This is a genomic window from Butyricicoccus faecihominis (assembly GCF_024462775.1).
Taxonomy (GTDB): domain Bacteria; phylum Bacillota; class Clostridia; order Oscillospirales; family Butyricicoccaceae; genus Agathobaculum; species Agathobaculum faecihominis_A.
This window is the reverse complement of the sequence record NZ_JANGCE010000021.1, coordinates 1-54656: the sequence shown is the minus strand read 5'-3', so window position 1 is coordinate 54656 and position 54656 is coordinate 1. Positions and strand designations below refer to the sequence as shown.

The window sequence follows — 54656 nt, the reverse complement described above, 5'->3', positions numbered from 1 at the left end:
GAAGATCTGATCAATTACGCCACACTCGATGAAAATATTGAAATTTATTCTCACGGCTTCACCCTCGGCGCCCTGCTGATGCTTGAGACAATGGAAAAGAAAGAGCAGATCATCAATCGGTAACGCGGCGGGGTGAGTCACCCCGCCCTACAGCCCAATGGGTCACATCGCTTGAAAAAGGTCATAACACACCGGAAATGTAGGGCCGAGTGACCCCACTCGGCCGCACGCGGCTACCGCCGCGCATATCATTGTGAGCGTCAGCGAACCTCCAAGTAAAGCGAAGCGCCGGGACAAGTGGGCGCGCCAACACGCCGGTCCGGCGGAGCGAAGGCACCCATCCACTGAATCCCCCGGCACCCGATACCGCGCCATCCAAATATTGTTTATCATGCAAAAGGTCGGCATGCTCCGCCCCAGACAGTCACAAGGGAAATGAGAGGAGGTCAAGGGGGAGAGAAAAACCGCAAAGGTTGTTCTCTCCCCTTTGCCCCCGCGGCGGGCGCCGCATCGTCCCCCCGCGGCTACCGCCGCGCATTCAATCGCGAGCAACGCGAGCCACCCGCAAAAGAAAAAGGTTATCCAGTAAGCACGCTACTGGATAACCTTTTTAAAAGCTCTTACTTGACCAGCTCGATGATCGCCATCTCGGCAGCATCGCCGCGGCGGGGGCCGGTCTTGATGACACGGGTGTAGCCGCCGTTGCGGGAAGCGTACTCGGGAGCGATCTCCGAGAACAGCTTAGCGACGACCGCTTCCTTGGTGATGAACGCCATCGCCTGACGGCGGGTAGCCAGCGTGTTCTTCTTACCAAGGGTGATCATCTTCTCAGTCAGCGGGCCGACTTCCTTCGCGCGGGCAACGGTGGTCTCTACCCGGCCGTTCTCCAGCAGATAGGTTACCATCGCGCGCAGCATGGCCATACGGTGGTCGGTAGGACGACCGAGCTTGCGGTTGTTAGCCATTCGTTGTTACCTCCATAAAAAGTAATGCGGCGGCGCGGCAAAAGCGTTGCCGCCGCAGATCAGTTCATTATTCGTCGGTCTTGGCGAGCGACAGGCCCATGGCCTCCAGCTTGCCGATGACCTCCTCGAGCGACTTGCGGCCGAGGTTGCGCACCTTCATCATGTCCTCTTCCGAGGTATTGATCAGATCCTCCACCGTGTTGATGCCGGCGCGCTTGAGGCAGTTGAACGAACGCACGGAGAAGTCAAGCTCCTCAATGGTCATTTCAAGCACCTTATCGTGCTGCGCTTCAGCCTTTTCTACAACAGTGGACTTGGAACCGATCTCCTCAGAGAGATCGACGAACAGGTCGAGGTGGTCGCGCAGGACCTTTGCGCCGAGCGAGACAGCGTCCCGCGCGGAGATGGTCGAGTCGGTCCAAACCTCGAGCGTGAGCTTATCGTAGTCGGTCAGGTCGCGCACACGGGTGTTCTCCACCGTGTAATTGACCTTATAGACCGGCGTATAGATCGAATCCACCGGAATGACGCCGATGGAGGTCTGGTGCTGCTTGTTCTTCTCAGCCGGAACATAGCCGCGGCCGGAAGTCAGCGTGATCTCCATGGACAGGCGCGCGTCGCTCATGAGCGTGGCGATGTGCAGATCGGGATTGAGAATCTCGACCTCGCCGTCGGCATGGATGTCGCCAGCCTTGACTTCGCCCTCGCCGGCGGCCTCGATATAGACCGTCTTGGGCCCGTCACAGTGCAGCTTAGCGATAATGCCCTTAATATTCAGCACGATCTCCGTAACGTCTTCCTTCACGCCCGGAATCGTGGAAAACTCATGCTGTACGCCTGCGATCTTGATGCTCGACGCTGCCGTGCCCGGCAGGGAGGAAAGCAGGATGCGGCGCAGGGAATTGCCCAGCGTGGTGCCGTATCCGCGTTCGAGAGGCTCAACAACGAATTTACCGTAGGAGCCGTCCTCGGCGAGCTGTTCACAGTCAATGCGCGGCTTTTCGATTTCGATCATAGGGTACCCTCCTTCACGTTGGTTAAAAACTCTAGGCGGGCCGTGCCGCGGCGAAGCCGCCGCAGCAAAGCCCAAAACGAGGGTTTATTATTTCGAGTACAACTCGACGATGAGGTGCTCGGCAACATCATAATCGATATCGTCGCGCGCGGGCATCGCAATGACCTTGCCCTCGAAAGAGTCCTTAGCCTTGTCGATCCACTTGGGGGCAGCCTTCTTGCCGTTTTCCTCGAGCAGAGACTTGAACTTGGTGGTAGAGCGGCTCTTCTCGCTGACCGCGATCACGTCGCCCGGCTTTACCTGATAGGACGGAATGTTAACGCGCTTGCCGTTTACGGTGAAGTGCGCATGGTTGACGAGCTGACGGGCTTCGCGGCGGGTGTTGCCAAAGCCCATGCGGAACACGACGTTATCCAGACGGCGCTCCAGCTCCTGCAGCAGGATTTCGCCGGTGATGCCCTGCTTGCGCTCGGCCTTTTCATAGTAGCCGCGGAACTGCTTTTCGAGCACGCCGTAGATGAACTTTACCTTCTGCTTTTCAGCCAGCTGCATGCCGTATTCGGACTGCTTGCGGCGGGACTGCTTGGGCTGGCGCTTGGTGGACTTGGAGTAACCAAGTACCGCGGGGGAAAGACCCAGCGTTTTGCAGCGCTTGAGAACGGGCTGTGTATTCTTAGCCATTTATTTGGTTTCCTCCTCTATTAGACTCTTCTTCTCTTGGGCGGGCGGCAGCCGTTATGCGGGATCGGCGTGACATCCTTGATCATGGTCACTTCGAGGCCGGCGGCTTGCAGCGCGCGGATAGCGGCCTCACGGCCGGAACCCGGGCCCTTGACATAAACTTCGACAGTCTTGAGGCCGTGCTCCATCGCAGCGGCGGCAGCGGTCTCGGCCGCGGTCTGTGCGGCGAACGGAGTGGACTTACGCGAGCCGCGGAAGCCCATTTCACCGGCGGAAGCCCAAGAAATGGCGTTGCCGTTCGTGTCGGTGATGGTGACGATGGTGTTGTTGAAAGAGGAACGGATGTGAGCCGCGCCCTTCTCAATGTTCTTGCGCTCGCGACGGCGCGTACGGGTCGCGCCCTTCTTCTGCTGTACCTTAGCCATTTATACGTTCCCCTCCTTACTTCTTCTTGTTCGCAATGGTCTTCTTGGGGCCCTTGCGGGTACGGGCGTTGGTCTTGGTGCGCTGACCGCGAACCGGCAGGCCGCGGCGGTGGCGCAGGCCGCGGTAGCAGCCAATTTCAACCAAACGCTTGATATTCAGGCCGATCTCGCGGCGCAGGTCACCCTCGACGTTGTAGTCGCGCTCGATGACTTCACGCAGCTTAGCGGCTTCTTCTTCGGTCAGATCCTTAACGCGGGTATCAGGGTTGATACCGGTCTTACCAAGGATTTCATTCGACGTCTTGCGGCCAATACCGAAGACGTAGGTCAGGCCGATCTCCACGCGCTTTTCGCGGGGAAGGTCAACACCGGCAATACGTGCCATACTTTTTATAACCTCCGATTAATACACTGAGGCGTGTTGGCAAACACAGTATAGGGACCGCCTCCGCCCCTGCAGCGCTGCATTTCCATGCATGCTTGTCGTGTTCACTAAACGATAATCCGCGCCAAAGGCGCGCATTCAATAGAAAATTGCAGCAAAGCGCAATTTTCATAAAAAGTCGCGACATGCGCGTGACTTTTTATACAAACCGGCGGCAAGTGCGGCCCAGACCGGCTTCTCTTGTCCCGAAGGGACAATTCACCTTCTGCCCGTAGGTCGCGCGCAGCCGGCGGCAGACTCGATCGCAAACGTGGTTGCGATCGAAATCACCCTTGCTTCTGCTTGTGCTTCGGGTTCTGGCAGATAACCATAACCTTGCCCTTGCGGCGAATGATCTTGCACTTTTCGCAGATCGGCTTAACAGACGGTCTTACCTTCATGACATTTTACCTCCATCATTTGATATGGTGGGATGGGACACGGTTTCTCCCGTGACCACTGGCGCCCAAAGTCACCTAGGCGCCTCCGCCCGCTTTCATTACTTGGAGCGCCAAGTAATACGACCGCGGGTCAGGTCGTAGGGCGACATCTGAACAGTGACCTTGTCGCCGGGAAGAATGCGGATGAAATTCATACGGAGTTTGCCCGAAATATGAGCCAAGATCTTATGCCCATTGGGCAGCTCCACTTGGAACATGGCGTTGGGCAGCGCCTCTATGACGGTACCTTCCAGCTCGATTACGTCATCTTTTGACATGTTTACCCTCCTCGGTCAATTTGAGTCTTGTTCCCCCGTCCATAGGGCGAGGGCTTTGCGTATTTCGCTGTTGGTCAGCCTGCCGGCGTCCGCCAGCTTCTGGCGGGTGCGTTCGTCGCATGTGCCCTGACGGCAGACGTGCCGCCGCCGCTTGCGCTTCGGATTTTCCGCGCGGCGTCCACGGCCGTTGGCAAGACGGAGGAAATCCCCCTCCTCCGCAACGACGAGAAAAAGCAGGCCTTTGTCCCTACCGGACAGCGATAACACAATATCGGCTACATGGGAATCCATCACAGTACCTCGCCGTCGATATTCGTCAGAATCTCGGGGTCGCCGTCTGTGATGGCGATGGTGTTTTCATAATGTGCGGACAGTTTTCCGTCCTTCGTTTTGACAGTCCAGCCATCCGGCAGGACTTTGACATCATACACACCCACGTTGACCATGGGCTCAATTGCAAGGGTCATACCGCGCTGGAGGCGGATACCGTGGCCGGGACGGCCAAAGTTCGGTACCTCCGGCGACTCGTGCAGAGCGGAGCCCACGCCGTGACCGACGTATGCGCGCACTACCGAGAAACCGTTTTCCTCGACATAGGCCTGTATGGCCGCCGAGATATCGGATAAGCGGTTGCCCTCCCGGGCAAATTTGATACCCTCATAGAAGCTCTGCCGAGTTACCTCGATCAGGCGTCTGGCCTCCTCGGATACCTCGCCGCACGCGACGGTGCAGGCGCAGTCGCCGTGAAAGCCGCCGATATAGGCGCCCACGTCGACCTTGACGATATCCCCTTCTTTTACGACGCGCGTATTGGAAGGGATGCCGTGGATGACCTCGTCGCCCACCGATACACAGGCGCTCCCCGGGAAGCCGCCGTAACCGAGGAAGGAAGGCTTTGCGCCGTTCTCCTCGATCGTCTTGCGGACGACCCGATCGATCTCGCCCGTAGTAACTCCGGGACGGACTGCGTCCGCCGCCGCCTTCCGCGCCATGGCGGTCAGGCGGCAGGCGACACGCATCCGCTCGAGCTCTTGTTCGGATTTAATATGGATCATTCTCTTACAGCCCCAATGCTTCGACGGCGAGACGCTCGGTCTCATGGATGCCCTGCGTTCCGTCGATGCTCTTCAGCTTGCCCTGTTTGCCGTAGTAGTCCTTGAGCGGCTCGGTCTGCTTGTGGAACGTCGCAAGCCGGTCACGGACGACTTCGATCGCGTCGTCCTTACGCACGACGAGCTTATCGCCGCACTTATCGCAAACATCCTCCGTCTTGGGGGGCATGTTCTTGATGTGGTAGGTCGCGCCGCAGGTCAGGCAAACGCGGCGGCCGGTCATACGGCCTTCGATCACGCCGTCCGGCACTTCGAGGGAAAGCGCGAGATCGATCGATGCGATCGTATCGAGCGCTTCCGCCTGCGGAATGGTGCGGGGAAAGCCATCCAGAATAAAGCCCTTTGCGCAGTCCGCCTGCGCAACGCGGTCCTTCAGCATGCCGATAACGACTTCGTCCGGAACCAGCTGGCCTTTATCCATGAACTGCTTGGCCTCACGGCCGAGAGGCGTATCATTTTTGATCGCCTCGCGCAGGATGTTGCCGGTGGATACCGACGGCACCCCCATCTTTTCGATGAGGTATGCCGCCAGCGTTCCCTTGCCGGCCCCCGGCGCACCGAGTAAAATCAGATTCACAGCTCTACGCCTCCCGTATTACTCTAAGAAGCCCTTGTGGTGACGCATCATCATCTGCGCCTCCATCTGCTTCACCGTATCGAGTGCAACGCCGACCACGATGATGACCGATGTGCCGCCAAGCGCCACATTGGACAGGTTGGACGAAATCGCACCGACGATCAGCGGCAGGATCGCCACGACGCCGAGGAAGATCGCGCCTACAAACGTGACCTTGCCGAGCGCCTTCATGATAAAGTCGCTCGTCGGCTTGCCGGGACGGAAGCCGGGAATGAAACCGCCGTTTTTCTTGAGGTTGTTGGCAATCTCAATGGGGTTAAACTGAATGGACGCGTAAAAATACGCGAACGCGATAATCAGCAGAGCGTACAGCACGATATAGAACGGGCTGCTCTGGCTGAACAGGTTCATGATGTGCCAGCCCACCGTGCCCGTTGCCGGCTTCCAGAACATACCGATGGTCTGGGGCAGGGACAGGATGGAGGAGGCAAAGATGATCGGCATAACGCCGGAAGCATTTACCTTGATCGGCAGGTGGGTCGACTGACCGCCGTACATCTTGCGGCCCACGACGCGCTTGGCGTACTGAACCGGGATGCGGCGCTCCGCGTTCGACATGAACACGATGAACACCACGAGCGCAAGGCCGATCACGACCATCAGAAGCGCTACCGCGATGTTGGAGCCGCCCTGCTTCATCAGGTTCCACAGCGTGCGCACGAGCTGCGGGCCGCGGGAGATGATGCCTGCGAACAGGATGATCGAGATACCGTTGCCGATACCGTTCTGGGTGATATGCTCGCCCAGCCACATGATCAGCGCGGTGCCCGCGGTGAACGTCAGCACGATGGCCGCGCCCGCCAGCGCGCTGTTGCTGGCCAAAAAGCCCTGATTACGCAGCAGCGCGTAGTAAGAGAAGCCCTGCAAAAGACCGAGCAGAACGCCGACATAGCGGGTCCAGGAAGCGATCTTCTTGCGGCCTTCCTCGCCGCCGTCCTTGACCATGCGCTCGAGAGCGGGAATGGCCACGGTCAGCAGCTGCAGAATGATCGATGCGTTGATATACGGCGTGATGGACATTGCAAAGATCGTCGCGCGCGACAGACCGCCGCCCGTGAACATATCAATGAAGCCCAGCGCCGAGCCGGATACCGCCGCTTGGTTGAAATACTCGGCCAGCATCGCCGTGTTGATGAACGGCACGGGGATGTTGGAACCGAAGCGGAAGATCAGCAGGATAAACAGGGTGTACAGGATCTTTTTGCGCAGATCGGGCATGTGCCAGGCGTTTTTAAGGGTTTGAAACACCTTAAACCACCTCGGTCTTTCCGCCTGCGGCTTCGATCTTCTCCTTTGCGGCAGCCGAGAAAGCCGCGGCCTTGACCGTCAGCTTTTTGCTCAGGGTACCGGTGCCGAGGATCTTGACCCCATCGAGCGTGTTCTTGACGATGCCGGCTTCGCGCAGGGTCTCTGCGGTAACCTCGGTGCCATCCTCAAAACGCTCCAGAGCGGAAACATTGACCGGGGCAAACGTGGTGCCAAAAATGTTGTGGAAGCCGCGCTTCGGCAGACGGCGAGCCAAAGGCATCTGGCCGCCTTCAAAGCCGCGGCGTACGCCGCCGCCCGAACGGGCCCACTGGCCCTTGTGGCCGCGGCCAGCAGTCTTGCCGTTGCCGGAGCCAGCGCCGCGGCCCTTACGGTAAGCGGGTTTGGCCGAACCGGCGGCCGGCGATAATTCGTGAAGCTTCATCGGTTACGCCTCCTCTACTACTTCGAGCAGGTAACCGATCTGATGGATCTTGCCGCGCGTCTGCGCGTTATCCGGCTGAACGGTTACATCGTTGATTTTCTTAAGCCCCAAAGAATGAGCGGTCGCGATATGCTTATCCAAGCGGCCGACCAAGCTCTTTTTCAGGGTAATTTTCATGTTAGCCATTTCTGATTACCCCTTTCTTAAAGTTCTTCTACGGCTTTGCCGCGAACAGCAGCTACCTGAGCCGCGTCGCGCAGGCTCTTCAGGCCTTCCATGGTGGCAGTCACCACGTTCTGCGGGTTGTTCGAGCGCAGGCACTTGGTACGGATGTCCTTGATGCCGGCAGCTTCCACCACCGCACGCACAGCGCCGCCGGCGATAACGCCGGTACCGGGGGCGGCGGGCTTGAGCAGCACGCGGCCCGCGCCGAACGCACCGATCACCTCGTGGGGGATCGTGGTGCCCTTGAGCGAGATCTTCGTCATGTTCTTCTTGGCGTCTTCAATGCCCTTGCGGATGGCGTCCGGTACTTCGGAAGCCTTGCCAAGGCCGAAACCGACCGTACCCTTACCGTCGCCGACAACGATCAGCGCGGAAAATTTCATGACGCGGCCGCCCTTGACCGTCTTTGCTACACGGTTCAGGGCAACGACGGTCTCTTTCAGATCGTCGTCACGGTCACGTCTGTCGTTTCTATCAAACTTAGCCATGTTTTACCTCCTCCCGACTTAAAACTGCAGGCCGCCCTCGCGGGCGCCTTCAGCGAGTTCCTTGACTCGTCCGTGGTACAGATAGCCGCCGCGATCAAAGACAACGTTTTCGATGCCCTTGGCCTTGCAGCGCTCAGCAACAAGCTGGCCGACCTTCTTGGCCGCGTCCTTGTTGCCGCCGTATACGGAAAAGTCCTTCTCGGTAGTCGAGGCGGAGACTAAGGTCACGCCGCTGACATCGTCGATGACCTGTGCGTAGATGTTCTTGGCGGAACGGAACACGTCGAGGCGCGGACGCTCGGCGGTACCGGAGATCTTCGCGCGAACGCGCTTATGGCGCTGCAGACGCGCCTTGTTGGAATCTTTCTTAGAAATCATTTAGCACACTCTCCTTCCCTTACTTCTTCTTAGCGCCGGTCTTGCCTTCCTTGCGGCGGACATACTCATCCGTGTAGCGGATACCCTTGCCCTTGTACGGCTCGGGCGGACGCTTCTCGCGGACTTCCGCTGCAAATTGGCCAACCTTCTGCTTGTCGGGACCGGAGATGATGATTTTATTCGGGTTCGGCACTTCGATGGAGATGCCGTCGATCTCGCTCATGGTTACCTGATGCGAGTACCCGAGGTTCATAACCAGATCCTTGCCCTGCTTGGCTACACGGTAGCCTACACCCTGTACGTCGAGCTCCTTCTTGTAGCCCTCGGTAACGCCTACCACCATGTTGTTCAGCAGGCTGCGGGTCAGGCCGTGCAGCGCACGGTTCTGCTTTTCATCGTTCGGACGGGTGACGATGATCTCACCGTTTTCCACCTTAACGATCATGTTGGGGTGGATATCACGGGTAAGGGTTGCCTTTGCGCCCGTAACGGTTACCGTGGTGCCGTCAAGCTTGACGTCCACGCCGGCCGGGATGGCAATCGGCATTCTACCAATTCTAGACATATTTTATACCTCCCCTTACCAGACAAATGCGAGGACTTCGCCGCCGACATTCAGCTCGCGGGCCTTTTTGTCGGTCATGACGCCTCTGGAAGTGGAAACGATGGCAACGCCGAGGCCACGGAGGACACGGGGCAGCTCCATTGCGCCGGCATACACACGCAGGCCGGGCTTGGACACACGCTTGAGGCCGGTGATCGCCTTCTGGCGGCCGTCGACATACTTGAGCGTGATGCGGATGATGCCCTGAACGCCGCCTTCGACGACCTCGAAGGACTTGATATAGCCTTCGTCGAGCAGGATCTGAGCGATTGCCTTCTTCATTTTGGATGCCGGTACGTCAACGCTCGCATGGCGGGCGGTTCCGGCGTTGCGGATGCGCGTGAGCATATCCGCGATGGGATCTGTGATCTGCATACTTAATGCTCTCCTTTTAAGAAGTTTGGGGGTAGTGCAGCAATCCGGGCGGGTTAGTCCCTTGATTGACCTGTTTGCCTCCCACTTTTCTCTACACTGCTCCGTGGCCTTTCCACAGGCAGCGGCTGGGGAAAAACTGCTACTTTATAACAGCCGTTTAGCCCGCACTATGGCGGGCAACGACTAATTATATCATGCTTTTCGCGCTGCTGACAAGCTGCAAAGTGCATATTTTTTGGTAAATAACCGCACTCTATCCCGTCAAAACGCTTCAAAGGGCGTTTTCCCACGCGCCGAAGCGCGTATTCAAACAGAAAATTTCGTCGAATCGAAATTTTATAAAATCCGGGGACCTGCGCCTCGGATTTTATACGGGCCGGATTGAAGCCGGCCAAGGCCGCGCTTCAAAACCGGGATACTCGATCGGGACCTTGGTCCCGATCGAATCTTTTTTTACCAGGACGCCTTGCGCACGCCCGGGATCTGACCCTTATAGGCCAGCTCGCGGAAGCAGATACGGCACACGCCATAGTTGCGCAGATACGCATGCGGGCGGCCGCAGATCTTGCAGCGGTTGTACGCACGGGTGGAGAACTTCGCCGTCTTCTGCTGCTTGAGTACCATAGACTTCTTAGCCATTGAATCTTCTCCTCCCTTACTTCGCGAACGGAGCGCCCATCAGCGTGAGCAGCTCTTTCGCTTCTTCATCGGTGTTCGCGCTGGTGCAGATAACCACATCCATGCCGCGAACCTTATCGATCTGATCATACGCGATCTCGGGGAAGATCAGCTGCTCCTTCAGGCCCAGCGCGTAGTTGCCGCGGCCGTCGAACGCATCGCCGTTGATGCCGCGAAAGTCGCGGACACGGGGCAGCGCCACGTTGAAGAGACGGTCAAGGAACTGCCACATACGGTCGGCGCGCAGGGTGACCTTAACGCCTACCGGCATGCCTTCACGAAGCTTGAAGTTTGCAACGGATTTCTTGGCGAGGGTAACGACCGGCTTCTGGCCGGTGATCGCGGTGATGTCACGCACGACCGATTCGATCACCTTCGCGTTGCCGTTTGCTTCCTTGCCGCAGCCGACGTTGACAACGATCTTTTCGATGGTCGGAATCTGCATCGTGCTCTTATACTGGAACTTCTTCATCAGAGCAGGCGCAACTTCCGCGGTGTACTTGGCTTTCAAATTCGGAACCATTGATTGCTTGCCTCCTCTTCTTACAGTGTTTCGCCGCAGTGCTTGCACACTGTCAGCTTTACGCCGTCTTCTGTGATCTTGTGCGCCGGACGGGTCGGCTTATCGCACTTGGGGCACACGCGCATCACCTTGCAGGCGCGCAGAGCGGCCTCGCGGGTGATGATGCCGCCGGTTTCACCCTGACGGCGGGGCTTGGTATGGCACTTGACCATGTTGACGCCCTCGATGACGACCATGCCCTTCTTGGGGCTGACGGACAGTACCTTGCCGCGCTTGCCCTTTTCCTTACCGGAAAGAACGACGGCCTGGTCGCCCGTTTTAACATGCAAATTATTCATTATACGGCGACCTCCTTAAAGTACTTCCGGAGCGAGCGACAGGATCTTCATGTAATCCTTGTCGCGCAGCTCGCGCGCCACGGGCCCGAAGATACGGGTGCCCTTGGGGTTTTTATCTTCCTTGATGATTACTGCTGCGTTCTCGTCGAAGCGGATGTAGCTGCCATCCGCGCGGCGCAGGCCCTTCACGGTACGAACGATGACCGCCTTGACCACGTCGCCCTTCTTAACGCCGCCGCCCGGGGTGCACTTACGCACCGAGCAGACGATGACGTCGCCGATGTTACCGTACTTGCGCGCGGAGCCGCCGAGAACACGAATACATTTCAGTTCTTTCGCGCCGCTGTTATCAGCCGCACGCAGAAAGCTTTCCTGCTGAACCATGTGCTCTCCTCCTTACTTAGCCTTCTCGATCACTTCGACCAAACGCCAGCGCTTATCCTTGGAAAGCGGGCGGGTCTCCATGACCTTAACCTTGTCACCGATCTTGCACTCGTTGTTCTCATCGTGCGCCTTCAGCTTAAAGGTATGCGGAATAACCTTCTTATAAAGAGGATGCTGCACGCGATCCTCTACCGCGACAACGATGGTCTTGTCCATCTTGTCGGATACGACCTTGCCCACACGGGTCTTGCGTAATGCTCTTTCGCTCAACTTCGTTACCCTCCTTACGCCTTATCCGCGAGTTGCTTCTCGCGGAGAACGGTACCCACACGCGCGATGTCGTGCTTGACCTCAGTGATCTTATTGGTGTTGTCAAGCTGATTGGTCGCGTGCTGGAGACGAAGGTTGAAAAGGTCCTTCTTCAGGTCGGCGAGCTTACCGTTCAGCTCCTCCGCCGTCAGCTCTCTGATCTCGCTAGCCTTCATCATTCTTCACCGCCATTCTTGGTCTCACGCTTTACGAACTTGGTCTTGCAGGGCAGCTTGTGGCTGGCCAGACGCAAAGCCTCGCGAGCGGTCTCCTCGGAAACGCCGTTGATCTCAAAGAGAACACGGCCGGGCTTTACGACGGCTACCCAGTACTCGGGCGAGCCCTTACCGGAACCCATGCGGGTCTCGGCAGGCTTCTCAGTAACAGGCTTGTCGGGGAAAATCTTGATCCATACCTGACCGCCACGCTTGGTGTAGCGGGTCATGGCGATACGGGCGGCCTCGATCTGGTTCGAGGTGATCCAGCTCGGCTCGGTGGCCTGCAGGCCGAAATCGCCGTAGGTTACGGTGTTGCCGCGCAGGGCCTTGCCCTTGAGGCGGCCACGATGCACGCGACGATACTTTACTCTCTTAGGGAGCAGCATTAGCGGTTGCCTCCTTCCTGTCTAGCCGGACGGCCATTACCGCCGTTCGGACGGCCCTGACCGTTACGGTTGAAGCCGCCGCGGCGATCATCACGGCGACCTCCACGGTCGCGGCGGTCACGGCGCTCAAACGCGGGCTTCGGCACTTCGATCGAACGGCCGAGTCTCGGACCGCCGTGCAGCACTTCGCCCTTGTAGATCCATACCTTAACGCCGATTTTACCATAGGTGGTATTGGCTTCGGCAAAGCCATAATCGATATCCGCGCGCAGGGTCTGCAGCGGGATCGTGCCCTCGTGGTAGTGCTCTACGCGGGCGATTTCCGCGCCGCCCAGACGGCCGGAGCAGCAGGTCTTGATGCCCTTGGCGCCCATGCGCATCGCACGGCCCATGGCCTGCTTCATCGCGCGGCGGAAGCCGATGCGCTTCTCAAGCTGCGCGGCGATGTTCTCGGCTACGAGCGTGGCGTTCGTGTCCTGATTCTTGATCTCGATGATCGAGCACTTGACCTTCTTGCCGTACTTCTTAGACAGCTCTTCCTCAAGCGCCTTGATCTTGTCGCCGTTCTGGCCGACAACGAAGCCGGGCTTGGCGCACTGGATAAAGATCTTGATCTCGTCGTTCTTGCGCTCGATCTCGATCGCCGGAACGCCTGCGTCAAACAGACGCTTTTTCAGGTCCTTACGGATCTGGTAGTCTTCCACGAGAAGGTCGCCGAAGGCGTTATCCTTGGCAAACCAACGGGAATCCCAATTCTTGATAACACCGACACGGAGACCGTTCGGATTTACTTTCTGGCCCATTGATTACCCTCCCTTATTCTTTCTCGCCGAGAACCAGCGTGATGTGCGAGGTTCTCTTGAGGATTCTGAACGCACGGCCCTGTGCGCGCGGCATAACGCGCTTCATGACGGGGCCGGGACCGACGTGCACCATCTTGACGTACAGCTTGTCGGTATCCATGCCGTGGTTGTTCTCGGCATTGGCCACCGCGCTCTTTAAAAGCTTCGCCATGGGCTCGCAGGCCGCCTTGGGGGTATTCATGATGATAGCCATCGCTTCGCCCGCATCCTTGCCGCGGATCAGATCGCAGATCAGCTTGATCTTACGCGGGGTCATGCGTACGTTGCGTACGATTGCTCTTGCTTCCATGTTACTTTAACTCCTCCCTTACTTGCCGTTATTGGAGGTTCTGCTGCCCGCGTGACCACGATAGGTACGGGTGGGAGCAAACTCGCCCAGCTTGTGACCAACCATGTCCTCGGTCACATAGACCGGCACATGCTTGCGGCCGTCGTGCACCGCGAAGGTGTGACCGACGAAATCCGGGAAGATCGTAGAGGCGCGGGACCAGGTCTTGAGAACCTTCTTCTCGCCCTTCTCGTTCATCTCAACGACTCTTTTGATAAGCTCAGGAGCCACAAAAGGGCCCTTCTTAACACTTCTGCCCATATTACGTTAACTCCTTTCTCACTTACCGTTACGGCGCCGCACGATCTGCTTATCGGTGCGGTGGTTCTTCTTACGGGTCTTGTAACCCATCGCCGGCTTGCCCCACGGGGTAACAGGCGAGGGACGGCCGATCGGCGATTTGCCTTCGCCGCCGCCGTGCGGGTGATCGCACGGGTTCATGACGCTGCCGCGAACGGTCGGGCGGATGCCCATATGACGGGTACGGCCGGCCTTGCCCAGCTGCACGTTCGAGTGGTCGGAATTGCCGACGATACCGATCGTGGCCTTGCACTCCAGACGGATGAAGCGAACTTCACCGGAGGGCAGACGAACCTGCGCCATGCCGTTCTCCTTCGCCATCAGCTGAGCGCCGACGCCTGCGGAGCGGACCAGCTGCGCGCCCTTGCCGGGGTACAGCTCGATGTTGTGGATCATGGTACCGACCGGGATGTGCTCGACCGGCAGGCAGTTGCCGGGCTTGATGTCGGCTTCGACAGAGGAGATGACCTTGTCGCCGATGTTCAGGCCTTCGGGAGCGAGGATATAAGCCTTAACGCCGTCCTCGTACTGAACGAGAGCGATGTTGGCCGAACGGTTCGGGTCATACTCGAGAGTCATGACGGTCGCCGGCATATCCAGCTTCTGGCGCTTGAAATCGATGATACGGTACTTCTGCTTGTTGCCGCCGCCGTGATGGCGAACGGTGATGCGGCCGTAGCTGTTGCGGCCGGCGGTCTTCTTGACCTTTTCGAGAAGGCTCTTCTCGGGCTTCACCTTGGACAGGCCCTTGTAGGAAAGCACAGTCATATTTCTGCGCGAGGGCGTCGTCGGGTTGAAAGTCTTAATAGCCATGTTGGATTTTCAACTCCTTAGTTACGTTATTATCGGGGTGTCTCCCCATACAAGCACAGACAGCGAAGCGCTTCTGTGCATTTGGTCGCCCCGCAGGGGCGTTCATCAAAGTCGGGCTCCGCCTGACTTTGATACCGCTGCCCGCGCCGGAGCGGCGCGGCCGCGTTTGCCGTGCAAACGCGAGGGGGGTATCGAATTCGGTTTCTCCGGAACCGAATTCGTATCTAAGGGGGACTGGTCCCCCTTAGAAGGTCTTAGACCATATTCTCGAAGATCTCGATCTTCTTGCTGTCCGGAGTCAGCGTGACGACCGCCTTCTTGATGTCGGGGCGCTTGCCGACGTGGACGCCCATGCGCTTCCACTTGCCCGGCAGCTTGATGGTGTTGACCTTCAGCACCTTAACGCCGAAGATTTCTTCCACAGCCTTCTTGATCTCGATCTTGCCGGCGCCCGGCGCTACTTCAAACGTGTACTTGTTATCCTGAATACCCGCCATCGAACGCTCGGTGATGATCGGTCGGCGGATCACGTCGTAAGAAAACTTCATTATGCGTACACCTCCTGGAGCTTTTCGACCGCGGCCTTGTCGATAATGAACTTATCGGCGTTGAGAATGTCATAAACATTCAGCGTGGACGCGATGGTCGTGCGCACACCGGGGATGTTGGCGGCGCTCTTCACGACATTGACACGCACCTCGGGCGTAACGACCAAGCTCTTGCCGGTCGCCTCGACGCTGCCGAGGAACGAAACGAATTTCTTGGTCTTGATCTCGCTCATATCGAGACCGTCGATGACGATGATCTCGCCGGCCGCTGCCTTGGCGCTCAGTACGGAGAGCAGAGCCAGACGGCGGGTCTTGCGGTTGAGCGTGTAGTTATAGGAACGGGGCTTCGGGCCAAACGCGATACCGCCGTGGGTCCACTGCGGCGCGCGGATGGAGCCCTGACGGGCACGGCCGGTGCCCTTCTGGCGCCACGGCTTGATGCCGCCGCCGCGTACCTCGGCACGGGTAAGCGTGGACTGCGTGCCGTGACGGCGATTGGCCAGATGATTCTTGACGGCCGCGTGTACCACGGTCATATTGGGCTCGATACCGAATACGGCATCGGAAAGCTCCATCTCGCCGGTTTTCTTACCGGTCATATCAAAAACTGCTACTGTAGGCATTCGTTATTCCTCCCTTCCTTACTTTCTCGCGGAAGCCTTCTGCGGGTTCTTGCTGACGCCAGCCTCACCCTTGACAAGCTTGTTGTTCTTTACGGTGTTCTTCAGGAACACGATGCCGCCCTTGGGGCCCGGAACCGCGCCGCAAACGGCGATCAGGTTGAGCTCGGGGTCGACCTTGACAACGTCCAGATTCTGAACGGTGACCTGCTCGGCGCCCATGTGGCCCGGCATCATTTTGCCCTTCATGATCTTGGAAGGATCGGAGCACGCGCCCATGGAACCCTGATGACGGTGCATCGGGCCAGCGCCGTGGCTCATCGGGGAGCGGCCGGCGTTGAAGCGCTTGATAACGCCCGCGTAGCCCTTACCCTTGGAAATACCGGTCACGTCAACGAAGTCGCCTTCCTTGAACATGTCGGCCTTGACAACGTCGCCCAGCTGGAAGGTGGCGCAATCCTCAAAGCGGAACTCCTTGAGATACTTCTTGAGGCTGTCGCCGGACTTCTTCAGGTGGCCCTTCTGGGGCTTGTTGAGCTTGCGCTCCTGAACGTCCTCGAAACCGAACTGTACGGCGTTGTAACCGTCCTTCTCCTCGGTCTTGAGCTGCGTAACGACGCAGGGGCCCGCCTCGATGACGGTGCAGGGGATGACCTTGCCGTCGGCGTTGAAGATCTGGGTCATGCCGACCTTCTTGCCGATGATCGCTTTGTTCATCATAGTGTTTTTTCCTCCTTGAAAGGTTATTGGTTGACGGCGTTTGGCCGCCAACATGACCTCGCCGCACGAAAACGCGGCTAAGGCTTCAAACCGGCGGTGGGTTAGTCCGACGGATTGTAAACAATGTGGTTTTTAATTAGTAATTGATAATTAGTAGTTAGTAATTGCGGTCGCGCTACGCGCCATTTCAAAATTACTAATTACTCATTTCTAATTCCTAATTATTTAGAGCTTGACTTCAAATTCAACGCCGGCCGGCAGATCGAGCGTGGTGAGCGCTTCGATGGTAGCCTGATTGGGGTTGACGATGTCGATCAGACGCTTGTGGGTACGGCGCTCGAACTGCTCGCGCGCATCCTTATACTTGTGTACCGCGCGAAGGATGGTGATGATCTCCTTCTCGGTCGGCAGCGGGATGGGGCCCGAAACCTTAGCGCCGTTGCGCTTAGCGGTCTCGATGATCTTCTCGGCCGACTGGTCGATCAGCTCGTGGTCGTACGCCTTCAGGCGGATTCTAATTTTCTGTGCGTTTGCCATTGTGGTTTTCCTCCTCGTATGTGTGCCATACATTAAATAATGTTGTGACTCGCTACGGAGAGAAACTGCAACCCCGCCGTGTGTATCACGTTCGGGCATGAAAATAACCGGGCACACCTCTGGTGTAATGATCCGGTCAACAAAGAAACGTAAGTGGTTCGTGCCATCGGCTTTGCAGCAAAAATGCTGCGAGTCCCGAATTTACGCAGGAACATTGCGTTTGCGCCGCCGGGCGCACGCGCCCATTGGACAGATAGCAGTTATCTCAACCGCCCGATTGTCGGACCTACTCCGCCGAAGTTACCTGCTTAAAGCAGCAATCTCCGGCATCATCGCGTTTTTTCTCCCGCTTTCGCAGGTGCCTTTATAGGTTACTACGTTTTCCCTGCAAAGTCAAGGTCTTTTTCTCAAAACTTTCATAAAAGTTTTAGAAAAAGCAGGAGTTAGGAAGTAGGCGTTTGCGGTATCGTGCAAAGCGCGATGATTTGATCCATCGGCCAGCGGCCGATACCGCAATTCCTAACTCCTAACTCCTAACTCCTAACTTAAAAAAAGCTTCTAGCTTTTTTTAACGATCAGCAGCCAGCTTTCGGCCTTGCTATCGGTGACGAGACCTACATTTTCGTGGGCGGAAACCGTATAACCGGCTTTTTCAACGCTGTCCAGCGTTTTTTCCAGCACGGTCATATTGTTCGAGAGGGAAAAATATGAATAGTCGCCCTCGTTCAAAAGCAACGCGCCGTCCAGCTCGGGCAGCTCGCCCGCGCCGACCGCCAGATAGCTGTACGCCACCGCCGTTCCCCGAATGCTTTCCGGCAGCGCGGCGGTCTCCTCCGTTTCAGCTTCCGCATCCTGCACCGGCAGATCCCCGCTATAGTAAGCCACGCGCGGCGCGACCGCGCCCGGTTCCTGCGCCGTATCGTTTTCCGCAGCTGACTTTTGCTCCGCCTCTGCGGGCATTTCGCCGCCCGCCGCCGCTTCTCCCGCGCCAGCGTTTGCTTCCGGCTGTGTGCCGTCAGCCGCTTCCGCCGGGGCCTGCGGCGCGCTCTTCGTCCGCGGCGCATCCGGCTCGGGCTGCGGCTTCGCGTCCTCGGGCGCAGCTTCGGCCGCGCGCGGCGCAGCGTCGATCCGGCTATCGTCCACCGGACGCGCGCCGCCATCCGCCGCCGTGACGGTATCGGCGTTTCCAGCACCGTTGCTCTTGGTGCCGAACAGCTGGCCCACGCCGCCGCCCAGCACTACCATCACCACGACGGCGGCAGCCGCCACCATGGTGAATACCGGCATGCGGCGCGCCGGCTTTTCCGGCTGCACTAAAGTCAGCCGCGCCTCGCCCGACAGTCGCTCCATAATATCATGGTGCAGCGAATCCGGGATTTCGGGTTCCGCCCGCAGCATCGCCCGCATTTGTTCCAGATCATTCAGCAGCGCAGCACACGAGGGACAGCCCTTCACGTGCTCGCTCAGTTCCTGCCGCTCCTGTTCGGTCAGCGTACCGTCGACGCTGTTGGAACAGAGCTGCTCAAAATACTCACAATCTCTCATGCCTGCCCGCCTCCTTTCGGTTGTTTAGACGGAGCGGGCGGCAGAATGTTCCCCCGGCGCAGCAGCGTATCGCGCAGGGCAAGCCGTGCCCGCGACAGACGAGATTTCACCGTGCCCTCCGAAATTTCCAGCGTTTCGGCGATCTCGGTATAGCTCAGGCCGGAAACATCGCGCAGCAAAACGATCTGCCGGTGTTCCTCGGACACTTCGTTCAGGGCCTCGGAAAGCTCCCGCCCCAGCTCGCTGTTGTCCAGCCTTTGCTCGGGCGTGGGCGCGGGGTCGGGAATAGGCCGCTCCATATCGTCCTCCCCAACAAGGGGTTGGGTCAGCGGCGCCGCGTTTTTGCGGCGCGCGTGGTCGACGCACAAATTCATCGCAATGCGGAACAGCCAAGTAGAAAAGCCGCTGTCCCCCCGGAAGGAATCCATCCCGCGCCAAGCGCGCAGGAAAGTTTCCTGCGTGATATCGGCCGCGTCCTCGGGCGAGCCAGAGGAACGCAGCGCAACCGCGAACACCCTTTTTTCATAGAGCGTTACCAGCTCTTCAAACGCGGGCAGCTCGCCGCGCCGCGCGCGGGCTAGGATGTTTTTATCCTCGCTCATGGGCGCCTCCTTTCCTTATATACAGGGCGGCCCGTCTTCTACCGCATGTTTCAGCGCTTCGGCCAACGGATAAAGTTCCTCCATCCGCTCGAGCGCGCACACGCGCTGCTTGAAGGCCTTGACGCCCCGTTCCCTTTTCAAATACCAGTTCACATGCTTTCGCGCCTCCAGCAGGGCCACGCGCTCGCCCTTCTGCGCGGCGGCCAGCTCAATCTGGCGCACCGCGGTGTCGATCCGCTCCGCAAACGGCGGCAGCGGCGGGCACACGCCGGTCTCAAGCAGCGCGTTCGCGCGCGAAAAGATCCAAGGATCGCCCAGACTGCCCCGGCCGATCATCACCATATCCGCCCCCGTATGGGCCAGTATGCGCGGCACATCCTCCGGTTCAAACACATCGCCGTTGGCGATCACCGGAATATGCACGGCGGCCTTGACCGCGCGGATCGCGTCCCAATCCGCTTGGCCGCTGTACTGCTGCGCCCGTGTGCGGCCATGCACCGTGATCGCGTCCGCCCCGGCGCGCTCGGCCATGCGGGCGAACGCAACGCAGCAAACGCTTTTATCGTCCCACCCTTTGCGAAACTTGACCGTGACCGGCACGTCCACCGCGTTTTTCACCGCTTCGATAATCCGTGCGGCAAGGGCGGGGTCGCGCATCAGCGCGGAACCGTCGCCGTTGTTCACGATCTTGGGCGCGGGACAGCCCATATTGATATCGATAATGGCGCAGCCCGAAAGCGCGCACGCGATTTTGGCCCCCTCGGCCATGCTCGCGGGGTCGTGCCCGAAGATCTGCGCGGCGGCGGGCCGCTCGTTTTCCGCGAGGCTGAGCAAGCGCGGCGTCTTTTTATCGCCATAGGCGAGCGCGCGGGTCGATACCATTTCGGTATAGGTGAGCGCGGCGCCGTGTTCCCGGCATATCTGGCGAAACGCCCGGTCGGTGACCCCGGCCATCGGGGCGAGCGCCACACGTCCGCCGAGTAAAACAGAGCCGATTTGCATATCTCTCCCCCACAGCGATAGAATAACAGGATAGATTATAGCATAAATCCCCACTTAATGCAAACCCACAGCCAGCAACAATTTAACCCGCATATTATAAGGCAAAAGGCTGGAAAAAACATTGATAACCGTATATAATGATTTTGTGTAAAAATTCGTACCGCCTACGGGGAGGTGGATGCCGCTTGTACCACAGATTGCTTCGCTTGACCGACCGGATGGAGCGCAGCCGCGTTTTTTCATCCGTGCGCAAGGGCCTGCTGATGCTTGTGCCCATACTGGTCACCGGTTCGGTCGCGTTGATGTTGCGCAGCCTGCCCGTCCCCGCTTTGCAGGAGGCGCTGCAACAGGCCGCGGGCGGTTTCTTTCTGCGCCTGCTCGATCTGATCTACGACGCCACCCTCGGGCTGATCTCGATCTATCTGCTCTGCGGCGTCAGCTATGCCTATGCTTCCGCGCTGGACCAGACCCGCGACGATTCCTTCCGCCTGCTGGCGGTCATCGCCTCGCTCGGCTGCTTTATCGCGTTTTTTGGCGCGCCCGCGGGCGAATTCCCCTTTTCCGCGTGCAGCGCGACCAGCCTGTTCAGCGCCATGCTGTGCGCGATCTTGGGCGTGCGGCTGTTCCATGCGTTTACCGCCTACCTGCCGCACCGTTTCCGCTCCTACGCCCCGGGGGCCGATCTGCATTTCCGCATCTCGGTATCGATGATCGTTCCGCTGGCGCTGTGCATCACGGTATTCGCGCTGGCGGCGCTCGTGCTGCAGCTTGTGACCGGCCAGCCCGATCTCAACACCCTGCTGGCCACCGCGATGGCGCGGGTCTTTGAATACCTGCCGGGCGAATTGGGCAGCGGCGTGCTATTTGTCACGCTGCTCGATCTGCTGTGGTTCTGCGGCATGCACGGCGGCAACGTGATGGAGCAGGTGGCGCAGGTCTACTTTATCCCCGCCGATTCCGCGCCGGACCTGATCGTCGGCAAGGCGTTTCTCGATAATTTCGCGCTCATGGGCGGCTGCGGCGCGACATTGTGCCTGCTGTTGGCGCTTTTACTGTTTTCCCGCGACAAGGACGACCGGCGGCTTGCCTGGTCCGCCGTTCCCTTTGCCATCTTTAATATGAACGAGCTGCTCGTGTTCGGCTTGCCGGTTATTTTGAATCCAGTCCTGCTGCTCCCCTTTCTGGCCGTGCCCATCCTATCCCTTGTGATCGCCTATGGGGCAACGGCGCTGGGCTTTCTGCCCATTGTGATGCACTCGGTCACTTGGACCACGCCCGCGCTGTTCAGCGGCTATATTGCCACGGGTTCCTTCCGGGGCGTTATCGTTCAACTGGTGATCCTGATCGCCGGGGTATTGCTCTACGCGCCTTTTATCCGTCTGTCCGAGCACATGCGCAAGGCGCGCGAGAATTCCTTGCTTGACGATTTTATCCACACCTTCTGGGACGAGCGGGATACGCCCGCCGCGGGCGGTTATCTGGGCCGGAACGACCGCACGGGCGTGATGGCCAACCAGCTTGTCAGCCAGCTCCGGCAGGATGTGGAACGCGGCGAAATCCCGGTTTACTATCAGCCGCAGGTAGACGAGCACGGCCGCATCGTCGGCGCGGAGGCGCTGCTGCGCTGGCAATACCACGGCCACGCCGTGGCCCCGCCGATCGCCGTCGCCCTCGCGCAGGAGGACGGGCTTTTCGACGGACTGACGCACCGCATTTTGGAAAGCGCGGCAAAAGCCGCCGCGCGTCTCCGTTTACGGCTGGGCAGTACGTTTCAGCTCTCCGTCAATGTCACGGCCGGGCAGATCGACGACCCCGCTTTTATCGCAGCCGTCATTAAACTGATTCAGCAATCGGGTCTGGGCCACTGCATCTGTTTGGAGATCACAGAGGAAGACGCGGTGGAACGGTACGACCGCATCGCCGCCCACCTTGACCGGCTGCGCGAAAGCGGCGTTGCGGCCGCGATCGATGATTTCAGTATGGGCCACACCTCGCTCAAATATCTGCAAAACAACGCGTTTCGCTTCGTCAAGCTGGATGGCTCACTCGTCCGCAGCCTGCCGGACAGCCCCCGCTCACAGGAGATCGTACGCTCGCTGATCGATCTGGGCCGGGATCTCGGCTTTGAGGTCGTTGCGGAATACGTGGAAAACGAGACGCTTCACACCCTGCTGCTGAGTCTTGGCTGTCGGCGCTTTCAAGGCTACCTTTTCAGCCCCGCGATCCCGGCGGACGATCTGATGCGATTATAAAAAAACAAAAAAAAGCGGTGCAGACTTTCGTCTCTGCCTGACAAGGATGTTTTCCAATTTTAAGATTTGCCACAGGATATTTCGGTATCCTGTGGCTTTTCTGTTTTAGACCTGCCCTACAAAATTGAAGTACACGTCAATCTGCTGGGTGTAATTCTTCTTTTTCCACGGCTCGCTTCGTTCATGCACCACGATTTTCTCAATGAACTCCCGCACGATTTCCGGCGTCAGTTCTTGAATCTCCGTGTACCGCTGTACCACCTTGAGAAAGCGGTCTGCATTCAGCATTCGCTCTTTCTCCGTGTTGATTTCCTGTTCCAGCATTTCACTGCGGATTGTCAGCTCCTGTTTTTCTTCCTCGTAACCGCCCGTCAGCGCCTTAAACTGAGTTTCCGAAAGGTTCGCCAACGCAAGCTGTTCAAAGGCGGCGCGGAACAGCTTTTCTAAATCCGCAAGCCGTTTCTGCGTCCTGTCCAATTCTTTGACTTTGGCAGACAATTCCTTTTTGAGCTGGCTGCTGTGCTTGTCCATCGCCCGCCGGAGGAATTCCTCGGTGTGCTCCCGCGCTTCCTGCGTAACCCGCTGAATCTCCGCCAGCACGATTTCGTGCAGTGCCATGACCTTGACGGTGTGCGGGGTACAGTCCTCTTTATGTCCGTGGTAAGTGCCGCAGGTATATGTATACTGGCTTTCGTTCCAGCTTCCGCACCGGCAGAAGTACTGCCGTTTTCCGCAGTCCGCACAGTAGACCATACCGGACAGCAGATCCATCTCGCCCATTTTATTGGGACGGCGTTTACCCGCCCGTACCTTCTGCACAATCTCCCATGTTTCCATGTCGATCAGCGGCTCGTGGGTATGCTCAAAGCGGAGCTGCTTTTCCGGGGGATTCCGCTTGCTTTTCTTGCTCTTGAAGGATGGACTGTAACTGCGACAGTTGATGGTGTTGCCGATGTACTCCTCCCGTTCCAAAATGTCCGCCACGGTAGAGCCGCACCAATTATAAGGCTTATTCTCATTCAGATTGGTATGGCGGACGCCGTTAGTGCGAAACTCATAAACAGTGGGCGTCAGGATTTGGTCAGCCCTCAATATCCGTGCAATTTTGTCAGGGCCAAGTCCGCTGGCGCACAGGGCAAAAATTCGCCGCACCACAGGCGCGGTGTCCTCATTGGGAATAATCTGCTTACGGCTTTCCGGTTTTTTTCGATAGCCGTAAGGCGCCTTTGTGCCGATGCGTTCCCCACGCCGCGCCGCCGCCATGATGACCGCCTTGACTTTCTTGCTGGTGTCTCTGGCATGCCACTCGTTAAAAAGATCGCGGACGGCCACACTGTCATCCACGCCGTTCAGCGTGTCCACGTTGTCGTTAATGGCAATGTAACGGACATTGTAGCTTGCAAAGGTTTCTTCCAACAGGATACCCACCACAAGGCGGTTTCTGCCCAGCCGGGAATGGTCTTTCACAAGGATGGTAGAGACATTCCCCGCTTCCACCTGTTCCATCATAGCTTTGTAGCCGGGGCGGTCGAACGTGACTCCGGAATAGCCGTCGTCCACAAAAAACTGTGGGTTGGGAAAGCCGTTGGCATTGGCATATTCCATTAAAATTTGCTTTTGGTGCTGGATGCTGCCGGACTCTCCGGCATATTCGTCCTCTTGACTTAAACGGCAGTAGAGAGCCGTGATATTGCCGCCGTCGGTTCGCCGGTCGTTTTGCTGTACCATTCTAAAACTCCTTTCCTCTGTACAGCCAAAACGATTCGGGTAAATTGTATGTCCTTATTTTACCCGGAATCGCTTTGCGCGTCCAGACATTTTTCACTCTCTACGCCGTCTCTGTGTCTCTATCTATTAAACGGGCGACCTTATCTGTGGCGGTCATACCGCCTTGCTCCTTATAATGAGCAGTTACCAAATATGTCGCCCCGCCGATTTCAAATTTACGCTTCTTTTCGTTTCCTTCGGCAATCTTCTTTTGTAACACCCTTTCAGATTGGCCGAATTTGTCCATGCAATTCCTCCTCTCTGTTTTAGTTGTCCGCTTGCAGATGCGCCAGACGGCAGACGGTTTCGCCGTCCGTGAGGAATTCGTTCAGCGTGCTGTTGCTCTGTTTCATGTATTCGGTTCCCAGTGTTCCCGCTTGCTCCGCCATGCGGACAAAATCCGCAAGGCTGTCGAGGCCGCCCATTTCCATCAGCACCTTGATCAGCAGGAAGTATCCGGCTGCGGACACCTTTCCACTTTTTAACAAATTTCTATTGATTTTCGGCATATGCTCCTCGAATGTCTGATTGACCGCCGCGCGAATGTCCTCAATGTGGTAGACAGACGTAAACTCCTGCCGGACGATACCGGCGATAAAGTCGATGTTTTGCTCATAGCTATGGATTTTCAGCCCTTCTTCAATAAAGTGGCGCAGCAGCTCCGCCACGGTCTGATGCCGGGAGATGGCCAGCCTTTTAATCTCATCGGCGGTCTGTTCCGGCACTTTAACATTTAATTGGATCGTCTGAAATGGTTTCATTTTCCACCTCTTTCCGGGTTATTCAAAAGGGTTCTCAAAAGGTTCCGTGAAACTGCTCTGATTTCCGTTGCAGGCTTTGCCTGCATGCCGTTTTGGTGGGGAATGACATTCCCCTATTCCTGCCTTAACTTCAAACCTTGCGGTTTGGCGTTCAGTCTCCTGCCGCAAGCGGCAGAACGGTCGCTTCGCTCCTGTCATAAAGCATCCCGTTTATTCCTCCTATCCCGGCAAATATAAAAAGCCTGACAGACCAGACGCTTAATGCGCCGGGTGTGTCAGGCTTTGCTTCTATTCGTTTCACTTCTTGTGGTGGGGCCTTTTCTGCCGTGGTTTCAGAATAACAGGTACGCGCGCTTTTGTCAAGCTGTGACAGCGAATGTCAGGGGACGTAATTTGTGAATGTTTTTTACCCCTTGAACGACTCAATCTAACGGTTTAGAAAAGTGTAAAAGTAAGTATACTTTATTAAAAATATATATTGTGCTTTCTAAATACCCCAATCTCTACTTATCATTTGCAATTGTACCATATGGGGATAAATCTTACCTGTGTTCATCAGCTCCTCCGGCGTTCCCTGTTCGACAACGGAACCGTCTGAAAGTACAACTACTTTATCCGCGCCGCTTACGGTACGCATACGGTGTGCGATAACAAGTACAGTCTTATCCTTTATCAACCTTGACAAAGCAGCCTGTATCAATGTTTCGTTTTCCACATCAAGGCTTGCCGTTGCTTCATCAAGTAAGATGATGGGGGAATTTTTGAGAAAAGCGCGGGCGATTGAAATACGCTGCCGTTCACCGCCAGACAGCTCGCAGCCGTTTTCACCAATCATACTGTTGTAACCGTCCGGGAGCTTTACCGCAAATTCATCACAATTTGCCAGTTTCGCCGCCGCAATCACTTCTTCGTCGGTCGCGTCCTTTCTGCCTATTCTGATATTCTCCATGATTGTGTTGTTAAACAGCGTCACGTCTTGAAATACGATAGAATACAGCGACAATAATGTTTCCGGTTCTATTTTCGATATATCCATACCGCCGACCGTAATTTTGCCTTTATTTATATCCCAAAACCGCGCAGCAAGGCGTGACACCGTAGTTTTACCGCCGCCGGACGGCCCGACTAAGGCGGTAACTTCTCCCTGTTTTGCCGTAAAGGACACGTCTTTCAATACGGTTTCCCCGGTATTATAAGCAAATCCTACATGGTCGAACACAATATCATAGCCTTTATTTGTTACCTCGTTGCTGCCTGTCTGGATAGGCTGGTCAAGGATTTCGTTCATGCGGTTTATGTTCGTTTTGGTGGAAATTACCGCGGCAAGATTTTGCAATGCACCCTCAAGCGGGGCATACAGCCTTGAAGCCACAAGCAAAAACATAAAGAACAGCGGAATAGTAATCTCCCCGCGAATGAGCAGCGCGGAACCCACAAGGGCAACCGTGGCAATTCCAAACTTTAATACCAACGTCGAGGAAACAACAAAGAGGGCAGTCCCAAACTCCGAAATGATGTGCCGTTTTTCCACAGCATCAATTTTTTTGCCAAGCCCTTTGAGATAATTTTCTTCCGCGTTATTCGCCTTTAAGTCTTGTAAACTTTCGATGCACTCCTGCACACCGCTTTCCAACGCAACATTTGCCGCTACGGATTTTCGGGTGAAATATTCTTGTATGCGGGCCGAGAAAAACGTGATCGCAAATGCAATGGGCAACACCCAAACAGCCGCAAGAGCCATACGCCAATCGTAAGCAAACAAGCAAATCGCAATCAGCGTTGTTGAAATAAGAGAACCTGCCAAACCGGGTACATAATGAGAGAATGCCGTTTCAAGAGTGGCGCAGTCACCCATTATGGAATTTGTCAAATCGGCAAGGTCTTTTTTCCCAAAGAAAGACAAGGGAATTTTGCGGAGCTGCTCCGCTAACGAAATGCGTCTTACCCCGCTTTCCACATAAGTCGCTAAATAGGTGGCGTTATACTGAAACCAAGTTACAACAAAGATAAGGGCAAGGCAGACCAAAGCGCCAACCCCATAGAAAGCAATGCGGCTTCCATTTACGCTCCCCTTCATGGTATCAATGACAAAGTAATAGAGCAGCCCAACAGGAAGCATAAAGGATATATCCTGTGCAACACAAGCAATACAGCCTTTTATCAAATCGACAGCCCCCTGTCTTGATAACGCAAAGCGTCTTTGCAATGTCTTAATCATGCGTTTACCCCCTTTGCAATTTTCCATTCTGCCGCTTCGGAATAATTCCTCCACATTTTTGTAAATATTCCGTTTTTCTCTATCAACTTGCCATGTGTGCCGCTTTCGACAATCTTACCGTCTTGCAGTACATAAATGCAATCCGCGTCTATGATTGACGACAGCCTGTGTGCAATCATAATAACCGTTTTTCCCTTTGAGAGAGCGGATAAAGCCTGTTGTATGCGTACCTCATTGTCGGGGTCGGCAAACGCTGTCGCTTCATCAAGAATTAAGATAGGCGCATTTTTCAAAATCGCGCGGGCAATCGCTATTCTTTGCTGTTCGCCGCCGGACAGGTACACGCCGCTTGTGCCGACAACCGTATCCATGCCATTCGGTAATTTTTCAATAATATCCAAGCATTGTGCAGCTTCCAGAGCATGGGCGATTTCTTCGCGTGTGGCATTCGGTTTTGCCATACGCACGTTTTCCAAAATAGATGCTTTGATAAGGCGGCTATTTTGAAATACAAAAGATACCTTATTCATCAATGTTTCTTTCGGAATGTCGCGTAAGTCGATGTTGCCGATCAGTATGCGTCCTTTTTGCGGATCAAAAAATCTTGTCACAATATTCGCAAGGGTTGTTTTGCCGCCGCCGGACGCGCCTACCAGCGCTATCACCTGCCCCGGTTCGATCCGTAATGACACATCATTTAATGCGTTTTTCTTATCGTCATAACTGTAACTGATGTGTTCCAAGGTGATCCCATTGTCATTCGGCACATTGTTCACTTGACTTTCAGATAACGGTTTTTCATTCAGCACCTCATCGATCCTGTTCAATGCGTCATCTACAATCATTGCATCCTCAGTCATAAACATAATTTTTGTGAGTGTCGTACCAATGACAGGAGTAATCACAATGTAGAAGATAAGGTTCAGCAGCAATTCATTCGTTACGCCGCTCCTTGTAAAAAGAATCCCCCCGGCAATCAAAAACGCGAACACACCATTGATTGCAGTCGTATAAAACATCATGGGCAGACGCAGTCCCTTTGTGTATGTAATCACCCATTTTTCGTAATTGTCGATTGCGTCTTTGAAGCGTTTGAAAGAAAAGATTGTCTGCCCGAAAGTCTTTACTACGGGTACACCCCTTACATACTCAACAGCTTCATTTGACATATCAGAAAGTGAGTTTTGGTACTGTTCCATTCTCTGCGCCATGTCTTTTCCGGTCATTTTCATCATAATGAGAAAACCTAGCACAACGGGAACAAGGCTCAAAAGCCCTAACCGCCAATCAAACGCAAGCAGTAAAACGAGCAGTCCAATGGGCGTTGCAATCGCCCCCGCTTTGTCGGGCAGTCTGTGTGCAAGATACGTTTCCGTAGCAGCGCTGGAACTGTTGACGATGCGCCGCAGCTTCCCGCTTCCATACTTTTCTGTCACTCCAAGAGGCAGGGCTGTAATATGACGCATAAGCGTTTTTCGGATATTGGCGGCAACTCGAAACGCGCTTATGTGGGAACACATCAGACCTGCGATATAGATGACAATAGAGAGTACCGCAAACAATACGGCAGACCAGCCGTATCCTGTGACATTCTCCGCCTGTGAGAAGTCCGGGGACACTTCCAGTATGTCGTGAACGATACGCCATATATACCAAAATGGCACAAGAGCCAACAGCGCACTCATGACTGACAGTATCCATGAAAGATAGGTCAATATCTTATGCCCTCCGGCATAACCCATTAACCGTGATAAGTTAGACTGTTTTTTCATTGAAAAAAAACCTCCTTAATTTTTTGTGTATGATAAACCGCAAATATCCAATTTGATAGTTAGCATTAACTAACTCATGTGTAAAAATTATAGGGCTTATTGCCCCATAATTTTCATCCATCCGGCGGTGTAAAAAGTTCTCATTTCTTTTAGATAATGCTTTGCTTCTTCAATCGGCATTTCATGTATAATCAATTCAAAAAAAGTGTTGAACATTCCTGTAATCAAGATATGCTCTAACCGTTTATCAATCGAGGGAACCGGTCTACCTAATCTTTCAAGCACCTTGAAATAGTCGTGTGTTGCATTTGTTTCTATTTCAACCATTTCGTCAATCAACTTTGAAAAGCGCGTTCCCTCGGAACAGCAAAGAATGAGCTTAAATTCATCCAAATGATCATAGGCGTACAAGAGCATTTCATACATACACTCGCCGGAAGTAGTGGTAAGATTGTCTGGCTGTTCCTCTGGTGGAATTTCTGCAAATTCTCTTTGCGCCTTGCAAAAGCAATCCAACAAAAAGCTGTAATGTTCACCTGCCAGTGCTTCAAATAAATCTTCCTTGCTGTCATAGTAGCCATAGAACGCGCCCGTTGTCACACCCGCCGTTTTAACAATATTCCGCAAGGACGCAGATTTGAAACCTTTTTCAAGAAATTCCTGCATGGCGGCTGAAAGAATTAGATGTAGAGTTGTCTGGTCCGCTTCGCTCATTATATCATCTCCTTTCATATAACGCCGTTATATATCACCGTTATATGATACGGCAAGTCAAGAAGTTTGTCAATATCCCTATCAAAAATTTTATGAATCTCGTAAATTCCTGCAATCTCAGTTCTGTGTTCCAGGCGCTCCTTGACGGCGGCGTGAAAATATTGTCTGCGACATCGAAATTAAAAGGTAAATATACTTTTTGTTAAAAATGTCCTTTGCAAATTTGTATGAAATCCAGTATAATAAATCCATAACGAGTGGCACACGTGCGTAAATCCAGTTGCGTGTGTCACTCGTTTTATATTTTTTAGGAATGGAGGGACAGTGGTATGAAACGGGTAAAAGCCGCCTGCATTTGTCAGACACTTCATTTTATGCTGAAGGAAGATGTTGGTCATGACTATGCTATGCAACAAGTAAAAGAAGAAGTTGCTCAGTATCAGAAATCCTTGGAGCACAAGCATACCCAGTATAAAATCGTTGAGCAGACAGAACAGTCGGATGGTTCTATCATAGTTAAAGTAATCAAGCAATACAATTCCAGCCCGGTCGGTGATTATTTGGGGTAAAAAATTAAATATAAGACAAGCGTGTAGCCCTGCGGCGTAAATCCAGCCAACACAGGTTTACACGCTATTTTTTTGTAAAAGGAGGATGATTCCAATGGATAAAGAATCAAATCAGCTCTTAGGGTGCGAACCCATAGGCAAGCTAATGCAAAAATATGCGGTTCCCTGCATTATCTCCCTGCTTGTGGGTGCGCTTTATAACATCGTTGACCAGATATTCATTGCAAACGCAGCTTATTTAGGTTCCTACGGCAATGCGGCAAATACCGTAGTATTTCCGCTGACGGTTGTCGCTTTGGCTCTCGCTGTAATGATTGGCGATGGCTGCTGTGCGTTTGTCAGTATTCAGCTAGGCAAGAACGAAACTGCAAATGCGAAGAAAAGCGTGGGCAACGCAGTTGTTATGGTTGTTGCAATCAGCCTGATTCTGACCGCCCTATATCTCGTTTTTGCCGACGGCATTATTGCCATGTTCGGTGGCACAGTGAATGCCGACACCTTTCATCATTCACAGGTATACTTCTTTTATATCACCATCGGAATTCCTTTTTATATGTTTGGCCAAGCCATGAATCCCATCATTCGTGCGGATGGGAACCCTAAATTCGCCATGATTTCTACGCTGGCTGGGGCGGTCTTAAACATCATTCTTGACCCCATTTTTATTTTTACATTCCGCTGGGGCATGATGGGCGCAGCGATTGCCACCGTATTAGGGCAAGCCGTTACTGCTATTCTTGCTGTGTGGTATCTGCTTAATATGAAAATTATCAGGCCGCAAAAAAAGGATTACAGGCTGTGCGGCAGCATTTGCGGCAGGACGCTGGTGCTTGGCATTACCAGCTTTCTATCCCAGATCAGCCTTGTAGCGGCTATGGCGGCTATCAATAATATGATTCGCAAATACAGCGTATTGGATATTGTATTTGGGCAAGAGCAATACGCACAGATCCCAATGGCGGTAGTGGGCATCGTCATGAAATTTTTTCAGATTGTCATTTCTATCGTGGTAGGTATGGCGGCAGGCTGCATTCCCATCGTGGGATTTAACATGGGCGCCGGACACAAGCTGCGTGTGAAAGAATTGTTCACCAAACTTTTGACGGCGGAGGCATTGGTGGGCGCTATTGCGCTGGCTATGGTGGAATTTTTCCCCCACCAGTTAATTGCTATTTTCGGCGCTGCAAATGAAAGTATATATTACACAGATTTTGCCGTCAGAGCCTTTCGTATTTATCTCTGCATGATGATTTTTGCTTGTATCAACAAAGCGTGCTTTATCTATTTGCAGGCAATGGGCAAGGCGCTGGAATCCACATTGCTCTCTATGGTGCGCGAGGTAGTGTTTGGCGTAGGCTTCGCACTCCTGCTCCCACTTTTCTTTGGATTGGATGGTGTATTGTATTCCATGCCGTTGTCGGATTTACTCACATTTGTTGTGGCTGCAATTTTGATTCGCAGCATCTATAAAGAACTGAATGGAGGAAAAATAATATGAAAAACAGAATCATTACCATCAGCCGGGAATTCGGCAGCGGTGGGCGCACGATTGGAAAAGAAGTGGCTGACATGTTGGGAATTCCCTGCTATGACAGCGAGTTGATTCATCAGATCGCACAGGAAAGCGGTTTTGCAGATAGCTATGTAAAAGATACCAGCGAGGACGCAAAAGTGACAGTCATGGGGTTTGCGCTTACGCCGCGTACTTTTGGAAAGACCAATGATGACTACTTATGGGAGGTTCAGGAAAAAGTGATTTCGGAGTTAGCCGAAAAGGGTCCCTGTGTGATTGTAGGACGCTGTGCGGATTACATTTTGCGGGAAACGGCAGACTGCCTGACAGTTTTCATCCATGCAAATATGAACTACCGCGCCAAGCGTATTGTCGAAATTTATGGTGAACGAGCGGAATCCCCTGAACATCGGTTGAAAGAAAAAGACAAACGCCGTGCGGCATATTATCGGTTTTATACCGATATGAAGTGGGGCTATGCACAAAACTATCATATTTCACTGGATAGCGGGATACTGGGTATTGAAAAGTGTGTTGATATTCTTCAAAAACTATTTTAAGAATACATAATCAATAATTCCACATGGATTCCTAATGAATTCCACAGTATTTCCAATGTCAGGGTGCATAATAAAGACACTGCAAAGAGCAGAATAATTTGAAAGCAGGTAAAGAATATGAAAACAAAACTTAGGATGGCAACCGTAGCATTAACAGCACTTACCATCGCGGCTTCTGTCGGTACAACGGCATTCGCCGCAGAACCCACTGCTTCCTACGGCTATCTGACTGGGCAGCAAAACAACGCCGGCCGACATGCACAGTTTGAAGAAGCCGCAGGCTTTACGTCAGACGCAGATCGGGAAGCCTTTTTTGAGGCACAGGGAATCGGTGGCGATGGCCCTTACAGCACGGCACAGCATATAGAAGCCGAGGAACTTGTAAAGGCTGGCATTATCGACCAGTCAACAGCGGATGAAATCACGACCGCCGCCGCCCAAAAGCATGTTGATCTTCATGCCAAGTATGCCAGCAAGTCCGATATGACACCGGAAGAACTTCATACCTTTTATGAGAGTTTCAAGTCAGACGGTTTTGATGGCGATTCGGTCAGCGAACTTCTGAATAACGGAGTTATTACACAGGAACAGACTGATGCAATCAACGGGTATCTTTCCAGATAGCCAATAAGCATAACAGACCGGTGCAGCATTGGCCACGCCGGTCTGTTGTCGCATATCAAATTCTGTCAAATTGAGAAGATGCCCATTTTCTGATATAATATTTGCTAAATAGTACAGAAAAGGAGGTATCTGCGATGATAAAAATTCTTGTTGTAGATGATGAACCTGATATTTACCAGCTTATTAAAAGATTTGCAGAGCATGATGGTTATGAAGCGATAGGAGCTTCTGATGGGTTAGAGGCGATTACACTTTGCCATAACAATCATTTTGATATCATTATTATGGATGTCATGATGCCAGATATGGACGGATTCACTGCTTGTAAAGAAATCCACAAAGAAAAAGATATTCCCATACTAATGCTGTCAGCCCGCGGTGCAGAGTATGACAAGTTACTTGGTTTCGAAGTGGGTGTGGACGATTATGTAGTTAAGCCGTTTTCTCCTAAAGAATTAATGGCACGGGTAAAAGTCATTGTAAATCGTCACAAATCACAAGACCGAACACAAACTGAAATCATGCTGGCAGGCTTACGAATAGACACGTTAGGACGGAATGTATTTGTGGACGGCACAAAGACGGAACTAACTGCCAAGGAATACGACTTATTAATGTATTTTGTTGAGAATAAAGGAATTGCGCTCTCCAGAAATCAAATTTTGAACGCTGTATGGGGGTACGAATACTACGGCGATGATCGTACCGTAGACTGGCAGATTAAACTATTGCGGAATAAGCTGGGGACCTATAGAGGTTGGATTGTAACGCTGCGAGGGGTGGGATATAAATTTGAAGCTGAATCGTAAATCTTTTGGTGTAAAATTGTGGCTTTATTTCGTTGGCTTCGCAGCAATTATTTTTGCGGCTTTATGGCTGCTGCAAACTGTATTCCTGCAAAGTTTTTATAATAGCATGGCAATACACAATATAAAACAGGTCGCTTTACAGATAGCCGAACAGCAGGATAGCGATGTTTTGGATAGCTTGATTGAAGATTATGCGTTGGAATATTCCCTGCTGATCTTCCTGACTGATTGGAATGGCAATGTTATATATAGTGCAGACGAACACAGTTCTGTTTACGAAAAACATCAAAATTGGAATATTGAAAACAACAGCGGAGGCAACCCTTATCGGAATTCCGATGAACCTATGAATTGGCAGATTGGGGCATATCGTAATCTGCCACAAAATTATTCTGATTTTTTAGAACAGTTATCCTCTAGCCAAGATGGAACGATAGGATTTCCAACAGAAAATAATACGGCTTATGTTTATGGAATGGTGCTGCCGGATTCCGTACAATTTGGCAGTGAGAAAGCCGTTTTATATATTAGTATGCAGCTTGGAGCGGTTGGCGCGACGACCAGTATTTTACGCATACAACTTATTTGGGTAACATTCGTATCTTTTGTTATTGGGTTTATAATTGCATATTTTTTATCCAGACAATTTTCCAGACCGATATTTGCTATTTCAACACAAGCAAAACGCATGGTAACAGGAGAATTTGTGGGCGATTATGAGAGAGGCTTTTGTCAGGAACTTGATAATCTATCGGCCACACTGGAAGAAACTACGGCTGCTTTGCAGCAATTGGAAAACGCACGGCGGGAACTGCTGGCCAATGTATCCCATGACTTGCGGACGCCGCTAACCATGATAAAGGGCTATGCCGAAATGATTCGCGATATTTCATGGAACGATGAAAGCAGGCGGGATGATGATTTAGCTATTATCATTAGAGAGGCTGATAGACTGACAGGACTTGTCAATGACATATTAGAATACTCAGCTATGCAGTCACGTAATTTATCTGTTGAATTTGAAAGCCTTGACTTAAGTTCTATTGTGCAGTGCGTTGCAGAACAATTTATACCCCTATGTGAACAAAGCGATTGTGAAATCAAAATTTCGCTTGAACCCAGACAATGGGTAAACGGCAACGAGAAACTGCTTAAACGTGTATTATATAACCTAATTGACAACGCAGTCAGTCATTCTGGAAATAATAAAATTTATGTTTCATTACGGAAGGCTGGCCTTGGTGTCCGGGTAGAAATTCGTGATTTTGGGCCGGGTATTCCAGAGGAGGAATTGCCCTATATTTGGGATAGATATTTCACATCAAAAAACCGGAGAAGTGATATAAACAAATCTGGGCTGGGACTAGCCATTACCAAATCAATTTTATTGATGTTGGAAGCTGATTTCGGTGTAGATAGTAAACTTGGACAAGGCAGTATTTTCTGGTTTGAACTGAAAAAAGTAACACCAGAGCCAAAAGCGGAAGAAGGTAGGATGAAAAAGTGATGAAAATAAGTTACGCTATTCAACAAATGATTTCTTTTTACAAAGGTAACATTCATGATATCGACCATCAAATTTTATTGGAGATATATTATTTGATAAATGTGGGATAAACTTGCAAATCCAAAGAGACTGTCTATGATGCAATGGTACGGTTATTAAGACGAATATCGGGAGAGAACTATTGTCCTCCATGTTTTTGCACGAATATGGAAGTATATAGATAAAATCAATTTCAAACATTTCTATTGGTTCCCCTCCTACTCCATGAAATACCTAACATAAGTTGTACACTAAGAGAGGAGGATTGAAAGGGTATATGGAACTGGATATCGCATTCACGATCTAAATTAAGAAGCTGTGCCGCTCGATTCTTGTTTCGAGCGACACAGCTTCTTTTTACACATAAATCAGTTCTGTTTTTACAATTTCATCGGCAACGGCCTGTGCCTGCTCCGAGATACGAATACGCTCCAGCGCATCCTCCTCCGGCATGGGGTGCTGTTTTAGATAATCGACGCGAATGCGTTCCGAAAGTTCAAATGCGCGCATATCCACCGCAGCACAATGCTCTGCCAGCTTTCCTGTGAAAAGCAATTCCCGGTACATTTCCTGCTTGAATCCGTGAAGATACTCCAAGCGCAAGTGTCCGTACTTTCCAAGATTTTTTAGCAGCTCGCTGCCCTCAACCTCAATGTTCGGGTAAAGTAATCCGTCAATTTCGATATACTCCAAATCCATGATAGCCATAAGCGGCCTCCTTGATAAAATGATTTACAATTTACCAGTTTCGTTTCAGCTGTTTGCCTTAACTTACTTGTTTCTCGTAAACATCCTTATCAAAGAGACCGCTTACGTTTGCGCCGCTTTTTTGTGTGCTGTTGCATTTTTCATCCAAAGCTTTCTTTTAGGGAAGCGATCCATGTTTCGATCGACTCGGCCAGCGCCAGCTGCTGCCGCAAAACCGCCATGCCGGTTTCGGGGACCTCCGGCGCGTTTTCTTTGCTATGCAGGTTTTCCTCCAAATAGGATTTCAGCGTTTTCACATTGCTTTCGATATCCGTTAGGCACGCCGCTTGCTGATCCGGCGGCAGACTGGCTAAATTGACGATGACCGCGTTGAAATCCAAAAAAATTTGAATGGGCTTCGCCGAAATTTCAAGCATCAAGCTTTCAAATTCCTTTTGTCCCGCATCGGTCAAAGAATAAACGGCCTTCTCGGCCATTTTTCCTTCTTTCACCGTTTCGCTTTTGACAAGCCCCTTCTCTTCCAACTGAAGCACTTTTTTATAAATGGACGGGGTACTGATCTTCACCCACCGCGATATATTCCGATATTCCACTAATTTCTGAATATCATAGGCGCTGAGCGCTTCTTTTTTTAACATGCCCAGTACGATTAAATCGATGGTCGCCATAACAAGCTCCTTTTCCGCCCTTGACATTTGCTATAAATTATAGTAGTATAGGCACCGTGATCACAAATGCTATAATTTATAGTACTATAAACCGCGACTCGTGTCAAGTGAAAGGAGCGTTCTGCATGAAGGAACATAATACAAAAATGGAACTGCTGGGCAGCGCGCCGATGCCCAAAGCGCTTTTGGCGCTCGGCCTGCCCACCATGATCGGAATGATGATAAACGCGCTGTACAATTTGGCGGATGCGTACTTTGTCGGCGGTCTGGGTACCGATCCCATGGGCGCGATCACCGTGGCCTATCCGCTCGGACAGGTCGTTGTAGGCTTGGGGCTGCTGTTCGGCAACGGCGCGGCCTCCTACCTATCCCGGCTGCTCGGCAAGGGAGACAAGGAAAACGCAAACAAGGTGGCCAGCACCGCCCTATACAGCAGCATTGCCGTTGGCGCGGCCGTGATCGTTTGCGCGCTTGTTTTTCTTGGTCCCCTTTTAAGGCGCATGGGTACGATTGACAGCGTTATGCCTTATGCCGTCGCCTATACCCGCATTTATATCGCCGGCTCCCTCTTCAATGTGTTCAATGTTACCATGAATAATATCGTATCGAGCGAAGGCGCGGCCAAAACAACGATGTTCGTCCTGCTGACAGGGGCGGTGCTGAATGTGATATTGGACCCTATTTTTATCTACGGGCTGGATCTGGGCATCACCGGCGCCGCCATGGCCACGGCGCTTTCGCAGTTCGTTTCCACGCTGGTCTATCTCGGCTATATCCGAAGCAAAAAAAGCGTTTTTCGTTTCCGTATCGCGGACTGCCGGTTTTCCAGCGAAATCCTATCCGAAATTTTGAAGATCGGCATTCCCACGCTGGCGTTTCAGGTGCTCACGAGCCTTTCCATCTCCATGATCAACAACGGCGCGATGCACTACGGCGGCTCCGCCCTTGCTGCGATGGGACCTGTCACCAAGATCATGTCCGTGGGCAGTTTGATGGTATTCGGCTTTTTAAAAGGCTTGCAACCGATCGCCGGTTATAGCTACGGCTCCAAACGGTTTGACCGCTTACACGAAGCGATCAAAACCTCTATCATTTGGTCCACGGTATTTTGCGCGGTCTTTGGCCTTCTGGCCGCTCTATGCGCTGCGCCGGTCATGGCGCAGTTTACAAGAGACGATATGGAAATGATCCGCATCGGCCGGACGGCCCTGCGGGCAAATGGCCTATCCTTTGTGCTGTTTGGTTTCTACACGGTGTATTCCTCTCTTTTCCTTGCGCTGGGCAAAGCGAAGGAGGGCTGTTTTCTTGGCGCATGCAGGCAGGGGCTTTGCTTTGTGCCCGTCATGCTGCTTTTGCCAAGGCTCTTCGGTCTGCACGGCATCCTTTATGCACAGCCGGTCGCGGATGTGCTATCCGCAGTGATCGCGGTGTGGATGGCCGCGCGGCTGCGCAGAGAGCTGAAACAGCCGCTTCTGCCGGCGCAAGCCTAAACGAAAACACAAAAACGGGCGACCGTAGGCCGCCCGTTTTCGATGCTTTTCACGGATTTAAAACATGATCAAAATTTTCTCGCTGAAAAAGTAGCCAAAGGAAATCAGCACCGTGTTCCAAACCGCGATGCCCGCCGCGGACCAGCCGATAAACCATTTGACCGGCATGCGCAGCAGCCCCGCGGGGATGGATACAATGGTACGCAGCACGGGCACGATGCGGCAGTAGGCCAACCCTCTGCCCCGGTGCATTTCAATAAAATCGTTGCACCGTGCGACAAAAGAGTTGAATTTTTTACTCTTGCCAAACAGCTTGCGCATGATCGGCTCGCCGCCCCAGTAGCACAGCGCGTAGATCACCAGACTGCCCAACAAGCCGAAAACGATGGACAACGCGATCGTCAGCAACAGCGACAGCTCGCTCTGCGCGATCAGCACGCCAACGCACGGCATAATAATGCCCGCCGGGAAACCGGGCAAATTCATATATTCGCAAAACATCACCGCGCAGACTAAGATCAGGCCGTATTGGTGAAACAGCGCAAAAAATTGATCTGCCGTCATACCGTCTTGAACCTTCTTCCAACCTATATCAGGTAAATTCCTAATTCCTAATTCCAGTATAGCAAGCGGCCCCCGCCTAGACAAGTGGCAGGGGCCGTAATTGACAGATTATTTACAAAAGGAACACTGCGGCCGCCCAGATCAGGCAGCTCACCGCCGCGCCGAGCGCAAAAGCCGCCAGCACCTGCCATAGCCGGTAGCGCCGCCGAGGCCGCCGCACCGTGCCCGCGACCAGATACCGGTCCGCGATCCGGCAGGCTTCGCGCAGCACCTCGCCCTGCGACACCGTGTGATCGCGCACTAAAAAAATCGCCTGCTCAAACAGAGCACGGTTGTCCGGCTCCACCACGACCACACGCCGGCTCACACCTTTGACCATAACGGAATACCTCCCTTTTATGGGAAGTATCACCGCGCAGGCCTTGTTTTAAACCAAATCGACCGCGTGAAAATCAGTTTTTCTCAATACGCAGCACCAGCGCCGTCCGGTCGTCATCCGTGCCGCGTCCGCGCGCCTCGGTCACCAAATGGGCGGCCAGCTCCTTTGCGCCTTCGCTCGCGTGCTTTTGCAGGGTCTCCAGCACCCATCCGTCATCCACGCCGTCCGATACGCCGTCGGACAGCATCACGAACAGATCGCCATGACCCAGACGCAGCGGCACGGTCTCGGAGTGTCCATCCTCCTCCGCCAAACCGATGGGCAGGGTCTTCGTATCCAGCTTGGTCCAGCGCCCACCGATCCGCAGGTAGGACGGCGCCGCGCCGCACTTGAGGCTTTCCGCTTTGCCGGTGAATAGGTCGACGGTCAGGGTGTCGAGCGTGATGAAGCGCATGCCCGCCGAGCGCAGGCGAAACGCGGGAGATACCGCTTTCAGCGCGTCCACCGGCGTGATGCCCGCGCGGAGAAAGCGCTCCATCGAAGAAAGCAGGGTGCGGCTGTCCTGCGCGGCGGCCGCGCCCGTGCCCATACCGTCCGCGAGTAAGAGGCAGGCCACGCCGTCGTCGGTCAGGAAATAACAGCCGCTGTCGCCCGAGACCGCGGAGCCTTCCTTTTGCTGCCGCCCCGCGCCCACGACCGCGCGAAAGGGCGCGCGCTCACGCATCACAAGACGCGTGCCAAGCTCGTCCTCCACCCTTTTGGGCGCGGTCAGGCCCACGCCGAGCAGCGCGGACAGGCCGGCCGAAAAGCCGCCGGACTGCTTTTCCACATCGCCGATGCCCTCGCCGTACAGTTCAACCACCATGCGCCCGCTCGCGTCGCGCAGCACGCTCACCCGGTCGATCCAGCCGAAGGCGGCGGCATAGCGGCGTACCTGCCGCTCCCGCATGGGCTGGGCGGTGTAGTCCTGCGTCGCTTCGGCGCTCACTTGGCGCAGGATATCCGTGATGCCCGCGTATTGTCGCGCCAGCAGGTTCTGGTTTTCCGCTTCCTGCTGCTTTAGGCTTTGCCGTTCTCGCAGGGCAAACAGCGCGCTGTTGATCGCGCGCATCAATTCGGGCAGGCGCACGCAGCGCGAGGCGAAATGATAGGGAAAATCCGAAAGCTCGGCCCGGCCCCGTTTGAGCATGGGCTGGGTCACATCGTTTAAAGCGGCAAGCGTGGTCACATAATCGCGCTGCCAGCACTGCGAACAAAGCACGCAATTTTTGCATACCCGGTCGCTCGCACGGTCAAATACCGCATGTACATTCTGGTCACCCGCCGCTTTTCCGGCGGATACGCCGGTGAGCATGGCGAGATAAAGCTCGTAAAACGCCTGCGCCACCTCGCTCGCGCACTGTCCCGCTGAACGGCGCACGCGCTTTTGCGCGGCCTCGCCCAGCAGCGTATCAGGCAGCAGCGTTTGCCGCAGCGCGTTCCAGACAAAGCTTGGCAGAGCGGCGAAAAACGCCACCGCGCAGATCAATTCAATCAGCATGGGCACAAACAGCACGCTGTCCGCGCCCAGCATCGCGGCGCAGATTCCCGCGCCCAGCGCGGTCAACGCATACGGGGCGCGGCCGTTTTCGCGAAACAGGCCCGCGACCAACGCGCACAGTCCGTAGCAGCAGGTAAACAGCGCCCCCTGCCCAACCGACAAATCCATTGCCGCGCCAAAGGCCACGCCCGCCGCCGCGCCGCTCGCCGGGCCGCCGAGGTAGCCGGCCGCCAGCACCGTAAGCAGCGCCAGCACCCGCGCCGGCGCAAGTAAGCTGAAAAAGTCCAGATCAGCCAGCGAGAGCAGCACGGTCGCGGTCAGCGCCAGCAATGTGGCCGGCCTTCGCCAATCGCTTTCCTCGCGCGGCGGCGATAGCGCCACACCGTACGCCCAGCACGCGGCGAAGGTAAGCCCCTGCGCGGCCACGAAAGTAAAGATCGCCGCCGTGTTGAGCGCCTGCCCGACAGGCAGGAACACAAAGGTGCACGCCGCGCCCGCCAGCGCCGCCACCGTGGAGGCGAACCAGCGCTTTTGCACGCATTTTAATCCGCCGCACACATTGACCACGCATAATACGAGCAGCGCCGCCGCCGCGTATACCGCGCTGCGCGTGCCGCCTTGCAGCAGCATCGCGCCGAAGAACACGCCGCCGATCGCGGAAAGCCCTGCCCCGCGCACCATCAGCGCGGCGGCCATGGCCAGTCCGAAAGGGGCATATCCGCCGAGCACGGTGCCGCGCGAGAGTACCGCGCAGAGCGCGAACCGTTCTATTCCGCGCAGCAAGAAGCGCAGCCGTTCCTCTGAAAAAGCCTGCGCGAAGAGCGCCGCCGCCCGCCCCACTGCCTGCGGCGCCGATCGTTTGGTTTTCTGCTTGTCCATGTTCGTGATGCCTCCCTTGTTTTTCCAGTATAGCGCGGCAACGGCGCGTTCTTTGCCGGAAAATGGAAGCGGAAATGACAATATTCCTGTTTTTTACTGGACACGAAATATTTTTTATGCACCTTTTCAAATAAGGTTTGACAAGCGGCAATCGACTATGTTATAGTGTACTCACGTCCAAATGTATCAATCAACTCACCTCGCGGTAAGTCATTGACCGATTTGATGATTTCCGGAGCGTGAGTTTTTTTAATGGCACGAGGATCGAATTTTTTTAGGAGGTATCTGAGATTATGACAGGTACGGTAAAATGGTTTAACGCTGAAAAGGGCTTTGGCTTCATCCAGAACGACGACGGCAGCGACGATCTGTTCGTTCACTTCTCCGCCATCCAGTCCGATGGTTACAAGTCCCTGAACGAAGGCCAGCGCGTTTCGTTCGAGTCCGAGGTTGATCCCAAGAACAGCAGCAAGATGCGCGCTGTCAACGTTATCCCGGAATAAGTTGACTTATAAAAAGAACGCCCATGGGACGTTCTTTTTTATTGCACTTTTATGACAAAAAAGGCCGCGGTCAGATGACCGCGGCCTTTTTTATCGGCAGCTTTTCACTGCACAGATCCAGAAACAGCCGCATCAGCGGACTGATCCACTTGTTTTTATGGTGCGCGCAAACAGCCGTGATGGTCGCACCCGACAGATCGGTCGGAATTTCTACCAGCGCGCCGCTTTCCAGCTCTTCCCGCACCGTGAAGGCGGGCAGGAAAGAAACACCCACATCATTTTTGACAAGGTTTTTGATGGTGGGAATGCTCCACAATTCAATGGTGTGGTCGAGGATGATTGACTTTTCCCGCAGGTATTGCTCAAACAGCTGCCTGAAGATACAGTTTGGCTCGTTGATGATAAACGGGACCGGCACGACCCGGTCCGGCGTGACAAAATCCGGGAAACCGCGTTTCACTTCGGGCGAAGCCACCAGAATAAGCGGATAACCGCCCAAGGTCTGCGTCGTGAGGCCCGAGCCAAAGCCGCCGACATCCTCGTAAAAAACGCCGATATCCAGCGTGCCCGCAAAAAGCTCATTGCGGATATCATAGCAATTCATAGAGCGCAAAAACAAGCGGGCCTTGGGCGCTCGCCTATGAAATTCTTTCAGGATCGCGGGGAATTGGTAGCACAGCATGGTTTCGGCGATACCGATCCTAATATCCCCTTGGCATTGCGCTATATCATCCTCAAAAAAGCGCAGTTTGTCAACGGATTGCAGAATCTCATCAACGTAGGGCACCAGATGCTCGCCCGCTTTTGTCAGGACCATTTTGCGCCCGATCTTTTCAAAAAGATTTGCGGATAATTCCTGCTCGAGCCGTCCGATCTGAAAGGTGATGGTGGATTGCGTGTAGTTTAACTTTTCCGCGGCCTTGCAGAATCCGCCTTCGCTTACGATCGTGCGGAAGGTATGTAAATATTTCAGATCCATGTTTTCTCCTCTATAATTCAGTTTTATCGAATCGTTATTTTTAATATTTCAATTTTACAAAACCTTTTCTTGTGTGTATTATATAGGAAAGCAGGGCGGGATGCAACCCGAAATACCGAAAGGACGATCGACACGATGCGGGATAACGAGAAAACAAAGGGAATTTTTCAGGCGATCATCATTGTGGCAGCAGCCTGCCTAGTCCACGGCGTGATGCAGGGCGTTCATGATAATTATGGGATCATGATGAACGGACTGCTCCCGGTAACGGGCGTGGATTACGCGGGCGTCAGTCTGTGCATTGGCGCGGGGGCTTTGGTATATGGATTCGCGCAGCCCTTTCTCGGCATGTTGGCGCTAAAAAAATCCAACACCTTTGTGATTCTTCTCGGCATCTTATTCACCGTGACCGGCCTTGCCGTCACGCCCTTATGCCGAGGCCTACCCTCGCTTTTTATTTTCTTCGGCTTGGTTTTACCGTTTGGAACAACGGGGCTATGCTTTGGTATCGTGATGGGCGCGATCACGCCGATCCTTGGAGAACGCCGTGCGGCCGTTGTTTCCGGTATCGTGCAGGCAAGCGCCGGCATTGGCGATGCGCTGATGTCCCCCGGCCTCGAAACCCTCATTTCCAAATTCGGTATCCATACCGCCATGACCGTTACCGCGCTCCCCTTCCTCACGATGGTCCCCGTCGCCCTTTGGCTTGGCAGAACGAATCAGGCGACTGCGATCCAGCCGAAAGACGAAAGCCTGCGCGATCGGTCGCTCTCTTCTATTTTAAAGGAAGCGCTTCAAGATCGGGACTACCGCTTGATCGCCATCGGTTTTTCCACCTGCGGCTTCAATATGTCGATCATAGAAAGTCACTTGTTTTCACAATACCTGTCCTATGGCATCCCCGGGAAAACGGCTTCTCTTACCCTGACCGTTTACGGGGTCGCCACGATGATAGGCGCTGTGGCCGTTGGTTTTCTCGGCACGAAATTTCGTATGAAAAACATTCTTGGCTGCGTCTATGCCGCAAGAGTCTTTATTTCTTTGGGTTTTTTATTTTTGCCAAAGACGGTTCCCTTTGCCTTTGTCGCCACAGCGCTGCTTGGCATGAGCGGCGACGCCACCGTGCCGCCCACCTCCGGTATTATCACCCGCAAATTCGGGGCCGATCAAATGGCCATCCTATACGGTTTCACCTTGATCGGACATCAGATCGGCGCGTTTGTAAGCTCCTATCTCGGGGGTGTGCTCGTCAAAGCGGGGTTGGGCTATATGCCGCTATGGGCGGTGAATATGCTGTTGGCGGCCGTCGCGGCGGCCGCAAGCTTTGCCATTGGCGCGGGCAAACGCTCGGCGGCGCGGCCCGGTTCTGACTATGCAAACACGCCATTATAACGCCAGCCTTTCGGACAATTTGTCAAGGACACAGTGCGGTTTTTATTTTGTATCAGTATCACGCTTAATTAGCCGCATGATTTTGTCGCTCATGGTTTCCTTACAGCAAGCGATTTGTTCGGGGGTAAGTATGTGCTGCTTGGTCGAGAAAGGTATAGACCTCAATGCTGACCTCCATGGGCAGAGCTTGTCCGTTTATTTGTATGGTGATTTCCATAACCGTTCCTCCATTCAGATTTTTTTGGTCTGAATGGGGGCGGTGGGGAACAGCAATGCAGCACCATGAACGCAAAAATGCCCGACTGAAATAACTTCAATCGGGCATTGACATAACTATTCTTTTGTGTGTTTGGGCAATAAGAAGCTAAGGTATCACAGGCGGATTGTGGTGTTATACTCCTTTTTTAGTTTTATTGGTTTTGAAAGCATCAAAAACATGACAATCCTCTTTCTTTTTGTTGTTAACTTGGAAAGCGGGCTATTTTTCTATTCCTACAGTATCAACTTTCCATTCACTATCAAGCCTTATCAGTTCCATTGATACATAAGAAACGGAATCATCTCCCTTTAGCTTAAACTCATAAGCAGCGTGAATTTTGTCCTTAGCCTTTATATCATCAAGGCTCCATTTCAAAATCATGTAGTCAATGTCTTTGAATAAATCATGCGTTGTGTCAATTGTTAGGCTTTCCGTAGCATATAGCAACAGCTCATCTGTATTGCCGCTTAGATATGCTTTAGCTGCCTTGTAAGCCGTGGACTGAAATTTCACACCGTCTGGACTGTTAAGAAATTCCGACTCTGTTTTATATTTCATATCTCTTTGCGAATTGCTTTGCACATCTGTGTTGGCATCCAACTTAATTGATATTTCTTCTATAAAGCTAATAAAGCTTTCCAGAGTTTCTGTCCTTGCAAACAAATTTTCATCTTCCATAATCGCTTGGGCTGAATCTCGGTAAAAGGTTTCGGCGTATGGGTTTTTACCATCATCAAAATTAAAAATAATTTGTTCTACATTTTCAATTAAAGAGAACATAATAATTGCATTTTGTTTTAGTGGTGTTTGATTGAGTTCCCCTGTGTAAAAGTTTCTCGTGTCGGTGTCAGTATCAAAGTTCACAGTGATGCTATAAGGCGGCTCTGATGTATGAAGTTCAATTCCATTGTATTTTAATTTTTCGGGGAAGCTAAGACCAAAGATAATATTTCCTACAGCTACATTATTGCCTACATACTCTGTGCGATTTTCCCATAATTGTTCAATTGACTGATTTCCCGTTTGTGTTGATGCCGGTTCTGATTTAGAATTGCTCATTAATCCTACAACAACGCAGACAACCGCTATAACTGCAATGATAGACACCCACAGTATCGGTTTTTTATACTGCATGACATTTTTTACCCTTTCTTTTGTATCGCCCTCACCAAAGGCGAGAGGTGTGGCAGCAATAATTTTTCTGCCTGTCGCAAAACGCAGTAAGGACTTGGAGTATTCCGCACGAATATCAGTATCCATTTCCCTCATCACAGCCTCATCACATGACATTTCCATATCCTTACCCGATAAAACAAAGGCAAGCCATACAAGGGGGTTAAGCCAGTGGATAGTGAGAGCGATAAATCCGAGGATCCTTGCAATATGGTCAAATCGCTTTATATGGTAGTTTTCGTGTGCAATGATAAATGCCTGTTCAGTTTTAGCCATTGAAGATGGCAAATATATGTTAGGTTTAATAAATCCCATGACAAAGGGGGAGCTAATGTGGTCTGCAAGATAAATATTACCTCGCAGCGGTGTTGCACCAACAAGTTTTCGCTTTAACCTCACAAATTGTATAATGCTATAAATTAGCATTATCAGCATACCAAATACCCAAATGGTACTTCCAACAAGTACCCACACCTGCAAAGGATTAATGCTCTCACCCATATTGTTTGCAACGGGCAGTATCGGATTTACGATGCTATCGACTATATTTATCCCTGTATCAATTTGTGGCTCGGTGCTATACATAATATCCTGTGGAATGGGGGTTTTGTTAATAGGCAGCAAGCCAATCGCACTTTCAAATGAAAACGGACAAATAAGCCGAAACAAAACAACTATCCATAGAGCATAAGAAAAAGTTTTGGGAGTTTTTTTCAGTAGAAGCCTTACCAGAAGCACAGCGAGTATTACAAGGCTTGCCGTTATGCTCATGTTCAGCACAGATAAGAATAATCCATCTAACATGGCTACACCTCCCTGCGTTCATCAATAAACTTTTGTATTTCCTCTATCTCATTATCGGACAGCTTTTTTCGTCTGGCAAAGGAAGCTAAAAACTTCGGGAGCGATCCAGAGAAAGTTTCCTCAACAAACTTTTCACTTTGTGCAGAAATAAAATCCGCCTTTGAAACAAGAGAAGTAACCTTTCCTTTTTCATTTTGGAACATACCTCGTTGACAAAGCCGCCGCAAAATCGTGTATGTAGTTGACCGGTTCCAACTAAGTTCCTTTTCTGCAAGTTTTACAAGTTCTCCCGATGGTAGCGGCTCATTCTTCCAAATAATATCTGCAAACCGCATCTCAACTTCGCCTAATTTGTATTCAATCATTACTGTACCTCCTTTTGTTTACAAGCAGTAAACTCTATTATCAGTTTACTGCTTGTAAACACATTTGTCAATAGATTTTGATTCATTCTTTAGATAGGGAACACTGGGCGAAACACGCTTGCCCTCCAGCATACGGGATTTGAAAATCGCCTGTATTTTCCGACTGGAATCTTTGGCGTACCACTCGTTCATGATATTCAAAATGGGAGTAAAATCGTTATCGCCCTGTTTGTCACTGTCGATACCGTTAATTGATGGCGATAAAGCGCACACCCTTGTCCTTGAACAAAACATCGGTGTAAAGACCAACTTTTAGATAATCTCGTCCAGATCGGCTCATGTCCTTGACGATAATGGTCGCAACCGTTTCTGCCTCCACTTCGGCAATCATGGCTTGGAAACCTTTGCGGTCAAAGGTCGTGCCGCTTACGCCATCGTCTGTGAAATGGCGAATGTTAGTAAAATTGTTTCGCTTGTCGTAGTCCTCTAAAAACGCTTTTTGGTTGATAATGCTGTTGCTTTCCCCTTGTGATTCATCGTCACGGCTCAAACGCTCGTACAATGCGGTAATTCTCGTTGCTTGTGCGGTCATAGTGCCACCTCCTACATACCCTTAGATTTTCTTTAGTTTTGTGTGGAGTTCTCCGTCCACTAAATACTAATCCTTTTTGTGTTATGCTATAATAGAACAAAAGGAGGGCGGCGCTATGCAAACCTATCGGACCGCGCAGGTGGCAAAAATGATCGGTATCCATCCGAATACCGTGCGGCTTTATGAGGAGCTGGGCTTAGTCCCGCGCGCACGGCGGCTTGCAAACGGCTACCGCGTATTTACGGAGCAGCATATCGCGCAGTTCCGGCTCGCCCGCCTTGCTTTTCGGGTCGAGGTGCTGCAAAACGGGCTGCGCAAAAAGATCGTCCGCACGGTCAAGACCGCGGCGGCTGGCGATTTTGACGCCGCCATCCGGCTGACCGACGACTATATCGCGCAGGTGCGGCAGGAGCGGCAAAACGCGGAGGAGGCCATCCGCATCGTGCGGCTTTTGCTGGCCGGCGAACCCGCGGAAAGCGGTGCGCTCCAAAACCGGCAAGCGGTCTCACGCGCGCTCGGCATTTCGGTGGACACCTTGCGAAATTGGGAAATGAACGGACTGTTGACGGTGAAACGGCGGGAAAACGGCTGCCGCGTTTATACGGGCGAGGATATCCGCCGGTTAAAGATCATCCGCTCGCTGCGGTGCGCCAACTACTCGCTGGAGGCAATCCTGCGACTGCTGCACGAATTGTCGAACGATCCGCACACCGATATCCACGCGGCGCTCAACACGCCGAGGGCGGACGATGACATTATCGCCGTCTGCGACAAGCTGCTCCTTTCCCTGCAAGCGGCGGAACAAAACGCCCGTGCCATGCGGAACCTGCTGCGCGAGATGAAAAGTCAATATTCCTAAGTCTCCACTTTACCACCAGCCCTTTGGCCGGTGGTATTCTTTTGTTACCAAAACAAAAGGAGGTTTTTTTATGGAATACGCGATCTGCGCGCGGCAGCTGTCCAAATCTTACGGCGGCGTGCACGCCGTGCGCGCGCTCGACCTATCGGTTCCGCGCGGCGCCATATTCGGTCTGCTGGGCGCAAACGGCGCGGGCAAGACCACGGCCATGGAGTGCATGCTGGGGACCAGACGGCCGGACGGCGGGACCGTGCGCATTTTAGGGCAAGAGCCGCGAACAAACAGGAAGCAGCTGTTTCAGCGTGTGGGCGTGCAGTTTCAGGAGGGCAACTATCAGGAACGGATCACCGTGCGCGAGCTGTGCGAGGTCACGGCTTCGCTCTACCGCGCGCCCGCGGATTACCGCGCCCTGCTCTCGCGGTTCGGCATCGCCGAAAAGAGCGGCAGTTTCGTTCAGGCGCTGTCCGGCGGCCAGCGGCAGCGGCTGTTTATCGTGCTTGCCCTATTGCCCGACCCCGAGGTGGTCTTTCTGGACGAACTGACGACCGGACTTGATCCCCACGCCCGGCGCGAGGTGTGGAAAGCCCTTGCCGCTCTCAAGGAGCAGGGGCTCACCATTCTGCTCACCTCGCATTTCATGGACGAGGTGCAAGCGCTTTGCGACAGCATTTGCATCTTAAAGCAGGGGCAAAGCATTTTTTGCGGCACCGTCGCGGAGGCGATCGCCGCCAGTCCCTACGAACGCTTTGAGGACGCTTATCTTTGGTACACAGAGGAGGAACAGCCTGATGAAAACGTTTCGCACGATGTTTAAAACCGAGCTGAAGCTCTCCCTGCGGGGAATGGACATGTTTATTTTCGCCATCTGCATGCCGCTCATCGTATTGACCGTTCTGGGGGTGATATACGGCGACAGGCCCGCGTATCCGGGCGCGGACCATACCTTTTTAGACAGTTCCTTCGGCGCGCTCGCGGCGATCTCCATTTGCGCCGGCGGCGTAATGGGTCTGCCGCTGGTGGTATCGGATTATCGCAGCCGTAAGATTCTCAAGCGTTTTCAGGTAACGCCCGTCAGTCCCGCGCTGATCCTGCTGGTGCAGGTCGCGATCTATACGCTGTATGCCGTCGCTTCGCTGCTGCTTCTTTGGCTGGCCGGCACGGCCTTTTTCGGGCTGCGCATCCATGGTTCGCTACCGCAGTTCTTCTGCGGCTATGCGCTGGTGCTGCTTTCCATGTTCAGTATCGGCATGCTGGTGGGCGGCGTAGCGCCCAATGAAAAAACGGCGAGCGTTCTCGCCAGTATTCTTTACTTCCCCATGCTGATTTTTTCCGGCGCCACGCTTCCCTACGAAGTCATGCCCGCGGCGCTGCAAAGGGCGGCGGATCTTTTGCCGCTGACGCAGGGTATAAAGCTGCTCAAGGCCGCGTCCCTTGGCCTGCCCGCGGAAAGCGTGCTGTTGCCGGTCCTCCTCATGGCCTGCATCGCGGTCGTTTGTATCGCGGCCGCCCTCCGTTTTTTCCGCTGGGAATAAGCAAAGCGCCGCACAGCCGTTTTTCACGGCGGTGCGGCGCTTTGGGTTCTCGGTCATATTACAGCATCCATTTGGCTAACACATCCATCAAACGATCGATATCGATCGGCTTTGCGATGTGATCGTTCATACCGACGCTGCGCGCCATGCCCACATCGGTTATGAAGGCATTGGCTGTGAGGGCGAGGATCGGTATGGTTTTCGCATCGGGCCGGTCCATCGCACGGATCGCGGCGGTGGCGTCATAGCCGCCCAAGACCGGCATTTGGATGTCCATCAGTATCGCACTGTACGCGCCGGCCGCGGAATCCCGGAACCGTTCCACGGCGCTTTGCCCGTTTTCCACGCTGTCGATCCGAAGGCCCTGCATTTCCAGCAGCTCGGTCGCGATCTCGCGATTCAGCTCGTTATCCTCGGCCAGCAGCACCTGCTTGCCCTTTAAGGCGGGATATTTTTCGGCGGGCTCGGCGCCCGCGCTTTCTGTCCGGTTCACCGAGCAAAACAGCTGGAGCACATGCAGCATCTTGGACTTAAACAGCGGTTTCGTGATAAAGGCGTCCGCCCCGGCGCGCAGAAATTCCTCTTCAATATTCGAGTAGTCATAGGCGGAGATGATGATGATCGGCACATCCTCCCCAAGGTGCTGCCGAATGGCTTTTAGCGTCTCCAGTCCGTCCATCTCCGGCATTTTCCAATCCAGTATCACGGCGAAGAAATCATCCGCGCTCGCATGCGCGTCCACCACGCGCTCAACGGCTTCCGCGCCGGACAGCACCCAATAGCCGCGCATGCCCAGTTCCTGCAGCAGCGCCGCCGCGCTTTCGCAAACGATCTGGTCGTCGTCCACCACCAATACCGGCAGGCCGGACAATTCGCCCTCGTACGCTTCCTCCTGCTCGCTCAGCTCCAACGGTACGGAGACCGTAAACTCACTGCCCACGCCCGGCTCGCTCTTGACATCGATCGTACCGTTCATCATACGCACGATGTTTTCCGTGATGGCCATGCCGAGCCCCGTGCCTTGGATCTTGCTGATGCGGGAATCCTCCGCGCGCGAAAACGGTTCAAAAATATGCGGGATATAGTCCTCCGCCATGCCGATACCAGTATCGCTGAAAACAAACTCGTACTGGCCCTTATTCGGGATCGCCGAGGGACGTTCATGGATCATCAGCCGGATCGAGCCGCCTTCGGACGTATATTTGATCGCGTTGGAGAGCAGGTTGGTGAATACCTGCTGCAAACGGTCGCCATCGGTGATGACCTTTTCATGCCGTACCTGACTGACATTGACCTGAAATTCCAGTTTTTTCTCCATGCTCATCGGCCTGCACATGTCGACCACGTTCTGGATCAGATCGGGCAGATCGATCTCCTCGGGGATCAGATCGATCTTGCCGCTTTCGATTTTTGACATATCCAAAACCTCGTTGATCAGGCTGAGCAGATGCTTGCTGGAAATATTGATCTTTTCCAAGCAATCGCGCACCTTGTCGGGCGCGGACAGATTCAGCTGCGCGATGGCCGTCATGCCCATAATGGCGTTCATCGGCGTGCGGATATCGTGGGACATGGAGGATAAGAAATTCGTTTTGGCGTCATTGGCGACGCGGGCGGCCTGATAAGCTTCCTCGAGCGCCTTTCGCTGGCGCGACTGCTCGAGCCGTTCCCGGGTCACATCGATGCTGACGCTGTAATAGGACGAAATGCCGTCCCAGCTGTTTTCACCGCCTACGTAGCACAGCGTGATCATTAATATTCTGGTTTCGCCGCTATGTGTGATCACGCGGATCTCCATGATCTCGCTTTCCCCGGTCTCTTTGATCGTCTGCATCAGGGCATGCATGCGCGTCAGATCGTCGGGATGTATATAAGTACACTGCGCGTGCAGTTCCTGTTCAAATTGCTCTTTGGTGTAGCCGATCAGCTGCAAAAAACCGGCGCCATACCAAAGGATCGTGCGCCGGTCGGATGCATCCACGCGGGCAAAGCCGCCCGGAATCGTCCGGATCAGCGCTTCCCGCTCCCGGTCCTTTTTGGCAAGCTTGTACTCCGTGCTGTACATATCATGCGACAGCTCAATGCGGGCGCGGCGGCCGTTCCAGTCGATCACGCGGTTTTTGATCATAAAGGTACGCTCTAAAACGGGGTTGAAAAACTCCCACTCGTATACCTCTTCCTCGCAGATGCGGTCGTTGGTGCAGAAGGGGCAGGGCGAGGTCCTGCCTTGAATCACTTCATAGCATTTTCTTCCTAATACAGCTTCCGGCCGTGTACGCAGGGTGTCGCAGGCATTTTTATTCAGGTAAAGCAGTTCGTAGTTTTCCATGTCGCTGACATACACGTTGCCCACGTATTCATCCATCATCCACTGGAAATTCCGCGTTCTGGCCTGATATTTTTGTTCCAGCTCCTGTTGATGCCCCGTATCGCAATGGTGATCCATTCTCAATTCTCCTTACCCGCAACGGTATGCCCCACTAAACATTTATATCTATTATATCGGACCTTTCGGCCAAAAGCAATATGTTAGCCTTACATTTTGCTCCCATACCATTTTAATCTTTTTTCTGTTTCTCCAACGAATGAACGCGGTTGCCGCCTCATCCCGGTTGTGATATAATAGCCGCAAAGCGGCTATTATATCCAAATTAAATGAATTATACCACCGGCGGTGCTATAATACGGGCAGGAAGCAGGAGGAAAACGCCGTATGAAAAAACGGAATATTTTAAAAAGCAAGACCTTTCTTTACTTGACCGAGTTTTTTTCGGGCATGTCGGTCATGGCGGTCGAACTGGGCGCGAGCCGGCTGCTCGCCCCCTATTTCAGTTCCTCGCAGATTGTTTGGACCATCATTATCGGCACGATCATGATCGCCATGGCGCTCGGTAACGTCTGGGGCGGCCGCAGCGCGGATAAAAACCCCGATCCCGACCGGCTGTACCGCCGCATCCTCTTCGCCGGCATCTGGATCGCGTGTATCCCGCTCGTCGGCACATTCGTCATCGCGGGCATCTCGGTCGTGATGGCGGTGTTCGTGCGGCAGCAGTTCCTCATCTTCGCGGCCTTCGCGGCCTGCCTGTGTCTGTTCGTTTTTCCGCTGCTGCTGCTCGGCACGGTAACGCCTTCGCTCGCCAAATACACGATGGACAACTTGGAGGACAACGGCCGCACCGTCGGCACGCTGAACGCCTTGAACACCATCGGCAGCATCATCGGCACCTTTACCCCCACCTTCATCACCATCCCCGCCGTCGGTACCGCGATCACCTTTTTGATCTTCGCGGGCATCCTGCTGGCGCTGTGCGTTGTCTATTTTCTATCCGCCGGGGTGAAAAAAGGGCTGTGCCTTTTAACGGCGCTGGTTTTCGCCTTTAGCTGCGCTGCCGCGCCGCGCGTCCGTCTGGCTTTCTGGCAGGACGGCGTGCTGAGCGAAAGCGAATCCATCTACAACTACCTGCAAGTGCGCGAGACCGACCGCGCCGTTATTCTGTCCACCAACGTGATGGCGGGCGTGCAGTCGGTCAAAATGAAAGAGGGCGGCTTGACCGGCATGTATTACGATTACGCGCTTGCCGCCCCGCTGATGACGGGCGCGGCGGCGGACGCGCCGCTCGATCTGCTCATTCTCGGCATGGGAACCGGCACATATGCCACCCAGTGCGCGCGCTACTTTCCCCAGATACAAACCGAGGGCGTGGAGATTGACCAGCAGATCACCGATCTGGCGCACGAATACTTCGATCTATCCGCCGACATCCCCGTCACCACCTACGATGGCCGCGCCTTTCTGGCGCAGACCGATCAGCGGTACGATGTGATCATGATCGATGCTTATCAGGATATCACCATTCCGTTTCAAATGTCCTCTGTCGAGTTTTTTGAGCAGGTGAAGGACCATTTAAAACCTAAAGGCGTTATCGTGGTCAATATGAATATGTATTCCGAACAGGCAAACTCCATCAACGAGTACCTGTCCGACACGATCGCTTCGGTTTTTCCCCACGTATACACCGCCGAAGTGGAGAACAACACCAACTGCGAGCTGTTCGCTTCGATGGACGTGGACTGCGCCGCCAATCTGACGGCCGCTCTTTCGCGCCTGCCGGACGGCGAGCTGCGGCAAATGATGCGAACCGTTTCCGCGCAGCTTACGCCTTACGCCTCCGGCGGCCGCCTGCTGACGGACGACAAGGCCCCGGTCGAAATGCTCGGCATGAAGGCGATCGATGAGATCATCGGCGGAGAGCTCGATCATTACCGCCGCATTTTTGAGACGGACGGCCTCGGCGGCCTGATCGGCGCCTTTACCGGCTGACAAAACAAAAAGATCGCGCTGCTTTTCACAGCGCGATCTTTCAGACTGTCAAAAAACTATTTTTGACAGTCTGTCGATCGAAACAAAGCCCCA

At 53.6% G+C, this 54656-nt stretch carries 65 protein-coding genes and 1 pseudogene (1 of these 66 running past the window's edge); 15 read left to right on the top strand and 51 right to left on the bottom strand.

Annotation, left to right across the window (positions count from 1 at the left end; translation table 11 throughout):
* Positions 1–123 carry the end of a DUF6809 family protein gene (locus tag NE562_RS11445; RefSeq protein ID WP_280962553.1) on the top strand. It extends 168 nt beyond the left edge of the window, so only the last 123 of its 291 coding nucleotides appear in the window; its start codon lies beyond the left edge, outside the window; its stop codon occupies positions 121–123.
* Positions 124–620: 497 nt separating this feature from the next.
* On the opposite strand, the gene rplQ is transcribed toward NE562_RS11445, so the two are convergent.
* From rplQ to dusB, 35 genes are all read right to left on the bottom strand, one after another.
* The gene (rplQ, locus tag NE562_RS11440) at positions 621–965 is read right to left on the bottom strand and encodes a 50S ribosomal protein L17 (RefSeq protein ID WP_280962552.1); all 345 of its coding nucleotides are present in this window, start codon (positions 963–965) and stop codon (positions 621–623) included.
* A gap of 67 nt (positions 966–1032) precedes the next feature.
* The gene (locus tag NE562_RS11435; protein ID WP_280962551.1) at positions 1033–1980 is read right to left on the bottom strand and encodes a DNA-directed RNA polymerase subunit alpha; all 948 of its coding nucleotides are present in this window, start codon (positions 1978–1980) and stop codon (positions 1033–1035) included.
* 87 nt (positions 1981–2067) lie between these two features.
* On the bottom strand, positions 2068–2661 hold the full coding sequence (gene rpsD / locus NE562_RS11430) for a 30S ribosomal protein S4 (protein ID WP_280962550.1): 594 nt from the start codon (positions 2659–2661) through the stop codon (positions 2068–2070).
* Between the two features lie 20 nt (positions 2662–2681).
* Positions 2682–3086: a 30S ribosomal protein S11 gene (rpsK, locus tag NE562_RS11425; protein WP_280962549.1), complete on the bottom strand. Its 405-nt coding sequence runs from the start codon at positions 3084–3086 to the stop codon at positions 2682–2684.
* 16 nt (positions 3087–3102) lie between these two features.
* On the bottom strand, positions 3103–3471 hold the full coding sequence (rpsM, locus tag NE562_RS11420) for a 30S ribosomal protein S13 (protein ID WP_280962548.1): 369 nt from the start codon (positions 3469–3471) through the stop codon (positions 3103–3105).
* Between the two features lie 326 nt (positions 3472–3797).
* Entirely contained in the window at positions 3798–3911 is a 114-nt protein-coding gene (rpmJ, locus tag NE562_RS11415) for a 50S ribosomal protein L36 (RefSeq protein WP_031472205.1), read from the bottom strand.
* Between the two features lie 98 nt (positions 3912–4009).
* Entirely contained in the window at positions 4010–4228 is a 219-nt protein-coding gene (gene infA, locus NE562_RS11410) for a translation initiation factor IF-1 (protein ID WP_125115735.1), read from the bottom strand.
* A gap of 15 nt (positions 4229–4243) precedes the next feature.
* The gene (locus NE562_RS11405; RefSeq protein WP_280962547.1) at positions 4244–4519 is read right to left on the bottom strand and encodes a KOW domain-containing RNA-binding protein; all 276 of its coding nucleotides are present in this window, start codon (positions 4517–4519) and stop codon (positions 4244–4246) included.
* Positions 4519–5283, bottom strand: coding sequence for a type I methionyl aminopeptidase (gene map / locus NE562_RS11400; protein WP_280962546.1), 765 nt, complete (start codon positions 5281–5283; stop codon positions 4519–4521). The genes NE562_RS11405 and map overlap by 1 nt, the downstream gene beginning before the upstream one ends.
* Positions 5284–5287: 4 nt before the next feature.
* A complete protein-coding gene (locus tag NE562_RS11395; protein ID WP_280962545.1) occupies positions 5288–5917 on the bottom strand; it encodes an adenylate kinase in 630 nt (209 codons plus the stop codon).
* An 18-nt stretch (positions 5918–5935) separates the two neighbouring features.
* Positions 5936–7225 (bottom strand): preprotein translocase subunit SecY, encoded by a 1290-nt coding sequence (gene secY / locus NE562_RS11390; protein ID WP_280962544.1) that lies wholly within the window; start codon positions 7223–7225, stop codon positions 5936–5938.
* A gap of 1 nt (position 7226) precedes the next feature.
* Positions 7227–7667 (bottom strand): 50S ribosomal protein L15, encoded by a 441-nt coding sequence (gene rplO, locus NE562_RS11385; RefSeq protein WP_280962543.1) that lies wholly within the window; start codon positions 7665–7667, stop codon positions 7227–7229.
* A gap of 3 nt (positions 7668–7670) precedes the next feature.
* Entirely contained in the window at positions 7671–7853 is a 183-nt protein-coding gene (rpmD, locus tag NE562_RS11380; protein ID WP_280962542.1) for a 50S ribosomal protein L30, read from the bottom strand.
* Between the two features lie 17 nt (positions 7854–7870).
* Positions 7871–8380, bottom strand: a complete 510-nt coding sequence (rpsE, locus tag NE562_RS11375) for a 30S ribosomal protein S5 (RefSeq protein WP_280962541.1) — start codon at positions 8378–8380, stop codon at positions 7871–7873.
* Positions 8381–8398: 18 nt separating this feature from the next.
* On the bottom strand, positions 8399–8758 hold the full coding sequence (rplR, locus tag NE562_RS11370) for a 50S ribosomal protein L18 (RefSeq protein ID WP_280962540.1): 360 nt from the start codon (positions 8756–8758) through the stop codon (positions 8399–8401).
* A 19-nt stretch (positions 8759–8777) separates the two neighbouring features.
* Entirely contained in the window at positions 8778–9323 is a 546-nt protein-coding gene (gene rplF / locus NE562_RS11365; RefSeq protein ID WP_280962539.1) for a 50S ribosomal protein L6, read from the bottom strand.
* A 15-nt stretch (positions 9324–9338) separates the two neighbouring features.
* Positions 9339–9737 (bottom strand): 30S ribosomal protein S8, encoded by a 399-nt coding sequence (gene rpsH / locus NE562_RS11360; RefSeq protein WP_280962538.1) that lies wholly within the window; start codon positions 9735–9737, stop codon positions 9339–9341.
* 453 nt (positions 9738–10190) lie between these two features.
* Positions 10191–10376 carry a type Z 30S ribosomal protein S14 gene (locus NE562_RS11355; RefSeq protein ID WP_280962537.1) on the bottom strand — a complete coding sequence of 62 codons (186 nt, stop codon included), beginning with the start codon at positions 10374–10376 and terminating at the stop codon, positions 10191–10193.
* Between the two features lie 16 nt (positions 10377–10392).
* Positions 10393–10938, bottom strand: a complete 546-nt coding sequence (rplE, locus tag NE562_RS11350; protein WP_280962536.1) for a 50S ribosomal protein L5 — start codon at positions 10936–10938, stop codon at positions 10393–10395.
* A gap of 20 nt (positions 10939–10958) precedes the next feature.
* Entirely contained in the window at positions 10959–11276 is a 318-nt protein-coding gene (gene rplX, locus NE562_RS11345; protein ID WP_280962535.1) for a 50S ribosomal protein L24, read from the bottom strand.
* Positions 11277–11291: 15 nt separating this feature from the next.
* Positions 11292–11660: a 50S ribosomal protein L14 gene (gene rplN / locus NE562_RS11340; protein ID WP_280962534.1), complete on the bottom strand. Its 369-nt coding sequence runs from the start codon at positions 11658–11660 to the stop codon at positions 11292–11294.
* A gap of 12 nt (positions 11661–11672) precedes the next feature.
* Positions 11673–11930, bottom strand: a complete 258-nt coding sequence (rpsQ, locus tag NE562_RS11335; RefSeq protein ID WP_280962533.1) for a 30S ribosomal protein S17 — start codon at positions 11928–11930, stop codon at positions 11673–11675.
* A 14-nt stretch (positions 11931–11944) separates the two neighbouring features.
* Positions 11945–12145, bottom strand: a complete 201-nt coding sequence (gene rpmC / locus NE562_RS11330) for a 50S ribosomal protein L29 (RefSeq protein WP_280962567.1) — start codon at positions 12143–12145, stop codon at positions 11945–11947.
* Complete coding sequence (gene rplP / locus NE562_RS11325; RefSeq protein WP_280962532.1) at positions 12145–12573, bottom strand: 50S ribosomal protein L16; 429 nt, start codon at positions 12571–12573, stop codon at positions 12145–12147. Before rplP ends, rpmC begins: the two co-directional genes overlap by 1 nt.
* Positions 12573–13376 carry a 30S ribosomal protein S3 gene (gene rpsC, locus NE562_RS11320; protein WP_280962531.1) on the bottom strand — a complete coding sequence of 268 codons (804 nt, stop codon included), beginning with the start codon at positions 13374–13376 and terminating at the stop codon, positions 12573–12575. The genes rplP and rpsC overlap by 1 nt, the downstream gene beginning before the upstream one ends.
* A 13-nt stretch (positions 13377–13389) precedes the next feature.
* Positions 13390–13725 (bottom strand): 50S ribosomal protein L22, encoded by a 336-nt coding sequence (rplV, locus tag NE562_RS11315; protein ID WP_280962530.1) that lies wholly within the window; start codon positions 13723–13725, stop codon positions 13390–13392.
* A gap of 18 nt (positions 13726–13743) precedes the next feature.
* The gene (gene rpsS / locus NE562_RS11310; RefSeq protein WP_280962529.1) at positions 13744–14025 is read right to left on the bottom strand and encodes a 30S ribosomal protein S19; all 282 of its coding nucleotides are present in this window, start codon (positions 14023–14025) and stop codon (positions 13744–13746) included.
* Positions 14026–14043: 18 nt separating this feature from the next.
* Entirely contained in the window at positions 14044–14877 is an 834-nt protein-coding gene (gene rplB, locus NE562_RS11305) for a 50S ribosomal protein L2 (protein ID WP_280962528.1), read from the bottom strand.
* Positions 14878–15131: 254 nt separating this feature from the next.
* The gene (rplW, locus tag NE562_RS11300) at positions 15132–15425 is read right to left on the bottom strand and encodes a 50S ribosomal protein L23 (RefSeq protein WP_305147457.1); all 294 of its coding nucleotides are present in this window, start codon (positions 15423–15425) and stop codon (positions 15132–15134) included.
* Positions 15425–16048, bottom strand: coding sequence for a 50S ribosomal protein L4 (gene rplD, locus NE562_RS11295; RefSeq protein WP_280962527.1), 624 nt, complete (start codon positions 16046–16048; stop codon positions 15425–15427). The genes rplW and rplD overlap by 1 nt, the downstream gene beginning before the upstream one ends.
* 18 nt (positions 16049–16066) lie before the next feature.
* A complete protein-coding gene (rplC, locus tag NE562_RS11290) occupies positions 16067–16762 on the bottom strand; it encodes a 50S ribosomal protein L3 (RefSeq protein ID WP_280962565.1) in 696 nt (231 codons plus the stop codon).
* A 228-nt stretch (positions 16763–16990) separates the two neighbouring features.
* Complete coding sequence (rpsJ, locus tag NE562_RS11285) at positions 16991–17302, bottom strand: 30S ribosomal protein S10 (RefSeq protein ID WP_280962526.1); 312 nt, start codon at positions 17300–17302, stop codon at positions 16991–16993.
* Between the two features lie 558 nt (positions 17303–17860).
* Entirely contained in the window at positions 17861–18847 is a 987-nt protein-coding gene (locus NE562_RS11280; RefSeq protein WP_280962525.1) for an anti-sigma factor family protein, read from the bottom strand.
* Positions 18844–19449 carry an RNA polymerase sigma factor gene (locus NE562_RS11275; RefSeq protein WP_280962524.1) on the bottom strand — a complete coding sequence of 202 codons (606 nt, stop codon included), beginning with the start codon at positions 19447–19449 and terminating at the stop codon, positions 18844–18846. Before NE562_RS11275 ends, NE562_RS11280 begins: the two co-directional genes overlap by 4 nt.
* Before the next feature lie 15 nt (positions 19450–19464).
* On the bottom strand, positions 19465–20451 hold the full coding sequence (gene dusB / locus NE562_RS11270; protein ID WP_280962523.1) for a tRNA dihydrouridine synthase DusB: 987 nt from the start codon (positions 20449–20451) through the stop codon (positions 19465–19467).
* A gap of 185 nt (positions 20452–20636) precedes the next feature.
* Here dusB and NE562_RS11265 point away from each other — a divergent pair, with 185 nt between their 5' ends.
* Positions 20637–22703, top strand: coding sequence for a PTS sugar transporter subunit IIC/EAL domain-containing protein (locus NE562_RS11265; RefSeq protein WP_280962522.1), 2067 nt, complete (start codon positions 20637–20639; stop codon positions 22701–22703).
* Between the two features lie 105 nt (positions 22704–22808).
* On the opposite strand, the gene NE562_RS11260 is transcribed toward NE562_RS11265, so the two are convergent.
* From NE562_RS11260 to NE562_RS11235, 6 genes are all read right to left on the bottom strand, one after another.
* On the bottom strand, positions 22809–24431 hold the full coding sequence (locus NE562_RS11260) for a DUF4368 domain-containing protein (protein WP_280962521.1): 1623 nt from the start codon (positions 24429–24431) through the stop codon (positions 22809–22811).
* Positions 24432–24531: 100 nt separating this feature from the next.
* A complete protein-coding gene (locus tag NE562_RS11255) occupies positions 24532–24717 on the bottom strand; it encodes a transposon-encoded TnpW family protein (protein ID WP_280962520.1) in 186 nt (61 codons plus the stop codon).
* 19 nt (positions 24718–24736) lie between these two features.
* Positions 24737–25231 (bottom strand): ribbon-helix-helix protein, CopG family, encoded by a 495-nt coding sequence (locus tag NE562_RS11250; RefSeq protein ID WP_280962519.1) that lies wholly within the window; start codon positions 25229–25231, stop codon positions 24737–24739.
* A 487-nt stretch (positions 25232–25718) separates the two neighbouring features.
* Positions 25719–27449: an ABC transporter ATP-binding protein gene (locus NE562_RS11245; protein WP_280962518.1), complete on the bottom strand. Its 1731-nt coding sequence runs from the start codon at positions 27447–27449 to the stop codon at positions 25719–25721.
* Positions 27446–29221, bottom strand: a complete 1776-nt coding sequence (locus NE562_RS11240) for an ABC transporter ATP-binding protein (RefSeq protein WP_280962517.1) — start codon at positions 29219–29221, stop codon at positions 27446–27448. Before NE562_RS11240 ends, NE562_RS11245 begins: the two co-directional genes overlap by 4 nt.
* Before the next feature lie 96 nt (positions 29222–29317).
* A complete protein-coding gene (locus tag NE562_RS11235; protein WP_280962516.1) occupies positions 29318–29935 on the bottom strand; it encodes a TetR/AcrR family transcriptional regulator in 618 nt (205 codons plus the stop codon).
* Between the two features lie 329 nt (positions 29936–30264).
* Between NE562_RS11235 and NE562_RS11230 the strand changes: the two genes are divergently transcribed.
* From NE562_RS11230 to NE562_RS11205, 6 genes are all read left to right on the top strand, one after another.
* Positions 30265–30504 (top strand): hypothetical protein, encoded by a 240-nt coding sequence (locus NE562_RS11230; RefSeq protein ID WP_024726275.1) that lies wholly within the window; start codon positions 30265–30267, stop codon positions 30502–30504.
* 94 nt (positions 30505–30598) lie between these two features.
* Entirely contained in the window at positions 30599–32002 is a 1404-nt protein-coding gene (locus tag NE562_RS11225; RefSeq protein WP_280962515.1) for an MATE family efflux transporter, read from the top strand.
* Positions 31999–32577, top strand: coding sequence for an AAA family ATPase (locus NE562_RS11220; protein WP_280962514.1), 579 nt, complete (start codon positions 31999–32001; stop codon positions 32575–32577). The genes NE562_RS11225 and NE562_RS11220 overlap by 4 nt, the downstream gene beginning before the upstream one ends.
* Before the next feature lie 117 nt (positions 32578–32694).
* The gene (locus NE562_RS11215; RefSeq protein ID WP_280962513.1) at positions 32695–33201 is read left to right on the top strand and encodes a hypothetical protein; all 507 of its coding nucleotides are present in this window, start codon (positions 32695–32697) and stop codon (positions 33199–33201) included.
* Between the two features lie 134 nt (positions 33202–33335).
* On the top strand, positions 33336–34010 hold the full coding sequence (locus tag NE562_RS11210; RefSeq protein ID WP_280962512.1) for a response regulator transcription factor: 675 nt from the start codon (positions 33336–33338) through the stop codon (positions 34008–34010).
* Positions 33994–35517, top strand: coding sequence for a sensor histidine kinase (locus tag NE562_RS11205; protein WP_280962511.1), 1524 nt, complete (start codon positions 33994–33996; stop codon positions 35515–35517). The genes NE562_RS11210 and NE562_RS11205 overlap by 17 nt, the downstream gene beginning before the upstream one ends.
* Positions 35518–35913: 396 nt before the next feature.
* Here NE562_RS11205 and NE562_RS11200 read toward each other — a convergent pair whose 3' ends face one another.
* Together NE562_RS11200 and NE562_RS11195 are read right to left on the bottom strand one after the other, a co-directional pair.
* Complete coding sequence (locus NE562_RS11200) at positions 35914–36264, bottom strand: TnpV protein (RefSeq protein ID WP_280962510.1); 351 nt, start codon at positions 36262–36264, stop codon at positions 35914–35916.
* Positions 36265–36404: 140 nt separating this feature from the next.
* Positions 36405–36932 carry a PadR family transcriptional regulator gene (locus NE562_RS11195; RefSeq protein ID WP_280962509.1) on the bottom strand — a complete coding sequence of 176 codons (528 nt, stop codon included), beginning with the start codon at positions 36930–36932 and terminating at the stop codon, positions 36405–36407.
* A gap of 125 nt (positions 36933–37057) precedes the next feature.
* Between NE562_RS11195 and NE562_RS11190 the strand changes: the two genes are divergently transcribed.
* Positions 37058–38422: an MATE family efflux transporter gene (locus NE562_RS11190; RefSeq protein ID WP_280962508.1), complete on the top strand. Its 1365-nt coding sequence runs from the start codon at positions 37058–37060 to the stop codon at positions 38420–38422.
* A gap of 57 nt (positions 38423–38479) precedes the next feature.
* On the opposite strand, the gene NE562_RS11185 is transcribed toward NE562_RS11190, so the two are convergent.
* The 3 genes from NE562_RS11185 to NE562_RS11175 all read right to left on the bottom strand — a co-directional run bounded on the left by NE562_RS11185 (position 38480) and on the right by NE562_RS11175 (position 41784).
* Positions 38480–38986 carry a DedA family protein gene (locus tag NE562_RS11185; RefSeq protein ID WP_280962507.1) on the bottom strand — a complete coding sequence of 169 codons (507 nt, stop codon included), beginning with the start codon at positions 38984–38986 and terminating at the stop codon, positions 38480–38482.
* 112 nt (positions 38987–39098) lie between these two features.
* Positions 39099–39365 (bottom strand): translation initiation factor 2, encoded by a 267-nt coding sequence (locus NE562_RS11180; protein ID WP_280962506.1) that lies wholly within the window; start codon positions 39363–39365, stop codon positions 39099–39101.
* A gap of 73 nt (positions 39366–39438) precedes the next feature.
* The gene (locus NE562_RS11175; protein ID WP_280962505.1) at positions 39439–41784 is read right to left on the bottom strand and encodes a SpoIIE family protein phosphatase; all 2346 of its coding nucleotides are present in this window, start codon (positions 41782–41784) and stop codon (positions 39439–39441) included.
* A gap of 290 nt (positions 41785–42074) precedes the next feature.
* On the opposite strand from NE562_RS11175, the gene NE562_RS11170 reads away from it, so the two are divergent.
* Positions 42075–42287: a cold-shock protein gene (locus NE562_RS11170; RefSeq protein WP_317865674.1), complete on the top strand. Its 213-nt coding sequence runs from the start codon at positions 42075–42077 to the stop codon at positions 42285–42287.
* Between the two features lie 70 nt (positions 42288–42357).
* Here the strand turns inward: NE562_RS11170 and NE562_RS11165 are convergent, their stop codons facing one another.
* Positions 42358–43266 carry a LysR family transcriptional regulator gene (locus NE562_RS11165; RefSeq protein ID WP_280962503.1) on the bottom strand — a complete coding sequence of 303 codons (909 nt, stop codon included), beginning with the start codon at positions 43264–43266 and terminating at the stop codon, positions 42358–42360.
* A gap of 135 nt (positions 43267–43401) precedes the next feature.
* Here NE562_RS11165 and NE562_RS11160 point away from each other — a divergent pair, with 135 nt between their 5' ends.
* Positions 43402–44658 (top strand): MFS transporter, encoded by a 1257-nt coding sequence (locus tag NE562_RS11160; RefSeq protein ID WP_280962502.1) that lies wholly within the window; start codon positions 43402–43404, stop codon positions 44656–44658.
* Positions 44659–45136: 478 nt separating this feature from the next.
* Here NE562_RS11160 and NE562_RS11155 read toward each other — a convergent pair whose 3' ends face one another.
* From NE562_RS11155 to NE562_RS11145, 3 genes and pseudogenes are all read right to left on the bottom strand, one after another.
* Positions 45137–46894 carry a M56 family metallopeptidase gene (locus tag NE562_RS11155; protein ID WP_280962501.1) on the bottom strand — a complete coding sequence of 586 codons (1758 nt, stop codon included), beginning with the start codon at positions 46892–46894 and terminating at the stop codon, positions 45137–45139.
* 2 nt (positions 46895–46896) lie between these two features.
* On the bottom strand, positions 46897–47259 hold the full coding sequence (locus NE562_RS11150; RefSeq protein WP_280962500.1) for a BlaI/MecI/CopY family transcriptional regulator: 363 nt from the start codon (positions 47257–47259) through the stop codon (positions 46897–46899).
* A 93-nt stretch (positions 47260–47352) separates the two neighbouring features.
* A pseudogene (locus NE562_RS11145) lies at positions 47353–47851 on the bottom strand (recombinase family protein); the annotation flags it as partial.
* 115 nt (positions 47852–47966) lie between these two features.
* On the opposite strand from NE562_RS11145, the gene NE562_RS11140 reads away from it, so the two are divergent.
* From NE562_RS11140 to NE562_RS11130, 3 genes are all read left to right on the top strand, one after another.
* Complete coding sequence (locus NE562_RS11140) at positions 47967–48710, top strand: MerR family transcriptional regulator (protein WP_280962499.1); 744 nt, start codon at positions 47967–47969, stop codon at positions 48708–48710.
* Positions 48711–48780: 70 nt separating this feature from the next.
* Entirely contained in the window at positions 48781–49524 is a 744-nt protein-coding gene (locus NE562_RS11135; RefSeq protein WP_280962498.1) for an ABC transporter ATP-binding protein, read from the top strand.
* Positions 49499–50242: an ABC transporter permease gene (locus NE562_RS11130; RefSeq protein ID WP_280962497.1), complete on the top strand. Its 744-nt coding sequence runs from the start codon at positions 49499–49501 to the stop codon at positions 50240–50242. Before NE562_RS11135 ends, NE562_RS11130 begins: the two co-directional genes overlap by 26 nt.
* A gap of 58 nt (positions 50243–50300) precedes the next feature.
* On the opposite strand, the gene NE562_RS11125 is transcribed toward NE562_RS11130, so the two are convergent.
* Positions 50301–52688, bottom strand: a complete 2388-nt coding sequence (locus NE562_RS11125; protein ID WP_280962496.1) for a response regulator — start codon at positions 52686–52688, stop codon at positions 50301–50303.
* A 267-nt stretch (positions 52689–52955) separates the two neighbouring features.
* On the opposite strand from NE562_RS11125, the gene NE562_RS11120 reads away from it, so the two are divergent.
* Entirely contained in the window at positions 52956–54563 is a 1608-nt protein-coding gene (locus NE562_RS11120) for a spermidine synthase (RefSeq protein ID WP_280962495.1), read from the top strand.
* Positions 54564–54656 lie beyond the last annotated feature (93 nt).

Excerpts from the sequence above, each read along its gene's own strand:
- rplQ (WP_280962552.1), bottom strand. The coding sequence starts at position 965 with ATGGCTAACAACCGCAAGCTCGGTCGTCCTACCGACCACCGTATGGCC.
- NE562_RS11435 (WP_280962551.1), bottom strand. The coding sequence starts at position 1,980 with ATGATCGAAATCGAAAAGCCGCGCATTGACTGTGAACAGCTCGCCGAG.
- rpsD (WP_280962550.1), bottom strand. The coding sequence starts at position 2,661 with ATGGCTAAGAATACACAGCCCGTTCTCAAGCGCTGCAAAACGCTGGGT.
- rpsK (WP_280962549.1), bottom strand. The coding sequence starts at position 3,086 with ATGGCTAAGGTACAGCAGAAGAAGGGCGCGACCCGTACGCGCCGTCGC.
- rpsM (WP_280962548.1), bottom strand. The coding sequence starts at position 3,471 with ATGGCACGTATTGCCGGTGTTGACCTTCCCCGCGAAAAGCGCGTGGAG.
- rpmJ (WP_031472205.1), bottom strand. The coding sequence starts at position 3,911 with ATGAAGGTAAGACCGTCTGTTAAGCCGATCTGCGAAAAGTGCAAGATC.
- infA (WP_125115735.1), bottom strand. The coding sequence starts at position 4,228 with ATGTCAAAAGATGACGTAATCGAGCTGGAAGGTACCGTCATAGAGGCG.
- NE562_RS11405 (WP_280962547.1), bottom strand. The coding sequence starts at position 4,519 with ATGGATTCCCATGTAGCCGATATTGTGTTATCGCTGTCCGGTAGGGAC.
- map (WP_280962546.1), bottom strand. The coding sequence starts at position 5,283 with ATGATCCATATTAAATCCGAACAAGAGCTCGAGCGGATGCGTGTCGCC.
- rplO (WP_280962543.1), bottom strand. The coding sequence starts at position 7,667 with ATGAAGCTTCACGAATTATCGCCGGCCGCCGGTTCGGCCAAACCCGCT.
- rpmD (WP_280962542.1), bottom strand. The coding sequence starts at position 7,853 with ATGGCTAACATGAAAATTACCCTGAAAAAGAGCTTGGTCGGCCGCTTG.
- rpsE (WP_280962541.1), bottom strand. The coding sequence starts at position 8,380 with ATGGCTAAGTTTGATAGAAACGACAGACGTGACCGTGACGACGATCTG.
- rplR (WP_280962540.1), bottom strand. The coding sequence starts at position 8,758 with ATGATTTCTAAGAAAGATTCCAACAAGGCGCGTCTGCAGCGCCATAAG.
- rplF (WP_280962539.1), bottom strand. The coding sequence starts at position 9,323 with ATGTCTAGAATTGGTAGAATGCCGATTGCCATCCCGGCCGGCGTGGAC.
- rpsH (WP_280962538.1), bottom strand. The coding sequence starts at position 9,737 with ATGCAGATCACAGATCCCATCGCGGATATGCTCACGCGCATCCGCAAC.
- NE562_RS11355 (WP_280962537.1), bottom strand. The coding sequence starts at position 10,376 with ATGGCTAAGAAGTCTATGGTACTCAAGCAGCAGAAGACGGCGAAGTTC.
- rplE (WP_280962536.1), bottom strand. The coding sequence starts at position 10,938 with ATGGTTCCGAATTTGAAAGCCAAGTACACCGCGGAAGTTGCGCCTGCT.
- rplX (WP_280962535.1), bottom strand. The coding sequence starts at position 11,276 with ATGAATAATTTGCATGTTAAAACGGGCGACCAGGCCGTCGTTCTTTCC.
- rplN (WP_280962534.1), bottom strand. The coding sequence starts at position 11,660 with ATGGTTCAGCAGGAAAGCTTTCTGCGTGCGGCTGATAACAGCGGCGCG.
- rpmC (WP_280962567.1), bottom strand. The coding sequence starts at position 12,145 with ATGAAGGCTAGCGAGATCAGAGAGCTGACGGCGGAGGAGCTGAACGGT.
- rplP (WP_280962532.1), bottom strand. The coding sequence starts at position 12,573 with ATGCTGCTCCCTAAGAGAGTAAAGTATCGTCGCGTGCATCGTGGCCGC.
- rpsC (WP_280962531.1), bottom strand. The coding sequence starts at position 13,376 with ATGGGCCAGAAAGTAAATCCGAACGGTCTCCGTGTCGGTGTTATCAAG.
- rplV (WP_280962530.1), bottom strand. The coding sequence starts at position 13,725 with ATGGAAGCAAGAGCAATCGTACGCAACGTACGCATGACCCCGCGTAAG.
- rpsS (WP_280962529.1), bottom strand. The coding sequence starts at position 14,025 with ATGGGCAGAAGTGTTAAGAAGGGCCCTTTTGTGGCTCCTGAGCTTATC.
- rplB (WP_280962528.1), bottom strand. The coding sequence starts at position 14,877 with ATGGCTATTAAGACTTTCAACCCGACGACGCCCTCGCGCAGAAATATG.
- rplW (WP_305147457.1), bottom strand. The coding sequence starts at position 15,425 with ATGAAGTTTTCTTACGACGTGATCCGCCGACCGATCATCACCGAGCGT.
- rplD (WP_280962527.1), bottom strand. The coding sequence starts at position 16,048 with ATGCCTACAGTAGCAGTTTTTGATATGACCGGTAAGAAAACCGGCGAG.
- rplC (WP_280962565.1), bottom strand. The coding sequence starts at position 16,762 with ATGAACAAAGCGATCATCGGCAAGAAGGTCGGCATGACCCAGATCTTC.
- rpsJ (WP_280962526.1), bottom strand. The coding sequence starts at position 17,302 with ATGGCAAACGCACAGAAAATTAGAATCCGCCTGAAGGCGTACGACCAC.
- NE562_RS11280 (WP_280962525.1), bottom strand. The coding sequence starts at position 18,847 with ATGAGAGATTGTGAGTATTTTGAGCAGCTCTGTTCCAACAGCGTCGAC.
- NE562_RS11275 (WP_280962524.1), bottom strand. The coding sequence starts at position 19,449 with ATGAGCGAGGATAAAAACATCCTAGCCCGCGCGCGGCGCGGCGAGCTG.
- dusB (WP_280962523.1), bottom strand. The coding sequence starts at position 20,451 with ATGCAAATCGGCTCTGTTTTACTCGGCGGACGTGTGGCGCTCGCCCCG.
- NE562_RS11260 (WP_280962521.1), bottom strand. The coding sequence starts at position 24,431 with ATGGTACAGCAAAACGACCGGCGAACCGACGGCGGCAATATCACGGCT.
- NE562_RS11255 (WP_280962520.1), bottom strand. The coding sequence starts at position 24,717 with ATGGACAAATTCGGCCAATCTGAAAGGGTGTTACAAAAGAAGATTGCC.
- NE562_RS11250 (WP_280962519.1), bottom strand. The coding sequence starts at position 25,231 with ATGAAACCATTTCAGACGATCCAATTAAATGTTAAAGTGCCGGAACAG.
- NE562_RS11245 (WP_280962518.1), bottom strand. The coding sequence starts at position 27,449 with ATGATTAAGACATTGCAAAGACGCTTTGCGTTATCAAGACAGGGGGCT.
- NE562_RS11240 (WP_280962517.1), bottom strand. The coding sequence starts at position 29,221 with ATGAAAAAACAGTCTAACTTATCACGGTTAATGGGTTATGCCGGAGGG.
- NE562_RS11235 (WP_280962516.1), bottom strand. The coding sequence starts at position 29,935 with ATGAGCGAAGCGGACCAGACAACTCTACATCTAATTCTTTCAGCCGCC.
- NE562_RS11230 (WP_024726275.1), top strand. The coding sequence starts at position 30,265 with ATGAAACGGGTAAAAGCCGCCTGCATTTGTCAGACACTTCATTTTATG.
- NE562_RS11225 (WP_280962515.1), top strand. The coding sequence starts at position 30,599 with ATGGATAAAGAATCAAATCAGCTCTTAGGGTGCGAACCCATAGGCAAG.
- NE562_RS11220 (WP_280962514.1), top strand. The coding sequence starts at position 31,999 with ATGAAAAACAGAATCATTACCATCAGCCGGGAATTCGGCAGCGGTGGG.
- NE562_RS11215 (WP_280962513.1), top strand. The coding sequence starts at position 32,695 with ATGAAAACAAAACTTAGGATGGCAACCGTAGCATTAACAGCACTTACC.
- NE562_RS11210 (WP_280962512.1), top strand. The coding sequence starts at position 33,336 with ATGATAAAAATTCTTGTTGTAGATGATGAACCTGATATTTACCAGCTT.
- NE562_RS11200 (WP_280962510.1), bottom strand. The coding sequence starts at position 36,264 with ATGGCTATCATGGATTTGGAGTATATCGAAATTGACGGATTACTTTAC.
- NE562_RS11195 (WP_280962509.1), bottom strand. The coding sequence starts at position 36,932 with ATGGCGACCATCGATTTAATCGTACTGGGCATGTTAAAAAAAGAAGCG.
- NE562_RS11190 (WP_280962508.1), top strand. The coding sequence starts at position 37,058 with ATGAAGGAACATAATACAAAAATGGAACTGCTGGGCAGCGCGCCGATG.
- NE562_RS11185 (WP_280962507.1), bottom strand. The coding sequence starts at position 38,986 with ATGACGGCAGATCAATTTTTTGCGCTGTTTCACCAATACGGCCTGATC.
- NE562_RS11180 (WP_280962506.1), bottom strand. The coding sequence starts at position 39,365 with ATGGTCAAAGGTGTGAGCCGGCGTGTGGTCGTGGTGGAGCCGGACAAC.
- NE562_RS11175 (WP_280962505.1), bottom strand. The coding sequence starts at position 41,784 with ATGGACAAGCAGAAAACCAAACGATCGGCGCCGCAGGCAGTGGGGCGG.
- NE562_RS11165 (WP_280962503.1), bottom strand. The coding sequence starts at position 43,266 with ATGGATCTGAAATATTTACATACCTTCCGCACGATCGTAAGCGAAGGC.
- NE562_RS11160 (WP_280962502.1), top strand. The coding sequence starts at position 43,402 with ATGCGGGATAACGAGAAAACAAAGGGAATTTTTCAGGCGATCATCATT.
- NE562_RS11155 (WP_280962501.1), bottom strand. The coding sequence starts at position 46,894 with ATGTTAGATGGATTATTCTTATCTGTGCTGAACATGAGCATAACGGCA.
- NE562_RS11150 (WP_280962500.1), bottom strand. The coding sequence starts at position 47,259 with ATGATTGAATACAAATTAGGCGAAGTTGAGATGCGGTTTGCAGATATT.
- NE562_RS11140 (WP_280962499.1), top strand. The coding sequence starts at position 47,967 with ATGCAAACCTATCGGACCGCGCAGGTGGCAAAAATGATCGGTATCCAT.
- NE562_RS11135 (WP_280962498.1), top strand. The coding sequence starts at position 48,781 with ATGGAATACGCGATCTGCGCGCGGCAGCTGTCCAAATCTTACGGCGGC.
- NE562_RS11130 (WP_280962497.1), top strand. The coding sequence starts at position 49,499 with ATGAAAACGTTTCGCACGATGTTTAAAACCGAGCTGAAGCTCTCCCTG.
- NE562_RS11125 (WP_280962496.1), bottom strand. The coding sequence starts at position 52,688 with ATGGATCACCATTGCGATACGGGGCATCAACAGGAGCTGGAACAAAAA.
- NE562_RS11120 (WP_280962495.1), top strand. The coding sequence starts at position 52,956 with ATGAAAAAACGGAATATTTTAAAAAGCAAGACCTTTCTTTACTTGACC.